The sequence below is a fragment of the Microbacterium sp. 4NA327F11 genome, from assembly GCF_005503465.1.
GTDB lineage: Bacteria > Actinomycetota > Actinomycetes > Actinomycetales > Microbacteriaceae > Microbacterium > Microbacterium ginsengisoli.
Window position 1 is genome coordinate 1 of sequence record NZ_SCOB01000015.1, and the last position, 55,969, is coordinate 55,969.

56 protein-coding genes and 1 pseudogene (1 of these 57 cut by a window edge) are annotated in these 55,969 nt (G+C 71.3%); 34 read left to right on the forward strand and 23 right to left on the reverse strand.

Annotated elements, in window-relative coordinates:
* On the forward strand, window positions 1–113 hold a 113-nt coding region (locus FFS51_RS10410; RefSeq protein ID WP_137878297.1), incomplete at its 5' end, for an integrase core domain-containing protein.
* 34 nt (window positions 114–147) lie between these two features.
* Window positions 148–1,054: pseudogene (locus FFS51_RS10415) on the forward strand (IS5 family transposase).
* On the opposite strand, the gene FFS51_RS10420 reads toward FFS51_RS10415, so the two are convergent.
* Complete coding sequence (locus FFS51_RS10420) at window positions 1,051–1,416, reverse strand: hypothetical protein (RefSeq protein ID WP_137878298.1); 366 nt, start codon at window positions 1,414–1,416, stop codon at window positions 1,051–1,053. The pseudogene FFS51_RS10415 and the gene FFS51_RS10420 sit on opposite strands and share 4 nt — an antisense overlap.
* A gap of 176 nt (window positions 1,417–1,592) precedes the next feature.
* On the opposite strand from FFS51_RS10420, the gene FFS51_RS10425 reads away from it, so the two are divergent.
* On the forward strand, window positions 1,593–1,910 hold the full coding sequence (locus tag FFS51_RS10425; RefSeq protein WP_137878299.1) for a hypothetical protein: 318 nt from the start codon (window positions 1,593–1,595) through the stop codon (window positions 1,908–1,910).
* Here the strand turns inward: FFS51_RS10425 and FFS51_RS10430 are convergent.
* Window positions 1,856–2,083 (reverse strand): transposase, encoded by a 228-nt coding sequence (locus FFS51_RS10430; protein ID WP_048809100.1) that lies wholly within the window; start codon window positions 2,081–2,083, stop codon window positions 1,856–1,858. The genes FFS51_RS10425 and FFS51_RS10430 overlap by 55 nt on opposite strands.
* 105 nt (window positions 2,084–2,188) lie before the next feature.
* Complete coding sequence (locus tag FFS51_RS10435; protein WP_137878300.1) at window positions 2,189–2,812, reverse strand: TetR/AcrR family transcriptional regulator; 624 nt, start codon at window positions 2,810–2,812, stop codon at window positions 2,189–2,191.
* A gap of 97 nt (window positions 2,813–2,909) precedes the next feature.
* On the opposite strand from FFS51_RS10435, the gene FFS51_RS10440 reads away from it, so the two are divergent.
* Both FFS51_RS10440 and FFS51_RS10445 read left to right on the forward strand, forming a co-directional pair.
* The gene (locus FFS51_RS10440; protein WP_045247380.1) at window positions 2,910–3,659 is read left to right on the forward strand and encodes an SDR family oxidoreductase; all 750 of its coding nucleotides are present in this window, start codon (window positions 2,910–2,912) and stop codon (window positions 3,657–3,659) included.
* Window positions 3,660–3,683: 24 nt separating this feature from the next.
* The gene (locus tag FFS51_RS10445) at window positions 3,684–4,586 is read left to right on the forward strand and encodes an NADP-dependent oxidoreductase (protein WP_212742810.1); all 903 of its coding nucleotides are present in this window, start codon (window positions 3,684–3,686) and stop codon (window positions 4,584–4,586) included.
* A gap of 19 nt (window positions 4,587–4,605) precedes the next feature.
* On the opposite strand, the gene FFS51_RS10450 is transcribed toward FFS51_RS10445, so the two are convergent.
* Window positions 4,606–4,893: a hypothetical protein gene (locus tag FFS51_RS10450; RefSeq protein ID WP_137878301.1), complete on the reverse strand. Its 288-nt coding sequence runs from the start codon at window positions 4,891–4,893 to the stop codon at window positions 4,606–4,608.
* 213 nt (window positions 4,894–5,106) lie between these two features.
* Between FFS51_RS10450 and FFS51_RS10455 the strand changes: the two genes are divergently transcribed.
* Complete coding sequence (locus FFS51_RS10455; RefSeq protein ID WP_137878302.1) at window positions 5,107–5,328, forward strand: hypothetical protein; 222 nt, start codon at window positions 5,107–5,109, stop codon at window positions 5,326–5,328.
* On the opposite strand, the gene FFS51_RS10460 is transcribed toward FFS51_RS10455, so the two are convergent.
* Window positions 5,294–5,659 carry a DoxX family protein gene (locus FFS51_RS10460; RefSeq protein ID WP_056208195.1) on the reverse strand — a complete coding sequence of 122 codons (366 nt, stop codon included), beginning with the start codon at window positions 5,657–5,659 and terminating at the stop codon, window positions 5,294–5,296. The genes FFS51_RS10455 and FFS51_RS10460 overlap by 35 nt on opposite strands.
* 103 nt (window positions 5,660–5,762) lie before the next feature.
* Window positions 5,763–6,416, reverse strand: coding sequence for a hypothetical protein (locus FFS51_RS10465; RefSeq protein ID WP_137878303.1), 654 nt, complete (start codon window positions 6,414–6,416; stop codon window positions 5,763–5,765).
* A 163-nt stretch (window positions 6,417–6,579) separates the two neighbouring features.
* On the opposite strand from FFS51_RS10465, the gene FFS51_RS10470 reads away from it, so the two are divergent.
* Window positions 6,580–7,521 (forward strand): DUF4190 domain-containing protein, encoded by a 942-nt coding sequence (locus tag FFS51_RS10470; protein ID WP_137878304.1) that lies wholly within the window; start codon window positions 6,580–6,582, stop codon window positions 7,519–7,521.
* 30 nt (window positions 7,522–7,551) lie between these two features.
* On the opposite strand, the gene FFS51_RS10475 is transcribed toward FFS51_RS10470, so the two are convergent.
* Entirely contained in the window at window positions 7,552–8,034 is a 483-nt protein-coding gene (locus FFS51_RS10475; RefSeq protein ID WP_048809104.1) for a PaaI family thioesterase, read from the reverse strand.
* Between the two features lie 73 nt (window positions 8,035–8,107).
* Between FFS51_RS10475 and FFS51_RS10480 the strand changes: the two genes are divergently transcribed.
* Entirely contained in the window at window positions 8,108–9,889 is a 1,782-nt protein-coding gene (locus tag FFS51_RS10480) for an acyl-CoA dehydrogenase family protein (RefSeq protein WP_249352709.1), read from the forward strand.
* A gap of 21 nt (window positions 9,890–9,910) precedes the next feature.
* Here the strand turns inward: FFS51_RS10480 and coaBC are convergent, their stop codons facing one another.
* A complete protein-coding gene (coaBC, locus tag FFS51_RS10485) occupies window positions 9,911–11,119 on the reverse strand; it encodes a bifunctional phosphopantothenoylcysteine decarboxylase/phosphopantothenate--cysteine ligase CoaBC (protein WP_137878306.1) in 1,209 nt (402 codons plus the stop codon).
* Window positions 11,120–11,172: 53 nt separating this feature from the next.
* On the opposite strand from coaBC, the gene FFS51_RS10490 reads away from it, so the two are divergent.
* Entirely contained in the window at window positions 11,173–11,895 is a 723-nt protein-coding gene (locus tag FFS51_RS10490; protein ID WP_137878307.1) for an NRDE family protein, read from the forward strand.
* Between the two features lie 12 nt (window positions 11,896–11,907).
* Entirely contained in the window at window positions 11,908–12,294 is a 387-nt protein-coding gene (locus tag FFS51_RS10495) for a DUF1304 domain-containing protein (RefSeq protein ID WP_137878308.1), read from the forward strand.
* A 55-nt stretch (window positions 12,295–12,349) separates the two neighbouring features.
* On the opposite strand, the gene FFS51_RS10500 is transcribed toward FFS51_RS10495, so the two are convergent.
* Window positions 12,350–12,673, reverse strand: coding sequence for a DUF7882 family protein (locus FFS51_RS10500; protein WP_137878309.1), 324 nt, complete (start codon window positions 12,671–12,673; stop codon window positions 12,350–12,352).
* Between the two features lie 170 nt (window positions 12,674–12,843).
* Between FFS51_RS10500 and FFS51_RS10505 the strand changes: the two genes are divergently transcribed.
* The 3 genes from FFS51_RS10505 to FFS51_RS10515 are packed head-to-tail and all read left to right on the forward strand — an operon-like array spanning window position 12,844 to window position 15,685.
* The gene (locus FFS51_RS10505; RefSeq protein WP_045247392.1) at window positions 12,844–14,271 is read left to right on the forward strand and encodes a ferredoxin reductase family protein; all 1,428 of its coding nucleotides are present in this window, start codon (window positions 12,844–12,846) and stop codon (window positions 14,269–14,271) included.
* A gap of 50 nt (window positions 14,272–14,321) precedes the next feature.
* Window positions 14,322–14,870, forward strand: coding sequence for an FMN-binding protein (locus tag FFS51_RS10510; protein ID WP_137878310.1), 549 nt, complete (start codon window positions 14,322–14,324; stop codon window positions 14,868–14,870).
* A complete protein-coding gene (locus FFS51_RS10515) occupies window positions 14,870–15,685 on the forward strand; it encodes an FAD:protein FMN transferase (protein WP_137878311.1) in 816 nt (271 codons plus the stop codon). Before FFS51_RS10510 ends, FFS51_RS10515 begins: the two co-directional genes overlap by 1 nt.
* A 28-nt stretch (window positions 15,686–15,713) precedes the next feature.
* On the opposite strand, the gene FFS51_RS10520 is transcribed toward FFS51_RS10515, so the two are convergent.
* Window positions 15,714–16,724: a sensor histidine kinase gene (locus FFS51_RS10520; protein ID WP_137878312.1), complete on the reverse strand. Its 1,011-nt coding sequence runs from the start codon at window positions 16,722–16,724 to the stop codon at window positions 15,714–15,716.
* A complete protein-coding gene (locus tag FFS51_RS10525; protein WP_137878313.1) occupies window positions 16,721–17,407 on the reverse strand; it encodes a response regulator transcription factor in 687 nt (228 codons plus the stop codon). Before FFS51_RS10525 ends, FFS51_RS10520 begins: the two co-directional genes overlap by 4 nt.
* Window positions 17,408–17,535: 128 nt before the next feature.
* On the opposite strand from FFS51_RS10525, the gene FFS51_RS10530 reads away from it, so the two are divergent.
* The 8 genes from FFS51_RS10530 (at window position 17,536) to FFS51_RS10560 (ending at window position 27,128) form a co-directional block, all read left to right on the forward strand.
* Window positions 17,536–17,859, forward strand: a complete 324-nt coding sequence (locus FFS51_RS10530) for a DUF7882 family protein (protein WP_137878314.1) — start codon at window positions 17,536–17,538, stop codon at window positions 17,857–17,859.
* Window positions 17,860–17,954: 95 nt separating this feature from the next.
* Window positions 17,955–18,104: a hypothetical protein gene (locus FFS51_RS14710; protein ID WP_171006162.1), complete on the forward strand. Its 150-nt coding sequence runs from the start codon at window positions 17,955–17,957 to the stop codon at window positions 18,102–18,104.
* Window positions 18,105–18,167: 63 nt separating this feature from the next.
* Entirely contained in the window at window positions 18,168–18,839 is a 672-nt protein-coding gene (locus FFS51_RS10535; protein ID WP_045247398.1) for a GTP pyrophosphokinase, read from the forward strand.
* Between the two features lie 18 nt (window positions 18,840–18,857).
* A complete protein-coding gene (locus FFS51_RS10540; RefSeq protein ID WP_137878315.1) occupies window positions 18,858–19,352 on the forward strand; it encodes a glutaminase in 495 nt (164 codons plus the stop codon).
* A 152-nt stretch (window positions 19,353–19,504) separates the two neighbouring features.
* The gene (gene glgX / locus FFS51_RS10545; protein ID WP_056208351.1) at window positions 19,505–21,718 is read left to right on the forward strand and encodes a glycogen debranching protein GlgX; all 2,214 of its coding nucleotides are present in this window, start codon (window positions 19,505–19,507) and stop codon (window positions 21,716–21,718) included.
* A gap of 4 nt (window positions 21,719–21,722) precedes the next feature.
* The gene (gene treY / locus FFS51_RS10550) at window positions 21,723–24,158 is read left to right on the forward strand and encodes a malto-oligosyltrehalose synthase (protein WP_137878316.1); all 2,436 of its coding nucleotides are present in this window, start codon (window positions 21,723–21,725) and stop codon (window positions 24,156–24,158) included.
* Between the two features lie 22 nt (window positions 24,159–24,180).
* Entirely contained in the window at window positions 24,181–25,926 is a 1,746-nt protein-coding gene (gene treZ, locus FFS51_RS10555; protein WP_137878317.1) for a malto-oligosyltrehalose trehalohydrolase, read from the forward strand.
* 155 nt (window positions 25,927–26,081) lie between these two features.
* The gene (locus FFS51_RS10560) at window positions 26,082–27,128 is read left to right on the forward strand and encodes an isopenicillin N synthase family dioxygenase (RefSeq protein ID WP_137878318.1); all 1,047 of its coding nucleotides are present in this window, start codon (window positions 26,082–26,084) and stop codon (window positions 27,126–27,128) included.
* 370 nt (window positions 27,129–27,498) lie between these two features.
* Here the strand turns inward: FFS51_RS10560 and FFS51_RS10565 are convergent, their stop codons facing one another.
* The 3 genes from FFS51_RS10565 to FFS51_RS10575 form a co-directional block, all read right to left on the reverse strand.
* A complete protein-coding gene (locus tag FFS51_RS10565; protein ID WP_137878319.1) occupies window positions 27,499–28,215 on the reverse strand; it encodes a glutamine amidotransferase-related protein in 717 nt (238 codons plus the stop codon).
* A 44-nt stretch (window positions 28,216–28,259) separates the two neighbouring features.
* On the reverse strand, window positions 28,260–29,024 hold the full coding sequence (locus FFS51_RS10570) for a LysR family substrate-binding domain-containing protein (RefSeq protein ID WP_137878320.1): 765 nt from the start codon (window positions 29,022–29,024) through the stop codon (window positions 28,260–28,262).
* Between the two features lie 114 nt (window positions 29,025–29,138).
* On the reverse strand, window positions 29,139–29,546 hold the full coding sequence (locus FFS51_RS10575; protein ID WP_045247405.1) for a transferase: 408 nt from the start codon (window positions 29,544–29,546) through the stop codon (window positions 29,139–29,141).
* Between the two features lie 275 nt (window positions 29,547–29,821).
* Between FFS51_RS10575 and gnd the strand changes: the two genes are divergently transcribed.
* Together gnd and FFS51_RS10585 are read left to right on the forward strand one after the other, a co-directional pair.
* Complete coding sequence (gnd, locus tag FFS51_RS10580) at window positions 29,822–30,892, forward strand: phosphogluconate dehydrogenase (NAD(+)-dependent, decarboxylating) (RefSeq protein WP_245610966.1); 1,071 nt, start codon at window positions 29,822–29,824, stop codon at window positions 30,890–30,892.
* Window positions 30,889–31,578, forward strand: coding sequence for a YitT family protein (locus tag FFS51_RS10585; protein WP_045247406.1), 690 nt, complete (start codon window positions 30,889–30,891; stop codon window positions 31,576–31,578). The genes gnd and FFS51_RS10585 overlap by 4 nt, the downstream gene beginning before the upstream one ends.
* Here the strand turns inward: FFS51_RS10585 and FFS51_RS10590 are convergent, their stop codons facing one another.
* A complete protein-coding gene (locus FFS51_RS10590) occupies window positions 31,579–32,547 on the reverse strand; it encodes a ketose-bisphosphate aldolase (RefSeq protein ID WP_045247407.1) in 969 nt (322 codons plus the stop codon).
* A gap of 132 nt (window positions 32,548–32,679) precedes the next feature.
* On the opposite strand from FFS51_RS10590, the gene FFS51_RS10595 reads away from it, so the two are divergent.
* From FFS51_RS10595 to FFS51_RS10615, 5 genes are all read left to right on the forward strand, one after another.
* A complete protein-coding gene (locus FFS51_RS10595; protein ID WP_137878321.1) occupies window positions 32,680–34,065 on the forward strand; it encodes an FGGY family carbohydrate kinase in 1,386 nt (461 codons plus the stop codon).
* A 53-nt stretch (window positions 34,066–34,118) separates the two neighbouring features.
* Window positions 34,119–35,186, forward strand: coding sequence for a LacI family DNA-binding transcriptional regulator (locus tag FFS51_RS10600; protein WP_056518760.1), 1,068 nt, complete (start codon window positions 34,119–34,121; stop codon window positions 35,184–35,186).
* Between the two features lie 133 nt (window positions 35,187–35,319).
* Window positions 35,320–36,354, forward strand: coding sequence for a substrate-binding domain-containing protein (locus FFS51_RS10605; protein ID WP_048809108.1), 1,035 nt, complete (start codon window positions 35,320–35,322; stop codon window positions 36,352–36,354).
* 26 nt (window positions 36,355–36,380) lie between these two features.
* Window positions 36,381–37,376: an ABC transporter permease gene (locus tag FFS51_RS10610; protein ID WP_045247410.1), complete on the forward strand. Its 996-nt coding sequence runs from the start codon at window positions 36,381–36,383 to the stop codon at window positions 37,374–37,376.
* Entirely contained in the window at window positions 37,373–38,122 is a 750-nt protein-coding gene (locus FFS51_RS10615) for an ATP-binding cassette domain-containing protein (protein ID WP_056208265.1), read from the forward strand. The genes FFS51_RS10610 and FFS51_RS10615 overlap by 4 nt, the downstream gene beginning before the upstream one ends.
* Window positions 38,123–38,130: 8 nt before the next feature.
* Here the strand turns inward: FFS51_RS10615 and FFS51_RS10620 are convergent, their stop codons facing one another.
* From FFS51_RS10620 to FFS51_RS10630, 3 genes are all read right to left on the reverse strand, one after another.
* Complete coding sequence (locus FFS51_RS10620; protein ID WP_045247412.1) at window positions 38,131–38,775, reverse strand: GntR family transcriptional regulator; 645 nt, start codon at window positions 38,773–38,775, stop codon at window positions 38,131–38,133.
* 133 nt (window positions 38,776–38,908) lie between these two features.
* The gene (locus FFS51_RS10625; protein ID WP_137878323.1) at window positions 38,909–39,688 is read right to left on the reverse strand and encodes a DNA-formamidopyrimidine glycosylase family protein; all 780 of its coding nucleotides are present in this window, start codon (window positions 39,686–39,688) and stop codon (window positions 38,909–38,911) included.
* Window positions 39,681–44,315, reverse strand: coding sequence for an ATP-dependent helicase (locus FFS51_RS10630; protein WP_137878324.1), 4,635 nt, complete (start codon window positions 44,313–44,315; stop codon window positions 39,681–39,683). Before FFS51_RS10630 ends, FFS51_RS10625 begins: the two co-directional genes overlap by 8 nt.
* A 70-nt stretch (window positions 44,316–44,385) precedes the next feature.
* Between FFS51_RS10630 and FFS51_RS10635 the strand changes: the two genes are divergently transcribed.
* A complete protein-coding gene (locus FFS51_RS10635) occupies window positions 44,386–44,901 on the forward strand; it encodes a hypothetical protein (protein ID WP_137878325.1) in 516 nt (171 codons plus the stop codon).
* 86 nt (window positions 44,902–44,987) lie between these two features.
* On the forward strand, window positions 44,988–46,082 hold the full coding sequence (locus tag FFS51_RS10640; protein WP_137878326.1) for a heparan-alpha-glucosaminide N-acetyltransferase domain-containing protein: 1,095 nt from the start codon (window positions 44,988–44,990) through the stop codon (window positions 46,080–46,082).
* 11 nt (window positions 46,083–46,093) lie between these two features.
* Here the strand turns inward: FFS51_RS10640 and FFS51_RS10645 are convergent, their stop codons facing one another.
* The gene (locus FFS51_RS10645) at window positions 46,094–47,707 is read right to left on the reverse strand and encodes an ATP-binding cassette domain-containing protein (protein ID WP_137878327.1); all 1,614 of its coding nucleotides are present in this window, start codon (window positions 47,705–47,707) and stop codon (window positions 46,094–46,096) included.
* 188 nt (window positions 47,708–47,895) lie between these two features.
* Entirely contained in the window at window positions 47,896–48,576 is a 681-nt protein-coding gene (locus FFS51_RS10650) for an alpha/beta hydrolase (RefSeq protein ID WP_137878328.1), read from the reverse strand.
* A 101-nt stretch (window positions 48,577–48,677) separates the two neighbouring features.
* Between FFS51_RS10650 and FFS51_RS10655 the strand changes: the two genes are divergently transcribed.
* From FFS51_RS10655 to FFS51_RS10665, 3 genes are read left to right on the forward strand one after another with little or no spacing between them, the layout of a single operon-like run.
* Window positions 48,678–49,313: an NUDIX hydrolase family protein gene (locus FFS51_RS10655; RefSeq protein WP_056518746.1), complete on the forward strand. Its 636-nt coding sequence runs from the start codon at window positions 48,678–48,680 to the stop codon at window positions 49,311–49,313.
* 21 nt (window positions 49,314–49,334) lie between these two features.
* On the forward strand, window positions 49,335–51,245 hold the full coding sequence (locus tag FFS51_RS10660) for a M3 family metallopeptidase (protein WP_137878329.1): 1,911 nt from the start codon (window positions 49,335–49,337) through the stop codon (window positions 51,243–51,245).
* Window positions 51,242–52,291 carry an FUSC family protein gene (locus tag FFS51_RS10665; RefSeq protein ID WP_249352710.1) on the forward strand — a complete coding sequence of 350 codons (1,050 nt, stop codon included), beginning with the start codon at window positions 51,242–51,244 and terminating at the stop codon, window positions 52,289–52,291. Before FFS51_RS10660 ends, FFS51_RS10665 begins: the two co-directional genes overlap by 4 nt.
* An 84-nt stretch (window positions 52,292–52,375) precedes the next feature.
* Here FFS51_RS10665 and FFS51_RS10670 read toward each other — a convergent pair whose 3' ends face one another.
* Both FFS51_RS10670 and FFS51_RS10675 read right to left on the reverse strand, forming a co-directional pair.
* Window positions 52,376–53,446 carry a threonine aldolase family protein gene (locus tag FFS51_RS10670; protein WP_137878330.1) on the reverse strand — a complete coding sequence of 357 codons (1,071 nt, stop codon included), beginning with the start codon at window positions 53,444–53,446 and terminating at the stop codon, window positions 52,376–52,378.
* A 30-nt stretch (window positions 53,447–53,476) separates the two neighbouring features.
* On the reverse strand, window positions 53,477–54,889 hold the full coding sequence (locus FFS51_RS10675; protein ID WP_212742811.1) for a DUF6421 family protein: 1,413 nt from the start codon (window positions 54,887–54,889) through the stop codon (window positions 53,477–53,479).
* A 128-nt stretch (window positions 54,890–55,017) separates the two neighbouring features.
* Here FFS51_RS10675 and FFS51_RS10680 point away from each other — a divergent pair, with 128 nt between their 5' ends.
* Window positions 55,018–55,506, forward strand: coding sequence for an Lrp/AsnC family transcriptional regulator (locus tag FFS51_RS10680; protein ID WP_045247422.1), 489 nt, complete (start codon window positions 55,018–55,020; stop codon window positions 55,504–55,506).
* A gap of 182 nt (window positions 55,507–55,688) precedes the next feature.
* On the opposite strand, the gene FFS51_RS10685 is transcribed toward FFS51_RS10680, so the two are convergent.
* Window positions 55,689–55,969: the end of an aspartate aminotransferase family protein gene (locus FFS51_RS10685; RefSeq protein ID WP_137878331.1), read on the reverse strand. Its footprint extends 1,030 nt past the window's final position; 281 of the gene's 1,311 nt are visible here — the last part of the coding sequence; its start codon lies beyond the right edge, outside the window; it ends in the stop codon at window positions 55,689–55,691.

Below are 55,969 nucleotides of genomic sequence, written 5' to 3' on the forward strand. Positions count from 1 at the left end.
CCGCGGCATACGAGACCTGGCTGCATCACTACAATCACCACAGACCCCACACCGGGATCGGCGGCCAGACCCCCTCAGCCCGCGTTCACAACGTCACGGGGAAGTACACCTAGGCCGTGTTGCTAAACGTGGTCGGGCGCTTCGGGGGTGAGTCTTGGATGCGTGTCGCGTGATGTGATCTCGGATGAAGCATGGGCTGTGATCGGCCCGTTGTTCCCGAATGTGAAGTCGACGGGGCGGCCGCCGGTGGATCGGCGCACGGTCGTCGAGGCGACAGCGCGGCGGTTCCGGACCGGGGCACCGTGGCGGGATGTGCCGGAGCGGTTCGGGAACTGGAACACGATCTACAAGAACTTCAACCGGTGGTCCGAGCAGGGGGTGTGGGCGCGGGTGCTGGAGAGGACGCAGTCGCTCGCGCAGCAGTCCGGGGATCTGGACTGGGTCGCGTCGATCGACTCCACGATCGTGCGCGTGCACCAGCACGGCGCGACACTTCCCCGGACTACAGGGGGCGACATCGAACTACAAGAAGTTCGGCGACGAGCCACCTGATCATGCGATCGGCCGCTCTCGCGGCGGGCTGACGACGAAGAATCACCTGGTTTGCGACGGGAAGGGACGCGCCCTCGCGTTCATTCTCACCCTGGGGCAGGCGGCAGATACCAGCATGCTCGCCGCGACGCTGAGCGAGATTCGCGTCCCGGGCGCGAGAGGCAGGCCGAGATCGAGGCCGAACCGGGTGCTCGCTGACAAGGGCTACCCGTCGAGGGCGAATCGGGCGTGGCTGCGCGAGCGCGGGATCGCCTCGACGATTCCCGAACGCGACGATCAGATCGCTCACCGACGCAAGCGCCGCGGCCGACCGATCGACTTCGGCGATCAGCAACGGACCCGCTACCGCGGCCGTAACGTCGTCGAGAGGTGCTTCAACAAGCTCAAACGGTGGCGCGGGATCGCGATGCGCTCAGACAAGACCGCCCGCAACTACCACGCCGGCCTCTGCCTCGCCGCAACCCTCCACTGGCTCACCAGTAGCGCCAGCAATACGGGCTAATCGTCGAACACTTCGGCTTTCGTGGTTTCAGGATCCGCGAGGCCGATCACTACGCGGCTGTATGGCTCGCCGGACAACTCAATCCGCAGCCCGCGTGGCGTGTCTGAGTGCACGAGAGCGAGCGTGATTCCGCGCTCTTCGCCGTTGCGGAAGGTTCCCACTGCGGTCGTGTCGGGAACATATCGGCCCGCGAGCTTGAAGTCTCTTCCCCACCCTTTGATCTGCTCATGTGCGTCGTCCAGAATCTCCACGGAGGTGACGTTGCTCAACGAGAAGCGAGTCGGCGCGAGCAATCCTTCAACCTTCTCGAACACCGACAGAGTGACCACGGCATCGGAGCCATCACGAGTTATCTGAGCCATGCGCCCAGAGTAACTCGCGCGCTGAACACCAATGCCGAACGCCCTGATCCATCAGCATCGACGCATCGGTAGGCACAACGTCCGGTAAGTGAACCGCGTTTAGCAACACGGCCTAGCCCTCGTCGCCGCCGCAGCGCGTGCATCTTGCGGACCACGTAGACGCCGTAGTTCTCCGCATGCAGCCGCACGATCTCCGGGATCAACAGCTCGTCCCGAAGCTGCCGGGCGGACGCGGGCCGCGCTTTCGCAGCCCGGTATCCGCGGGCGGTGAGGAACCCCACCTCGGCGTGCCGCATCACGCGGCAGACGAGCTCGACCCGGAAACGACTACGCATCCTGTCAACGAACGCGATCATCTCGACGAGCGGCGGCCGAGCTCGGTCGCGAAGAACACGCTCGCTGACCGGAGGATCTCGTTCGCCCTCTCCAACTCGGCGATCTACTTCTTCAACCGTTTGATCTCCGCTTGGGCCTCGCTCGAGGTCCCCGGCTGACGGCCCTCGTCGACGTCGAGGCGCTTCTTCCACAATCGCAGCGTCTCGGGATTGACCCGGAGGTTGGCGGCGAGGTGCGTGATCGCGGCGTGATCGGTCTTGTGATCGGGGCGAGCCTCGCTCAGCATCCGCAGCGCACGCTGACGGAACTCGTCCGGATACGGTCCTGGCATAACTCCATCCTCCAAAAGGAAAGGACGGAACGAAACGCAGGGAGAATCATTCACCAGATCAGCCCCAGTTTTGGCCGGGGCCGATCTGCGTTGTGGGGTGCGGCCTCACACTGTGCTCGCGGGCGCCGCGAGTGCGTCGACCGCGAGCAGTGCCAGGTCGGCCGACGCGCGCAGCTGCCGTCTCGAGACGCCCGCGGTGGCGTGCACGGCATGCCCCTCGGTGACGACCATGAGGTAGCGGGCGAGAGCCGCGGCATCCGTCCCTGCGACGAAGTCGCCTTCAGCGACCGCGCGAGCGAGGCGCTCGGCCAGTCGTCGTTCGCCCGCCAGGCGGCTCTGCCCGAGCAAGGCGGGCACGGTCTCGTTGCCGTCGGCGCTGGCGAGTCCGCCCTGGATGGTGAGGCATCCCGCGGGCCGATCGGAGCGCGTCACGGCATCGATGTTGTCGAGAAGTAGGGCACGCGCGACGGCGGGGCCGGTCGGCTGGTCGAGCGCACGCTCGGCGTAGGTCATGTCGGTCTGCGCGTAGCGGGCGATGACCCGTTGGAAGAGCTCTTCCTTGCTGCCGAACGCCCCGTACAGGCTCGGCCGGTTGATGCCCATGGCGGCGGTGAGATCGGTCAGGGATGCCCCGTCGTACCCGTGCACCCAGAACACCCGTGCGGCGGCGTCGAGTGCAGCATCGGGGTCGAAGGCGCGCGGTCGTCCGCGTTCTCTCGTCTCAGCCATGCCTGAATCATACCGTGCGGTACAAAAATTTGACATGCGATCCCCGCGCGCCTATCTTGCCTTTACTACCGATCAGTACATAAAGAAGGAGAGGGACATGGAAGAGCTCGCGGGAAAGACCGCACTGGTCACCGGAGGGACGGCGGGCATCGGTCTCGCGGCCGTGCGTGCGTTCGCGGCGGAGGGAGCGCACGTGGTCGTGACCGGCCGTCGGGAGGCTGGCCTTGCCGCCGTGGCCGCGGAGTTCGGAGATGCGGTGACGACGGTCGCGGCCGACGTCGCCTCGCTCGATGACCTCGACCGCGTCGCCGAGGCGATCGCCGCGCGGGGCGCCGGCCTCGACGTGGTGTTCGCCAACGCGGGCGGCGGCGAGTTCGCGGCCCTCGAGGACATCACGTGGGAGCACGTCACCCAGACGTTCGGGGCGAACGTCGGCGGCGTCGTCTTCACCGTGCAGAAGGTGCTGCCGCTGCTGAACGCGGGCGCGTCGATCGTGCTGACCGGATCGAACATCGATGTGAAGGGCAGCCCGTCGTTCAGCATCTACGCCGCCTCCAAGGCGGCCGTGCGCTCGCTCGCACGCAGCTGGGCCGCAGAGCTCGTCGGCCGCGGCATCCGGGTCAACAGCGTCGCTCCGGGCCCGATCGAGACCCCCGGACTCGCCGGACTCGCGACCGATCCGGCGCAGTCCGACGCCCTGCTCTCTGGACTCGCCGCCGGGGTGCCGATGCAGCGCCTCGGCCGCCCGGAGGAGATCGCGCAGGCCGTACTGTTCTTGGCGAGTGCACGCAGCGCCTACATGACCGGCGCGGAACTGTACGTCGACGGCGGCGCGAGCCAGATCTGAGAGGGGCGAGCAATGTCGCATGCGATGGTGGTGACCGCTTTCGGGGAGCCGGAGGTGCTGCAGTGGCGCGAGATGGCGGCGCCCGTGCCCGCGCCCGGCGAGGTGCTGCTGCGCGTGAGGGCGGCAGGCATCGGCCCGACCGACCTGCAGATCCGTCGCGGTCGTCTCGCTGCCGTCTTCCCGCAGGGCCCTGGGTCGGTGCTCGGATTCGAAGCGGCAGGAGTCGTCGAGTCGGTCGGAGCGGGCGTCGCCGATGTTGCCGTCGGCGATGAGGTGGTCGCGCACCTGCCGCAGCAGGGCGGGTATGGCGAGCTCGTTGCCGCGCCGGTGTGGTTCCCGAAGCCCGCTTCGCTGTCGTGGGCGGATGCCGCGGCCCTGCCCGCTTCCGCGGAGGCGGCCGTCGGCACACTGCGCGAGGTCAGGGCTGAGGCGGGGGAGACTCTCGTGGTGCTCGGTGCGGCCGGATCGGTCGGGGCGCTCATCGTGCAGCTCGCGAGCGCGCGCGGAGTGCGCGTGATCGGTGCGGCGTCGGAGAGGGACGCCGACACCGTCGCCGCCTACGGCGGGGAGCCGGTCGTCTACGGCGATGGGGTCTTCGAGCGGATCGCCGCCACGGGTGTCCGCCGCATCGACGCGGTCATCGACGCGGCCGGCCGCGGCGGACTGGTCGAGGCCGTCGCCGCCACGGGCGACCCCTCGCGCGTGGTCACCCTCGTCGGGTCGGCGGAGGTCGCCCGCAGCGGCGCACGCCTGTCGCACCCGTCGCCCGATCGGGCACCCGATGCGCTCGCGATCACGGTTCCGCTGCTCGCCGCTGGAACGCTTCGCCTGAAGCCGCACCGCGAGTTCGCGCTCACCGACGCGGCCCGCGCGCACGCGCTGCTCGAGTCGGGAGACGTGCGGGAGAAGGTCGTGCTGCGGGCCTGATCGTTGCGGATGCGGCGGATCAGACCGAGGCGCCGACCTGACCGTCAGTCGGCCCGGCCGGGGCGGTGCGATAGGCCTCACGCCAGCGCTGCGCGCGCCGTTGGGGGCGGCGCGCATACGTCGCTATTGCGATGCGGACGGTAGGAGCTCCGATCAGCACCGGCTCTTGCCAGACGGCGGAGGGGGCGATGCTCAGGCCGATCGCGAGCATGAGCAACGCAACGAGCATGCCGTCACCCGCAGCCGCCCACAGATCCTGCTCCTGCAGTGTCCACATCGCCCACCATTCGCGCGCAGCTCTGGCCACGTCGACCCCCGTCCCCGTGCGCTCACGGTAGCGGGAGGATGCGGCATCCGTCTGTCGCCCGTGCGGGGGACGCGGTGGCGCGGGGAGCCCGCCGTGCCGGCCGGGCATCCCGCGAGACGCGGGTCAGTGCGAGGAACGGCGGCACGCTGATCTCGGACTGAGCGCGCCGCTCGCGCTCTCGCTATGCTCACGGCAACGTCGTGAGGGGGAACGATGATGACGGATGACTCGTCCGCCCGTCGCCGGATCCGCATCGGCTGGATCGGATCTCTCGTCTTCGCGCTCATGTGCGTGGCGCTCGGAACCTGGAGCCTCGCGACCGGCGGTGGGCTGATCGGAGGTGCGCAGCTGGCGCTCGGGGCGATCTGGCTGGTGCTGGCGGTGATCCGCGGGGGCGCGCTCAGCCGAGGGCGAGCACCCCAAGCGCCGCACTGACCAGCGACAGAACCAGCGCCACGGCGGCGGGCGCCGGATTCTCGCCCCGGCGCACATGCACGACGGTCGCGCCGACCATGAGCACAGCGAGCGCTGCGGCGGCGACGGCCGCGATGAAGGGCAGGATGCCGGTGGCCAGCGGTGCGATCAATCCGACCGCGCCGACCACTTCGGCGACGCCGATGAGCACCACCTGGCCACGGGTGAACGACTCGACCCATGCGAGTCCGACCGTTCTCAGCTGATCCGGCGTGCGGATGATCTTCAGGCCGCCGGTCGCGAGGAAGGCGAGTGCGAGCACCACGTTGACGATCCAGAGGGCGATGAGCACGCGGCATCCTTTCGTCGAGCGGGTGCGACGCCGCGTTCGGTGTCGTCACGCGGGTTTCGTCGCTGTCGCGAGAGTATCGCGCCGCGGATCGCCGCGTGCGGGATTACGAGCAGGTCTGCTTCGGCATGACGGATCCGGGGCACAGGCGCAGGGTCACGGTCGAGTTCGTCTTGGTGCCGTCGGTGTGCAACAGCGTGAACGTGAACGGCTCGGAGGACCGTGAGCAGTCGTAGACGAAGCCCGTCGCGGTGCCCTGCGTCTGCGTCGCCAGCGACCACTCCTGGAAGGGTGCGGCGCTCGCATCGGTGGTGTTCACGCCGAACCAGAGCGTCGTGCCGGTCGCTTTCCACGCTGCCGTGAGCGGGAGGTTGGGCGTGCTCGAGCAGTCTCCGCCGCCGCTCTCGACGCCTACGGCCGCGTGACTGATCGACCCCGTCGACGGCGCGGTCGTCGTGGTGCCCGTTCCGCCTCCTCCGGACGATCCTGAAGTGCTCGATGTGTGCGCCGGTGTCGGGGTGGCCGAGGCGGGCGGCGACGACGGCGCCGATGGTGTCGGAGTCGGCGTCGACACGGATGTCGCGGCGGCGCCCGCGACCTGCGCACCGCCCATGAGTAGCACGGTGACGAGCACCGATGCGGTGGCGATGAGCAGCGCGGCCAGCACGGCGATGATCGCGATCAGTCCTCGGCGCGATCGTTGTGGCGGCGCAGGCGGAGTCGGCGGGAGCGGTGCGGTGGGGCCTGCGGGATCCGACATGTGCGGAACGCCCTTCGACGCGAGGCGGGAGTTGTGGCCGCCAGTCTAGGGATCGGTCGAGGCGCGCGACAGGGGGATTCGAGCATTGCGCCGGAAGGTTCGAGCATCCAGCCGACGCAGAGGTACGGCATAGTGAGCTCTCAGGTTCTGTCATACTCGCGGCATGACGTCCGTGCCGCCGCCCGAGAGCCCCACTCCTCCGAACGACGGCGAGGCGGCGCCTCCGACGGGAGCACCGGCTGCGGACCCGCCCGCTCCGGTCACCTCGCCCGCGTCCGACGCCGGTGAGAGCGGCGTCGCTCCTTCCATCGAAGCGCCGGAGGCGACGTCCCCGGTAGGACCCGCGCTGCCGCCTCCGCCGGCCTATCCCGCGCCGCCCCGGCCGTCGTCCGGCCCCCGCGCCGGCGGCCTCGCGATCGCGGCGCTCGTGGTCGGCATCGCGGCGTTCGTCGTCGGGCTGGCTCCCGGGCTCGGCATCCTGATCGGCGGGACTGCGGTCGTGCTGGGTATCGTGGCGCTCGTGAAGGGCGCCCGGAAGGGCTTCCCGGTCACGGGCATCATCCTCGGCGCTCTCGGCGTGCTGGCCTCGATCGCAACGACGATCGCCCTGATCGTCGGGCTGTCCCTGCTGCCGACGATCGTCGAGAGGTCGGCCTCGGCGAGCCCGCAGACTCTCCCCTCCGCCACCCCGCGGGACGAGGCATCCGTCGCACCCGGCGCGGGCGCGGTGCCGACCGGATTCGACGACGTCGACGCGGCCGTCCTCGCCGACATCGTCGCAGACCCCGACGGTCACGTCGGCGAGAAGGTCGTGGTCTACGGGTTCGTCAGCCAGTTCGACGAGGCGACCGGGCCGTGCCTCGCGCTTCTCGGCGTCGGCGCAGCGCAGTCGACGTCGAGCTGGGACTACCCGCACGACGTCATCGGCGGCGGCGGTGACGGCATCACGTGCCCGACGCTCGAGGGTGTCCTCGAAGGCGACCATCTGAAGCTGTGGGTGACGGTCGCCGGCAGCTACACCTATGGTGCGGTCTCGGGTGAGGACGTCAGCGCCCCCGCGTTCGACATCGCGCACGTCGAGCTGCTCGAGCCGCTCACGTCCTGAACGAGCGGATGCCGCGGCATCCGCTCTGCCTCACAGCACCAGCAGCGAGCTGGTGGCGGTGGCGAGCACGGTGCCGGCGGCGTCGGTGATCGCGCCCTCGGTGAAGATGACGCGTCGGCCGGGCTTCACGACCCGTCCCGTCGCGAGCAGTGGACCTGTCGCCAAGGTGATCGGGCGCAGGTACGACACGGTGATGTCGATCGACGTGTAGCCCTGGCCGGCGTCGAGGGTGGTGTGGCCGGCGCAGCCGCACACGGTGTCGAGCAGCGTGCACGCGAGCCCGCCGTGCACGGTGCCGATCGGGTTGTAGTGCTCGCCGCCCGGCTCGCACACGAACACCACGCGCCCGGGCTCGACCTCGGTCAGGCGGAAGTTCATCGTCTGCGCGATCGGGGGCGGGGGCAGGTGTCCGTCACGCAGGGCCAGCATCGCGTCGAGTCCGCTCATCGCGGCGACGCCGTCGCGCACGGCGATCGGGTCCGTCCACGTGAGGGTGCGGGTGTGCTCGGTCATGCTGCTCCTCTGCATCGAGGTGGTCGGGTCACACCCTACTCGTGAAACTCAGTCTCACGTACTATGGTTCTCGATGTCACCCGCGACCCCGCGTCGCGCGCGCCGCCCGCCCAACGAGGGGAACCCCATGGCCGCCCAGTCCTCGCCGTACACCCCGCCCGTCGCCGAGTACGGATTCCTCTATCGCGAGGTGTTCGGCGGCGACGTCGTCGCCCGCGCGACCAGTGGCGCCCTCAGCGCCGACGACGCCGTCGACGTGCTCGAGGCCGCCGGCGACTTCGCCGCCGAGGTCATCGCCCCCCTCAACGCCATCGGCGACGCCGAAGGCACCGTCGTCGTCGACGGCGACGCCCGCACCGCCCCCGGTTTCAAGGAGGCCTACGCCGCGCTGGTGGAGGCCGGGTGGGTGGCCGCCGAGGCGCCCGAGTCGGCCGGCGGCGAGGGGCTCCCCGCCGTCGTGCAGGCCGGGCTCGGGGAGATCTGGAACGCCGCCAACCCGGCGCTCGCGCTGTGCTGGATGCTCACCCACGGTCAGATCCACGCGCTCGACGCCTATGCGGGCGACGAGGTGCGCGAGACCTACCTGGCACGACTCGTCGAGGGGAGCTGGACCGGCACCATGAACCTCACCGAACCGCAGGCCGGCACCGACCTCGGCGCGATCCGCACGACCGCCACCCCGAACGGCGACGGCAGCTGGTCGATCACCGGCCAGAAGATCTTCATCACCTGGGGAGACCACGACGTCGCCGAGAACATCGTGCACCTCGTGCTCGCCCGCACCCCTGACGCTCCCGCGGGCGCCAAGGGCCTCTCCCTGTTCGTCGCCCCGAAGTTCCTCGTCGAGCCCGACGGTTCACTCGGCGCACGCAACGCCGTGACGACCGTGTCGGTCGAGCACAAGCTCGGCATCCACGGCAGCCCGACCTGCGTGCTCGCCTACGACGGTGCGACCGGCTACCTGGTCGGCGAGGTCGGCGGCGGACTCGCCGGCATGTTCGTCATGATGAACTCCGCCCGCCTCGGCATGGGACACCAGGGCATCGGCCTTGCAGAGCGCGCCTACCAGCAGGCCTCCGCCTACGCCACAGCCCGTCTGCAGGGGCCCGTGCCCGGTCGCCCCGACGGCACCGCCATCGCCGAGCACCCAGACGTGCGTCGACTGCTGCTGTCGATGTCGAGCAGCATCAGCGCGATGCGAGCGCTCGCCGTCTACGTCGGCGACCTGTTCGACCGCGCGGACGACGCCGACAACCGTCAGCTCGCCGAGTTCTTCGTGCCCATCCTCAAGGGGTGGGCGAGCGAGGAGGCCGTGCGCATCGCCTCCGACGGCATCCAGGTGCATGGCGGCATGGGCTTCATCGAGGAGACCGGCGCGGCCCAGCACTACCGCGACGCCCGCATCATCCCGATCTACGAGGGCACCACCGCGATCCAGTCCAACGACCTCGTCGGGCGCAAGACGGTGCGCAACCAGGGCGAGACCGCGCGCCGCATGTTCGACCTCGCGCGCGCCGCGGTCGCGACGCTGGCGGGCTCCGACGAGCCGGTCGCGCGCCGCACGGCCGAGCGCCTCGAGCGCGCCGTCGCCGCCGCCGACCGTGCGACCGCTGCCGTGGTCGGCTTCGGCGCCAGCCCCCGCGACGCCCACGCCGTGAGCGTCGACTACCTGTGGCTGCTCGCGCTCGTCGCCGGCGGGTGGATGCACGCGCTGATCGTCGCCGCGACCCTCGCACACGACGGACGCGACGCCGACGACGAACGCCGGCTCACCGAGGCCGACTTCTTCGGGGCGCACCAGCTCGCGCACGCGCACGCGCTCGCCGAGTCGGTGGCCGCCGGCGAGATCGGGTGAGGCGCGGCATCCGCCCCTGACTCAGTGCGCGGCGCGCACCGCGACGATCGCGTCCCACAGGGCGTCGGCCGTCTCGCGCTTCGAGCCGCTCGTGCGTCCGACGATGTCGCCCGCGGCGTCGACGAAGAAGAGACAGTTCTCGGATGCCTCGAACCCGGCCTCCCAGCCGACCTCGTTGACGGCGAGCAGGTCGACGCCCTTGCGCTCGCGCTTGCGGCGCGCGCGCTCGACGAGCGCGTCGCCGGTGGCGGTCTCGGCGGCGAATCCGACGACGGTCTGCCCGGCCCGCCGGTCACGGGCCAGTCCCGCCAGGATGTCGGGGTTCTGCACCAGCTCGAGCGTCAGCGTCTCGCCGGCGGCCTCCTTCGTGACCTTGCCGTCCGCGATCTGCGGCACCCGGTAGTCGGCGACGGCCGCCGCCATGACGACGACGTCGGCTGTCGCCGCGGCATCCGTCGTCGCGGTCAGCAGCTCTGCCGCGGTGCCGGCGTGCGACACGGCGATGCCGGGCACGGATGCCGCGGCCCCCACGCCCTCGTCGACGTGCGCGAGGATCAGGTCGACCTGCGCGCCGCGCGCCGCCGCCGCGAGCGCGACGGCGACACCCTGCTTCCCGCTGGAACGGTTGCCGATGAAGCGCACCGGGTCGATCGGCTCGCGGGTTCCGCCCGCGGTCACGGTGACCCGCAGACCCTCGAGGTCACGGGGGCGCACGGCGGCGAGCGCGATCCGAAGGATCTCATCGGGCTCGAGCATGCGTCCGGGTCCGGAGTCGCCCCCGGTCAGCTCGCCCTCGGCCGGACCGGCGATCACGACACCGCGGGAGCGCAGCGTCGCGACGTTCGCGACGGTCGACGGATGCCGCCACATCTCGGTGTGCATCGCGGGGGCGACCACCACGGGCGCCGTGGTGGCGAGCAGCGTCGTGCCGAGCAGATCGTCGGCGATACCCGCCGCCATGCGGGCCAGGGTGTTGGCGGTGGCCGGAGCGATCACGACCAGGTCGGCGGACTGCCCGAGCGCCACATGGCGCACCGTCGCGACGTCGTCGTGCACCGACGTCGTCACGGGGTGACGGCTGAGCGCCTCCCAGGTCGGAGCGCCGACGAAGCGCAGCGCATCCGCGGTAGGAATGACGTGCACCTCGTGGCCGTTCTTCACCAGCGTGCGCACCAGCGTCGCCGACTTGTACGCGGCGATCCCGCCGGTGACCCCTACGACGACGAACACGCCCCGATTCTCGCACGACCCGCGGGCACGGCAGCCCGCTGCAGGAGGACCCCATGTGCACCGTGATCGTTCGAGTGCCCGACGACCCGCGGCATCCGACCCGCGTGCTCGCCGTGCGCGACGAGGATCCCGAGCGCGAGTGGAACCCGCTCGGCGACTGGTGGCCCGAGGCGCATCCGGGGGTGATCGGCGTGCGCGACGTCCGCGCGGGGGGCGCGTGGCTCGCTGCCGCGCCCGACCGCGGACTCCTGGCCGTGCTGCTCAACCGGGCGGAGGGGCACGATCTTCCCGAGAGCGCCGTGGTCTCCCGCGGAGCCCTGCCGCTCGCCGCCGTCGAGGGCGAGGCCGTGCCCGCCGCCCCCCGGACGCGCGGGTTCAACCTGCTCACCGTGGGGGCCGCGGCATCCGTCGTCACCCGGTGGGACGGCACCGTTGTGCACGAGACCGTGCTCGGGCCGGGCACCCACATGGTCGCCCACGACGACGTCGACGACCCCGCCACCGGACGCATCGCCGCCTGGCTTCCCGCGTTCGCTGCCGCACCCCTCTCGGCGACCGGCGACCGCGCCTGGTGGGAGGACTGGTTCGACGTGCTCGCGGCGTCGACGGGCGACGGGGCTTCGAGCGACGCGGCGATCGTGCGGGACAACCGCTACCTGGGCATCCCGACCCAGTCGCTGCTCGTGTGCGTCGCCGAGGTGACCCTCGACGCCGTCGACGTGCGCTACGCCGAACTTCCCGCGCCCGGCGTGTGGGCGCATGTGCACCCGGCCTGAGAGGATGCGCTCATGATCATCGCCGCCCTCGTGTTCGCCGCGCTCGCCGCGCTCGTGCACGTCTACATCTTCGTGCTCGAGTCGCTGCGGTGGACCGAGCCGGCCACGCGCCGCATCTTCGGCCTGCGCAGCGCCGAGGAGGCCGAGCTCACCAGGTCGCTCGCGTTCAACCAGGGCTTCTACAACCTGTTCCTCGCACTCGCGACCGCGATCGGCATCGTGCTCGTCGCGGCCGGGTCGCTCACGATCGGCGCGACCCTCGTGCTCGTGGGCACCGGGTCGATGCTCGCCGCGGCCCTCGTGCTCGTGCTCTCGAGCCCGAAGCTCGCCCGCTCTGCCGCGATCCAGGGCACGTTCCCGCTCATCGCCGTCGTGCTGACGGCGCTCGCGCTGATCTGAGCGCGCCGCCGCCGGCTACTTCCGACGCCGGCCGGTCGTCAGCCGTTCAGCGTGATCAGCGCGACGCCACGTCGCCGGCGTGCAGGTGCTCGTCGACGAGCATGAGGCCGCCCGAGGAGTTCGCCGAACTCGCCAGCTCCTCGATCCACTCCCGGCTCAGGAGAGCGGGCTCGGGGTCGAGGAACGTGAACCGCAGCGGGATCGACGGGTGCAGCCAGATGGTGCTGCGACCGACCGGCTCGCCCTCGGGGTGCCGCCACGACAGCGTGAAGCTCTCGCCGCGACGCAGCTTCGTCGCGATGACCACCTTGAGGTGTGCGAGGGCGCGGTCCTCGATGTGGATCGGCGTCTCAGAACCGCCGTAGTAGATCGTGCCCATGCGCCCACCATAATCCCCGCGCGCCGATCCCGCGCCTCTCGGATGCCCCGCGCGGTCTCGGTCGCCTCAGACGGCGTCGTCGATCTGCTCTGGCTCTGCGCTTCCTATGCGTTGCCCGAGGAACCCGCATTCTTGGCGAAATCTTGCGCCCGCGCGGTCACCATCGAGCCATGACCACCTACGCCACCGAACGGTCCGTCCGCAGGCAGGACGCCGCCACCGACGCGCTGCTCGGCTCGCGACGGTCGCCGCGACTCCTCTGGAACCTCGCCGCCACCGCAATCGTGTGGGGGACGAGCCTCGTTATCCTCGCGCTGTGGATCCACGGCGGGGGCATTCAAGCGGTCATCGGCCTCAACGCGGAGACCTACTCCACGCTCGGTCGACTCACCGGACTCATCTCGGCCAACCTGCTCCTCTACCAGGTGCTCCTGATGGCGCGCGTGCCGATCTTCGAGCGCGGATGGGGCCGCGACGGCCTCGTGCGGGCGCACCGCCTGACCGGCTTCTGGTCGTTCTGGCTGATGCTCGCCCACATCGCGCTGCTCAGCATCGGCTACGCCGTCAACGCGCACGTGAATCCCCTCCTGCAGCTGTGGGACTTCGTGTGGAACTACCCCGGAATGATGCTCGCGACAGCGGGCACGGGGCTGCTCATCCTCGTCGTGGTCACCTCGATCCGGAAGGCGCGCAAGAAGCTGCGCTACGAGTCCTGGCACCTCATCCACCTCTACGCCTACCTCGGCGTGGGGCTGGCCATCCCGCACATGCTGTGGACCGGCTCGGACTTCATCGGGCAGCCGCTGGTCAGTGCCTACTGGTGGACGCTCTGGGCGATCGCCGCCGCCGCGGTGCTGGTCTTCCGCCTCCTCGTGCCGTTGAGCCGCTCGATGCGGCATGACCTACGGGTCGTCGCCGTGGAGGCAGACGGCTCCAACGGCGTCACCGTGCGCATGCGCGGACGTGACATCCACAAGCTCGGCGCGCAGGCGGGCCAGTTCTTCAACTGGCGCTTCCTGGACGGCCCCGGCTGGACCCGCTCCCACCCCTTCTCGCTCTCGACCGCACCGCGCGGCGACGAGCTCACCGTGACCGCGCGCATCGTCGGCGACGGCACCTCCCGCATGACGCGGATGCGCAAGGGAACGAAGGTCATGTTCGAGGGCCCCTACGGCGCGATGACCGGCGACGCACGACGCCGTTCGAAGATGCTCATGCTCGGAGCGGGAGCCGGTGTCGCGCCGCTTGTGGCGATCCTCGAAGCCGAACGATTCGTGCCCGGCGAGGCGATCCTCGTCACCCGCGACCACGATCCCGCTCATGCCCTCCGCCGACCGCAGATCGCCCGGATGGTCGCCAAGCGCGGTCTGCGACACTACACGCTCGACGGGCACCGCTCGCACGGCGACTCGACGTGGATCCCCGCGACTCACGCGTCGTGGGCGGGGGAGGATCTTCTCCGCTACATCGCTCCCGACATCGAGGACTACGACATCTTCCTGTGCGGACCGGGCCACTGGATGGACAGCATCCGCGATGACCTGCTCGAGACCGGAATCCTCCCCTCGCAGATCCATAGCGAGAACTTCTCGATCTGAGCGGATGCCGCGGCATCCTCTCGTCTCTCACCACCTACGGAGCGCACACCATGAAGAAGATCGTCTGGACGATCCTCGTGACCATCAGCGGCGTCGTGCTGCTGTTCAGTTACCGCACCTCCCTCGGGGCGGGAACGACCGTCGCCTCCTCGACGACCGGCTTCTCGGGGAGCATCGGCGGCTCGACAGGAAGCGGCACGAGCTCGAGCACCACCAGCGGATCGGCCGCGGCTGCGACGCCGTCGGCGAGTGCGAAGGCGTCCGCGTCGACCGGCAGCAGCTCGTCTTCGTCCTCGAGCGGGACGTCGACCTCGACCGGCCTCAAGAACGGCACCTTCACCGGATCGGCCGCCTCGACGCGCTTCGGGAATGTGCAGGTCGCCATCACGGTGGCGGGCGGCAAGATCACGAATGTCGACGTGCCGCAGTATCCGAATGGGAGCGGGCGCGACGTGGAGATCGCGAACTACTCTCTTCCCCAGCTGATCTCCGAGACACTGTCGGCGCAGAACGCGAACATCGACATGGTCTCGGGCGCGACCTACACCAGCGAGGGCTACCTGCAGTCGTTGCAGAGCGCGATCGACCAGGCGAAGTGATGACTGCCGAGCTGCACCGTACCGTGCGCGTGGCCGATGTCATGGGCATGGTGATCAGCGTGCACGTGCTCACGCACGCCCCCACGGTCACGGGCGTCGACGATGCGATCGCCGTCGCGTTCGCCGAGCTGCGCGACATCGACCGCGTGTTCTCGACCTATCGGTCCGACTCGGATGTCTCCCGCCTCCGCCGCGGCGAGCTGACCCTCGCGGCGGCCGACCCACGGGTGGCGGAGGTCGCCCGCGCGTGCGAGGAGGCGGAGGCAGTCACCCGCGGACTGTTCAGCGCTCGCTTCGACGGAGCGTTCGACCCGACGGGGTATGTGAAGGGCTGGGCGGTGGAGAGCGTCGCCCGGGGGCACCTGGCGCCCCTGTTGGAGAACGCCGATGTCGCCGCCTGGGCCATCAATGCCGGCGGTGATATGCAGGTCGCGACGGCCGCGGGTCTCGACCGTGACTGGCGGGTCGGCATCGCCGACCCGGCGCGGCCCGGACAGCTGGCCGCCGTCGTCGAACTGCGCGACGGTGCCGTCGCGACGTCGGGCACGGCCGAGCGGGGGGCGCACATCCTCGATCCGCGTACGGGCGCCCCGGCGCTGGGGGCGACCAGCTCGACGGTGGTCGCCGACAGCCTCGCCGTCGCCGACGTCTGGGCGACGGTCGGTGTGGTCGCCGGCATCGACGACCTCGGTTGGATCCGCGAATGCCCGGGACGCAGCGGCATGGTGATCGGCGCCGGAGGGCGCACCCGGCGCTGGGTGTCGGGGGTGGAGGTCGCCGCTGCGGCAGGCGATCCGTTTCGCGTGAGCGCGTAAGCGCACGCCCGGCGGGTCGCCGGACGCGTCAGCGCGCGAGCGGCAGGTCGATGAGGAACGTGGTGCCGGCGGCATCCGTCTGCTCGACGACCACAGACCCGCCGTGGCGCACGGCGACGTCGCGCACGAGGGAGAGCCCAAGGCCGAAGCCACGCCGACGACCGGTCTCGCCCAATCGCGCGAAGCGCTCGAAGATGCGCTCGCGGTCTTCGGGCCGGATGCCTGACCCCTCGTCGGTCACCCGGATGTGCACCCGATCCCGCACGATGCGCGACGACACCGTGACGGTCGATCGTCCCGGAGTGTGCTGGATGGCGTTGTCGACGAGGGCGACGCACATGCGCGTGAGGCTGGTCGCCGGGAGGGCGACGGATGCCGCCTCGGCCACGTCGATCGCGAGCGTGACCTCGCGATCGTCGGCGAGCGGGCGCAGCGAGTCGAGTGTCGCGGCGATGACCTCGCCCACCTCCGCCCGCGCCGACGGATCGCGGGCGTCGGCCTCCGCGGCGACGAGCAGGTCGGTGAGCACATCGTCCATCGCGGCGGCATTGCGCCGCAGGTCCGAGAGGGTGGAGTCGATCTCCTCCCCCCGGCGGTGACGTCGCTCGACCAGCTGGATGCGGCTCGTGAGCGCGGTGAGGGGGGTGCGCAGCTCGTGGCTCGCATCCGAGACGAAGTGGCGTTGTAGGCGCATCGCCTCGGCGAGCGGACGGGTGGCGCGCCGCGCCGCGTACCAGGCGATGAGCCCGAGCACGGCGACGCCCACGAGCGAGAGCGCGATGACGATCGGCACAGTGCGGTCGACGTCGACCACGATGTGGTCGTACGCGCGGATTCCGTCGGGCACCGACGGCGAGCCGGTCACGCCGGGGTCGGGGCTGACCACGTCGCCGCGCGTTTCGGGACGGCCGGTCGCCAGAAGGAGCCACACGAGGATGCCGGCACCGCCGAGCAGCACGAGGGCGGAGGCGATGCCGACGGTCAGCCCGATGCGCCGGGCCGCACGCCGCAGGCGCTCGGAGTCCGTGCGGGGACTCACGACGGATCCCCGATCCGGTAGCCTCGCGCCCGTACGGTCTCGATGATCTCGGGCGTGGCCTTGCGGCGGATGTAGTGCACGTAGGTGTCGACCGAGCTCTCCGAATCGCCCGAGGCGAAGACGGCGTCCACGATCTCGGCGCGCGAGAACACGTGGTCGGGGCTCTCGGCGAGCAGGCGCAGCAGGGCAGTCTCGGTCGCGGTGAGCGCGACGCGGCGTCCTTCGGGCGAGAAGAGGGCGAGCGCTGCCGGCGCGAATTGCCACTCGCCGACCTCACGGCGCACGCCGTCGGTGCGGAAGCCGCGCCGAAGCGCCCGCAGTCGGGCGAGCAGCTCGTCGTAGTCGAACGGCTTCACGAGGTAGTCGTTGGCGCCGACGTCGAGTCCCTCGACGCGGTCGTGCACCGACCCGAGCGCCGTCAGCAGCAGGATGGGCGTCGCGATGTGGGCCGTGCGCACCGCCTGCACGAGGGCGATGCCGTCCATCCCCGGCAGGCGGCGGTCGACGACCATCGCCTCGTACCGCCGCGACAGCGCACGCTGCAGGGCGCTCTCACCGTCGGCGACGTGGTCGACCCGGTAGACCTCCGAGAGCACCTCGACCGTGATCTCCGCGATCTCGGGGTCGTCCTCGACGTAGAGCAGCGCGGGTCGCTCGGCGCCGTCGGCCTGGGGGGTGCTCACGCACCCAGCACACCATGCGGGCGCTGAGATGTCACCAAGACGAGCGGATGCCGCCTCTCGCCGCCCCGCGACGGCGTGGCGTGAACACGGTGACGGCGCGGAGGATCACCCGCGTTTAGGCTCCTCACATGGGGAGATTCATCTACGACACGATCGGCAACTCGGTGGAGATCGAGGACCGCACGCTCGCGCATCTGCGCATCGTCGTGATGAACAAGCTGCGTCGTGCCGAGCCGTTCATGTTCGACGTCGAGATGGGCGACGGCAGCGGTCGCCGCAGCTTCTGGGTGCACCCCTCCGTGCCGCTGCAGTTCCACTTCTTCGGCAGCCGCCAGCCGCGCATCAACCGCGCCTGGGTCGAGGATCTGATGGCCGCGGCATCCGGCCCGAACGGCCTGACGATCACGCCGGAGCCGGCGGACGAGCCTCCCGCCGGGCCCCCGTCGGACTGAGTCGTTCGGATCCGTCGCCGCCTTGTCAAGACCTGGGCGGATCCTCGCTCGCGCGGGACAGTGGAACCTGCTGTCCTCAGGAGGTGATGCGTGCGATGACACGAGGTGAACCCGAGCCGAGGGACGAGGGGATCGATGCGGCATCCGAGGTGCCCATCGACGCCCACCCGGCGTTCGATCAGGTGCCGGCGATCGATGTGATCGACGGCGAGCTGGTGCCGCGCGGTCCCCGGGCGCGCCCCTGACGGTCATGCTTTTCCGCGGGCGCTCACAGCGTCCCCCGATGAGACGGTCGTAGCGTCGGCCGGGTGAGTGTGCCGCTCGACGACCAGTCCATCACCGTCTCCCCGTCGCAGTTGCGCGATGCGCGCGACGAGCTGCAGCGTTTCCTGCTGGAGTACCGCTTCGGCATGCAGGAGATCGAGACCAAGATCCAGATCCTGCGGGACGAGTTCCTGCACATGCACGACTACAACCCGATCGAGCACGTCTCGAGTCGCGTCAAGAGCCCCGACAGTCTGGTCGAGAAGGTGCTGCGCAAGGGCATCGCCCCCGACTTCGACTCGATCCGGGCGAACATCACGGATGTCGCGGGCGTGCGCGTGACCTGCAGCTTCACCGCCGACGCCTATCGCCTCTTCGATCTGCTCACCTCGCAGCCCGACATCACGGTGCGCACCGTGAAGGACTACATCGCCGAGCCCAAGCCGAACGGCTACAAGTCGCTGCACGCGATCGTCGAGGTACCGGTGTTCCTCTCGACAGGGCCGATGCCGATCCCCGTCGAGGTGCAGTTCCGCACGATCGCGATGGACTTCTGGGCGAGCCTCGAGCACAAGATCTACTACAAGTACGCGCGCCAGGTGCCGGCGGGGCTCGTGGAGAGTCTGAAGGATGCCGCAGATACCGCGTCCGAGCTCGACGGGCGCATGGAGCGGCTGCACCGCGAACTCCACGGGCCCCACGCGGTCGACGTCTGACCCGACGAGAATGAGCGGGTGGACGACGTCGAAGCGCTGATCGCGGGTGCCCGCGCGCGTCTGACCGCCGCGGGAGCGCCGCGCGAGCCGCTGGGCCGCTGGCGCGGCCGTCGGTTCGTCGGCATCCCGCTGGCGCCGAACGTGGTTCCGGCCGGGTCCGCCTGGCACCTCGGGGTGCTGCTCATCGGCCCGGACGACGTCTTCGCGACCGGAGAGATCGTGCGCGCCCGTCCCGAGGTGCGCCGCGGGTTCGCCGCCGAGTCGCAGCGCCGACGGGCGGATGTCGCGGCCGCCGCCTCCCGCGGAGGCTTCGCCGACGGGCAGGTCGTGCACCTCGGCTGGGAGAGGCTCGACCTCGCCGCGGTCGGGCGGGGCGAGGCATCCGGCCCGCTGCGGCAGGGGACGGACGGACCCGAGGTGCGCTGGAGCGCCCGCGGTGGGTGGCGACCGCTCGCCGCCTACCTCGACGAGCGCATCGCGCTGCTGCTCGACCCGCCGTCCGGCGCGACCTGAGCCCGCAAGACGTGCCCGTCAAGCCCCGGTGCGGCGACGCGCGGATGGCCGATGCTCGGAAGGTGAGTGACCCGAACGCCGAGCCGACCGCCGACACGTCTGCGACATCCGCACCCGCTAATGTGGGGGCTCCCGAGCAGGGAGGGGCGCACGTGCAGGCTTGGCCGGGATCCGCGTACCCCCTGGGCGCGACCTTCGACGGCAACGGCACCAACTTCGCCCTGTTCAGCGAGGGCGCCGAAAGTGTCGAGCTGTGTCTGTTCGACGACGCCGGCACCGAGACCCGCGTCGAGCTCGTCGACGTCGACGCGTTCGTGTGGCACGCCTACCTGCCGAACATCGAGCCGGGTCAGCGCTACGGCTACCGCGTGCACGGCGAATACGATCCGGCCGCGGGGGCGCGCTACAACCCGAACAAGCTGCTCCTCGACCCCTACGCGAAGGCCGTCGACGGCCAGATCGACTGGGACCAGGCGCTGTTCGCCTACACGTTCGGCGACCCCGACTCCCGCAACGACGACGACTCCGCCGCGCACATGATGAAGGGCGTCGTCATCAACCCCTTCTTCGACTGGGGCGGCGATCGGCAGCCGAAGACGCCGTACTCCGAGACCTTCATCTACGAGGCCCACGTGAAGGGCCTCACGAAGCTGCATCCGCTCGTGCCGGAGGAGATCCGCGGCACGTACAGCGCGATCGCCCACCCCGCGGTCATCGAGCACCTGAAGAAGATCGGCGTCACCGCGATCGAGCTCATGCCCGTGCACCAGTTCGTCAACGACGACACCCTGCAGCAGAAGGGCCTGTCGAACTACTGGGGCTACAACACCATCGCCTTCCTCGCCCCGCAAAACACCTACGCCTCGACCGGCCAGCGCGGCCAGCAGGTGCAGGAGTTCAAGGGGATGGTGCGGGCGCTGCACGCCGCCGGCATCGAGGTGATCCTCGACGTGGTCTACAACCACACGGCCGAGGGCAACCACCTCGGTCCGACCCTGTCGATGCGGGGCATCGACAACGAGGCGTACTACCGGCTCGAGCAGGACGACAAGCGCTACTACACCGACTACACCGGCACGGGCAACAGTCTCAACGTCGGCAACCCCCACGCGCTGCAGCTCATCATGGACTCGCTGCGCTACTGGGTGCTCGAGATGCACGTCGACGGGTTCCGGTTCGATCTGGCGGCGACCCTCGCCCGCGAGTTCTACGACGTCGACCGCCTGGCCGCCTTCTTCGAGCTCGTGCAGCAGGACCCGGTGGTCTCGCAGGTCAAGCTCATCGCCGAACCGTGGGACGTCGGCCCCGGCGGCTACCAGGTCGGCAACTTCCCCCCGCAGTGGACCGAGTGGAACGGCAAGTACCGCGACACCGTGCGCGACTTCTGGCGGGGCGAGGCGGCGACCCTCGGCGAGTTCGCCTCGCGGCTCACCGGGTCGGCCGACCTGTACGAGCACAGCGGGCGGCGGCCCGTGGCATCCATCAACTTCGTGACCGCCCACGACGGGTTCACCCTGCGCGACCTGGTGTCGTACAACGAGAAGCACAACGACGCGAACGGCGAGGACGGCAACGACGGGGAGTCGTTCAACCGGTCGAGCAACTGCGGCGTCGAGGGGCCGACCGACGACCCGGTGGTGCTCGCCCGGCGCGCGCAGCAGCAGCGCAACTTCATCGCCACCCTGCTGCTCAGCCAGGGCGTGCCGATGCTGCTGCACGGCGACGAGCTCGGCCGCACCCAGCAGGGCAACAACAACACGTACGCGCAGGACAACGAGCTCAGCTGGATCGACTGGGAGCACGTCGATCAGCCCCTCGTCGAGTTCACCGCGGCCCTCGCGCGCCTGCGACACGACCACCCGACCTTCCGTCGCAGCCGCTTCTTCGACGGCCGCCCGGTGCGCCGCGAGGAGGGGAGCCCGGTGCCCGACATCGTGTGGCTGCGCCCCGACGGCACCCCGATGCAGCCCGAGGACTGGGACGCCGGCTTCGGCCGCGCGGTCGGGGTGTTCCTCAACGGCGGCGGCATCCGCGAGCGCGATCGGCGCGGGAGCGAGATCGTCGACGCGCACTTCCTCGTCTACTTCAACGCGGGCGACGAGGCGGTCGACTTCACCGTTCCCGAGGTGGAGTATTCGCCGAGCTGGGACGTGCTGGTCGACACCGCCGGCCATCTCGCGAACACCGGCGTCGTCGATCCTGGCGACGTGGTCGGCGTCGGCGCGGCGTCGCTGCTGGTGCTGATCGAGCACCGTGCCGCCCCGCCCGAGGTCGACCACTCGGTGGCCGCGTCGCTCGCGCAGGCGGTCACTGCGGCGATCGACGAGGTGCCGGGCGCCGCCCCCAAGAGCGAACTGCCGAGGTGAGCGCATGAACCCGTCGTCGACCTATCGTCTGCAGATCCGACCCGGGTTCGACCTCGACGCCGCCGCCGCGATCGTGCCGTACCTGCGCGATCTCGGCGTCGGCTGGGTCTACCTGTCGCCGCTGTTGACGGCGACGACCGGTTCCGACCACGGCTACGACGTCGTCGACCCGGCGCGCATCGACCCGGCGCGCGGCGGCGCGGAGGGGTTCGCGCGCTTCGTCGCGGCGGCACGGGAGGCGGGCCTCGGCGTGCTCGTCGACATCGTGCCCAACCACATGGGCGTCGCGGTGCCGCGCGAGAACCCGTGGTGGTGGGACGTGCTGCGGCTCGGCGAGGCGTCCGCCCACGCCCGCGCGTTCGACATCGACTGGGCGTTCGGCGGCGGCCGCGTGCGCCTCCCCGTGCTCGGCGGCGAGCTCGACGACGTCATCGGCGATCTCGTGATCGACCGGGATCCCGCGGCATCCGCACCCGACGGAGTCTTGCGGTACGTCGACCACGTCTTCCCTCTCGCGCCCGGCTCGCTCGACGGCATCGGGAGCGCGCCCACGACCGTCGACGTGCGCACCGTGCTCGGCCGGCAGCACTATGAGCTGCGGTTCTGGCGCGACGAGGCGACCGACCTCAACTACCGACGCTTCTTCGCCGTCACCTCCCTCGCGGGGGTGCGCGTCGAGGATCCCGCGGTGTTCGCTGCCGCCCACGTCGAGATCGTGCGGTGGGCGACGGAGGGGCTCGTCGACGGCCTGCGCGTCGACCATCCCGACGGCCTCGTCGACCCGGCCGGCTACCTCGAGCGGCTGCGGTCCGCCGTCGGCGGGCTGCCGGTGTGGGTCGAGAAGATCCTCGAGCACGCCGCGACCGACCACCCCGAGCGCCTCGCACCGTGGTGGGCGAGCGCGGGCACGACGGGCTACGACGCGATGGCCGAGCTCGACCGGCTCTTCATCGACCCGCGCGGCGTCGCGGCGCTCGACGGGCTCGACGCGGCCCTGCGCGCGGAGACCGGCCTGCCGCCCGCGCCCGCCTGGGACGACCTGATCGTCGAGACGAAGCGCACGATGGCCACGACGATCCTGCAGTCCGAGGTGCGGCGGCTCGTGCGCACGCTCCCGGCCGAGGTGCGCGAGGCGGTGGGGGCGGATGCCGCGGCCCCCGCGCTCGCCGAGATCCTGGCCGCCTTCCCGGTGTACCGCTCCTACCTGCCCGCGGGTGCCGCCGACCTGGTGCGGGCGGGGGAGGAGGCATCCGCCCGCCGGCCTGACCTCGCGGACGCGATCGACGCCCTGCTGCCGGTGCTCGGAGATGCGACGCTCGAGGTCGCACGCCGGTTCGAGCAGACCACGGGGCCCGTCATGGCGAAGGGTGTCGAGGACACGGCGTTCTACCGGTTCACCCGGCTCGGCACGCTCACCGAGGTCGGCGGCGACCCGTCGGTCGCCTCGCTCGACGTCGAGGGGTTCCACGCGGCGTTCGCCGAGCGTCACGCGCGCTGGCCTCACGCGCTGACGGCCCTGTCGACCCACGACACCAAGCGCAGCGAAGACGTGCGCGCCCGCCTCAGCGTGCTGAGCGAGCAGCCCGAGCGTTGGGCGACCGCGCTGGGCGCGCTGCGCGCGGCCGGGACGACCGGGCACGGTCCCACCGACGAGCTGCTGTGGCAGGCGATCGTCGGCAGCTGGCCCGCGTCGGCCGAGCGCCTGCACGCCTACGCCGAGAAGGCCGTGCGCGAAGCGGGGGAGCGAACGACCTGGCTCGCCCCCGACGCCGCGTTCGAGGCCGCGGTGCACGCGCTCGTCGACGCCGCGTTCGGCGCGGCGCGGCCCCTCGTCGAGGACCTCGTGGGCCACATCGCCCCGGCCGGCTGGTCGAACGCGCTGGGCCAGAAACTGCTGCAGCTGGCCGGCCCCGGCGTGCCCGATGTCTACCAGGGGTCCGAGGTGCAGGAGCTCTCGCTCGTCGATCCCGACAACCGGCGACCCGTGGACTTCGCGGCCCACGCGGCACTGCTGCACGACATCGACGCGGCAGTCGCGGCCACTGAGCTCGATGCACGCCTGGGTGCAGAGGGTGGACCGGGGATGGGGGAGCCGCTGCTGCCGCCGGTCGACGCGAGCGGGCGGGCGAAGCTCCTCGTGACGTCGCGGGCGCTGCGGCTGCGCCGCGACCGCCCGGAGCTGTTCACCCGCTATCTGCCGCTCGAGGTCGTCGGCGAGGCCGCCGTGCACCTCGTCGCGTTCGACCGGGGCGGCGTCATCGCCGCCGCGACCCGACTGCCCGTGGGGCTCGGACGCCGCGGCGGGTGGGGCGACACCGCCCTGCTGCTGCCGCCCGGAGACTGGGTCGACACCCTCACGGGGCGCGTCGAGTCCGGCGCCGTCCCGGTCGCCCAGCTCTGCGCGACCTACCCCGTCGCACTGCTCGTGAGGGCCGGCTGAGCCGGCGGATGCGGAGGACGACGTGATCGAGGTGTGGGCGCCGAACGCCGCGCGCGTGCGGCTGCGGCGGGTGGCGGCATCCGTCGACATCGACCTGACCCCCGCCGACGACGGCTGGTGGCGCGCCGACGTCGACCTCGCCGACGGCGAGCGGTACGGGTTCGTGCTCGACGACGGCGAGATGCGTCCCGACCCGCGCTCGCGCCGGCAGCCCGACGGGGTGCACGGCGCCTCGGCCGTCGACGATCCGGGCTCCTTCGCGTGGACGGATGCCGCGTGGACCGGGCGTCCGCTCGCGGGCGGCCTCGTCTACGAGCTGCACATCGGCACATTCACCCCCGACGGGACGCTCGACGCCGCAGCCGCGCGACTCGACCACCTCGCCTCGATCGGCGTCACCCACGTCGAGCTGCTGCCCGTGAACGGCTTCAACGGCCAGTGGAACTGGGGCTACGACGGCGTGCTCTGGTACACCGTGCACGAGGCGTACGGCGGACCCGCCGCCTACCGTCGCTTCGTCGACGCCGCCCACGCGCACGGCATCGCCGTCATCCAGGACGTCGTCTACAACCACCTCGGACCGAGCGGCAACTACCTGCCCGAGTTCGGTCCCTACCTGCGCACCGGCAGCCGCAACACCTGGGGCGACTCCGTGAACCTCGACGAGCCCGCGGTGCGGTCGTACATCGTCGAGAACGCGCTCATGTGGCTGCGCGACCAGCATGTCGACGGACTCCGGCTCGACGCGGTGCACGCCCTGCACGACGAGCAGCCGGTGCACATCCTGCAGGAGCTGGCCGCGGCATCCGATGCCCTCTCCGCGCACCTGGGACGCCCGCTCACCCTCATCGCCGAGAGCGACCTCAACGACCCGCGGCTGATCCTGCCGCGCGAGGCCGGCGGCTACGGTCTGCACGCGCAGTGGAGCGACGACTGGCATCACGCCGTCCACGTCGCCCTGACCGGTGAGACGAGCGGCTACTACGAGGACTTCGCGGCAGCCGACGCCCTGCCGAAGGTGTGGACCGCCGGGTTCTTCCACAACGGCACCTACTCGTCGTTCCGGGGGCGTGACCACGGTTCCCCCATCCCGTCCGAGGTGCCCACCTCCCGCCTCGTGACCTTCTCGCAGGACCACGACCAGATCGGCAACCGCGCCGTCGGCGATCGTCTCACCGCGACCCTCTCGACCGACCGGCTCGCGGTCGCCGCCGTGCTGACCCTCACCACCCCCGGCACCCCGATGCTGTTCATGGGCGAGGAGTGGGGTGCGTCGACGCCGTGGCCGTTCTTCACGTCCCACCCCGAGGAGTGGCTGGGGGAGGCCGTGCGCAAGGGGCGCACCGAGGAGTTCGCGCGCATGGGCTGGGCCGAGTCGGTCGTGCCCGACCCGCAGAGCCCCGCGACGTTCGCGAGCGCCAAGCTCGACTGGACCGAGCAGACGCACGGCGCCCATGCCCGCCTGCTCGCGCTCTACCGCGCCCTCGCCGACCTGCGGCGCGCGCGTGCCGAGCTCACCGACCCGGCGTTCGCCGACCTGACGGCGGAGGACCTCGACCCCGACGCTCCCCCCGCCGCGCGGCGGTTCCTGCTCGGACGCGGCGCCCTGCGCATCGCCGTCAATCTGAGCTCCGACCCGTGGCCGCTCGCGCTCGAGCCCGGCGAGACGGTGCTGCTCACCAGCGGGGCGGATGCCGCGGCATCCGCCGACGGCACCGTCACCGTGCCGCCCGACACGGCCGTGATCGTCGGGCCGCCGCTCGGCTGAGCCCGGCGCGAGGACATCCGGATGCGCCGTCACGCGCAGGAAACGTGCGCTCGGTAGCCTGGCCGCGCTCATGAAAGCGAGCCGCCCACCGGCGGCGGGAAAGCGTGAAGCGACTGCCTGACACCGGCCCGCGGCCACGACCTCACGGAGTTGCCATGACGTTCCATGTCCCCCTCGTCGACATCACGCCCTACGTGACCGGCGGCACCGGCGCCGAGCGCGCCGCGGTCGCCCGCGCGATCGACGACGCCTGCCGCACGGTCGGCTTCATCCAGATCACCGGGCACGGGGTGCCGGCCGCGGTCATCGCGGGGCTCGAGGCATCCATCGACGGATTCTTCGGGCTCGACCTCGATGTGAAGAACACGTACCGCACGCCGCCCGAGATCAACCGCGGCTACAGCCCGCCGAAGTCGGAGTCGTTGAGCCTGTCGCTCGGCGTCGAGCAGGCCAGTCGCATGAACGACTTCTTCGAGGCGTTCAATGTGGGCGCGACCGCGGCGCACTACCCGCACGTCGCGCACCTCGACCCGATCGACTACGCCGACAACGTGTGGCCCGACGTCGCCGGGTTCGAGCCGGCCGTCAGCGCCTACTTCGGCGAGGCGGCGCGCGTCGCCCGCACGCTCACCGACATCTTCGCCGACGCCCTCGGCATCGATCGCGCCTTCTTCGACGCCCGCACCGACCACTCCCTCGACGTGCTGCGGATGAACAACTACGCCCTCCCGCCGGGCACCGACGTCACCCTCGACGGCGACCTCATCGGCATGGGCGAGCACACCGACTACGGCATCGTGACCGTGCTGTGGGCCGACCGGGTGGCGGGCCTGCAGGTGCTCGGATCCGACGGCTCGTGGAACGACGTGCAGCCCGCCGAGGGCGCGCTGCTCGTCAACCTCGGCGACGTGACCGCACGGCTCACCAACGAGCAGTGGATGTCGACGCTGCACCGCGTGAAGCCGCCCGTCATCGACGGCACGATCAGCCTGCGCCGCTCCGCGGCGTTCTTCCACGACGGCAACGTCGACGCGCTCATCGAGACTCTGCCGCAGTGCGTCGACGCGCAGCATCCGGCGATCTACGAACCCGTCACCGTGCAGGAGCACATCCGGGCGAAGCTCGCCGGATCGCGCGCGGGCGTGCGCAACGAGACCGCCGACCGCGAGTCCGCGCGGGTGCTCTCCAGCGACCGGTACTGAGGGGCGGGGTGCGGGCGTCGGTGCGGGGTGCCGTGCCGTAACTCCGGAGATCTGCGGTGTCGGGCGGGTTCGCGGGGCGGCAGCGTGCGGAACTCCGGAGTTGGAGTACGCGCAACGGGGTGCGGCGCCGAGCAGACCGGGCGCGCGGTGCCGGTCGGGGCGGACCGTGCTGTTCGAGCGGGTCGACGCGGGCGGGGCCGGGCGTCGGTGCGGGGCGCCGCGCCGTGCCGGGTCGTGCCGTGCCGTAACTCCGGAAATTCGCATGGTCGGGCGGGTTCGCCGGGTGGCAGTGTGCGGAACTCCGGAGTTGACGCACGGCACGCGAGCGGAATCGCGCGTCCGAGCGCGGGACGCGGCGGTGCGGCGCGGCTCAGAGCGCCGCGAAGGCCTGAACGATCGCCGTCGGCGCCGTGACGGTCGCGGCGCGCACGCCCGCGACCACGGCGGCGTAGTCGTCGGGGTCGAAGTAGCCGAAGTCCCGGTAGACGGCGATGCGCGCGGCGAACGAGTCGGCGGTCAGCTCCGGGTGGAACTGCGTCGTCCACAGCGACCCGACCCGGTAGGCCTGCACGGGGCATCCGTCGCTCGTCGCCAGCGCGACCGCCCCCGTCGGCGTCGTCCCCGACCCCTCCTTGTGCGCGGTGAAGGCGGTGAACGTCGCAGGCAGAGCACCGAAGACCGTGTCGGCGGCGGCATCCGCGCCGACGGTCACCTCGGTCGTGCCGGTGTCCTCGCCGAACGCCCGGTCGATCGTGCCGCCGAGCAGCCGCGTCGCGATGCCGATGCCGTAACAGGTGAGCAGCGCTCGGGTGGCGCCGGATGCCGCGGCCTCCGCGACCGTGGCGAGGTCGGCCTCGACACGGCGCTGGGTGTCGGACTTGCCGGCCTCGGGGTCGCCGACATTGAACGGGCTGCCGCCGCCGATGAACCCGGCGTAACGGTCGAGGGCGCCCTCGGGGAGAGGGGAGCGGGTGAGGTCGTGGCGGGCCAGCGACACGCCGGCGGCGGCGGCGAACGCGGCGAACTCGCCGTCGGCCGCGTTCTGCTCCGGGCGCGCGCCGAGGAAGAGCAGCGGCCGGGAGTCCATCCCGCGAGTCTAGGGCGAGGGACGGGCCGGCCGTCCGGCGGGTCTCAGCGTGACGAGCGCGCGGTGCGCCCGCGCACGATGCCGACGAACGCGTCGATCAGCGGGTGGGCGTCCTCCCGCGGCCAGACGAGGCCGACCGGGGCGAGCGGGCCCCCGTCGAGCTCGCGGAAGGTGATGTCCTTGCGGTGGTGGAGTCGGGCGAGCGACATGGGCACGACGGAGATGCCGACGCCCGCGGCGACCGTCGCGATGGCCTCCTCGGTGCTGGCGGGGGGAGCGAACCGGGGCCGCTCGACGGGCCAGGCCGCGGCGGTCGCGGCGAGGTCGAGCACGTCGTCGGCGGGCACGATCAGCACCTCGCCGGCCAGATCGGATGCCGCCAGCCGCTCGGCGACCGATAGTGAGGCGTCGGCCGTCATCACCACGACCGGCACCTCGTCGTAGACGGCGATCGCGTGCCACCGCTCCCGGTCGACGGGGAGGCGGGCGATCACGGCGTCGACGTCGCCGGCCGCGAGAGCGGTCTGCTGCCGGGCGACGTCGAGCTGCACGAGCTCGAGCGGGGTGTCGGGGTGGCGGTCGCGCCAGCGTTCGATCCAGATGCCGGGCGTCGCACCGGGCACCGCACCGAGGCGGAACGGCGGCGCGGGAGCGGCCGGGGGCTCTGCGGTCGGCGCGGGCCGTCGTGCGGCCGTCTGTCGCGGCGCCTTCTGGGTGGAGCGGCCGCCCTTCGCGCCGGACTTCTTGCCCGCGCCGCGCCCACCGGCGCCCGCGCCCGACGGGCGGCGGTCAGGCGTGCGCGGACTCATCCGTCCAGCATGCCCGATCTCCCGCGCCGAGCGCGCGCCACGGCGGCCGGGTGGGCGAGCGGCGGCCGGTCAGAGAGCGGATACCGCGGCATCCGCCCACGCGTGAATGGCCGGTCAGGCCGCGAGACGCAGCCCGCGACGGTCGGTCGCGACGCGCTCGCCCGCGGCGATGGTCTGGTCGTCGCCGATGAGGGAGCCGCCGGCGACCAGCGCGTTCTCACCGACGTACGTGCGGATGCCGATCTTCGCGCCCGCGCCCACCCGGGCGCCCGCGCCGATGTGCGCGTGAGGGGCGATCTCGGCCTTCGGCCCGATGACGACGTCGTTCTCGATCCACACCCCGCGGCCGACGTGCGCGCCCGCGGCGATCTGCACACCCGGTTCGATGTAGGCGCCCGCCTCGACGACGGCGCTCGCGTGCACCTTGGCGCCGTTCGCGATCAGGCCGCGACCGTTGACGTGCTTGCGATAGCGCAGCGTCTCGCCCCGGTCGTCTTCGATATCGACGTAGTTCTTGCCCACGTTCCCCTCCTGCGGCGGCTCTCCCGCCGAACACTCGGTATCAACCCCGATGCACCCGCATGCATTCCCGTGCACTCCATTCGGAGCGGACGACGCAACGGATGCCTCGTAGGCCGGCTCCGTCGCCGTGTTCCCTCCGATCGTGCCACCGCCCGAACACACCGTCCCGGGGCTTGACAGAACGCGGAGAACCGGGGCTGCCGGGGCCCCCGTCGCGGGGCGGGAATAGACTTCCCGCGGGTCTCGAGCGACGGCGCCCGAGCGCCGCACATCGGATGAGCGCGAAGGGAACGACGATGCAGATCGCCATGGTGGGACTCGGACGGATGGGGGCGAACATCGTTCGTCGCCTGATGCGGGACGGACACGACTGCGTCGTCTACGACGTCAACCCAGACTCCGTCGCCGCCCTCGTCGCCGAAGGCGCGGTCGGGGCATCCGATCTCGCCGACCTGGTCTCGAAGCTCGAGGTGCCGCGCACGGTCTGGTTGATGATCCCGGCGGGTCTCACCGGCTCCCTCGTCGATCAGATCTCCCCCCACCTCGAGGCGGGGGACATCATCATCGACGGCGGCAACTCGAACTACCACGACGACGTCCGGCGGGCCGCAGCGCTCAAGGACAGCGGCATCCACTTCGTCGACATCGGCACGAGTGGCGGCGTCTTCGGGCTCGAACGCGGCTACTGCCTCATGGTCGGCGGACCCGACGAGGCGTTCGCGCACATCGAGCCGGTGCTGCGCACGATCGCGCCCGGCTCGGGCGACGTGGAGCGCACCCCTGGCCGCACCGGGGAGCTCGCCCCCGAGGAGCTCGGCTACCTGCACACCGGCCCCAGTGGCTCGGGACACTTCGTGAAGATGGTGCACAACGGCATCGAATACGGCATCATGGCCGCGCTCGCCGAGGGACTGAACATCCTCAAGAACGCCGACGCGGGAGTGCGCGAGGCCGAGCACTCCGCTGAGGTGGCGCCGCTCGAGGAGCCCGAGTTCTACCAGTTCACCATCGACACCCCGAAGGTCGCGGAGCTCTGGCGCCGCGGCTCGGTGATCTCGTCGTGGCTGCTCGATCTCACCGCCGCCGCCCTCGCCGAGAACCCCACCCTCGACGGGCTCGCCGGCCGTGTCTCCGACTCGGGTGAGGGCCGGTGGACCGTGAAGGCCGCGGTCGATGTGGGTGTGCCCGCGCCGGTGCTCGCCGCATCGCTGTTCGAGCGGTTCGCATCCCGCGGGGAGGACCACTACGCCAACCAGGTGCTCTCTGCGATGCGCCTGCAGTTCGGCGGACACCACGAGCTTCCCGCCGGCGACGTGCTGGAGGCCGGAGGGCGAAAGGCCGAGTGAGCGCGGGGGACGCGGCATCCGCCCCGGACGGCGCATCGACGGGCGTCGAACCGGATCCGACTACGGCGCCCACGCTCGTCTTCGAGAAGAGCGCCACGAGGCATTCACTGCTCGAAGACGTGCTCGGTCTCGTGACGGGCACGTTCCTGGTGTCGTTCGGCCTCTACCTGCTGCAGACGGCCGGCGCAGTGACGGGCGGCACTGCCGGTCTCGCCCTGCTTCTCGGCTACGCGACGTCGTGGCCGTTCCCGCTGCTCTTCGCGGTCGTGAACCTGCCGTTCGCGGTGCTCGCGATCTGGAAGAAGGGCTGGGACTTCACGGTGCGCACGGCCGTCGCGATCGGTCTCGTCTCGGGGTTCGCCCTCGTGCACCATGCGTTCCTGCAGCTCGGCCACATCGATGCCGTCTACGGCACCCTCGGCGGCAACCTCATGGTCGGCGTCGGGGTGCTCATCATCTTCCGCCACCGCGCCAGCCTCGGCGGGATCAACATCATCGCGATCGTGCTGCAGGAGCGCACGGGCTTCCGTGCGGGTTGGACGCAGATGGTCTTCGACGTGCTCATCATCGCCGCCGGACTGCTTGTCGTGTCGTGGGACAAGGTGCTGCTGAGCGCCGCCGGCGCGGTGGTGCTGAACCTGGTGCTGGCCATGAACCACCGGCCGGGGCGCTACATCGGGCGCTGATCAGCGGTGGCGGTATGCCTGTCCGGCCTGCCCGAAGACGTGCATGCGCTCAGCGACGATCTTCTCCATCGCCTGCCGTGCGGCCCGCTGGAACGGGGCCGGGTCGACGGTCAGGCCGTCCTCGGCGAGGGAGCGTCGCGCCGCCGCGGCATAGGCCATGTGCGAGTCCATGCCCTGGTTGATCTTGCGAACCCCGAGCTTCGTCGATCGCGCCTTCTCGTCCTCGGGCACCCCCCACGACTCGGGCAGGCTCCCGCCGTACCGATTGATCTCGTCACGCAGGTCCGCCGGCAGCGACGACGATCCGTGCATCACCAACGCGGTCTCGGGGATGCGCGCCGCAATCGCCGAGATGAGGTCCATGTGCAGTACCGACCCGTCGGGCGGGCTGGTGAACTTGTACGCGCCGTGGGACGTGCCGATCGCGACGGCGAGTGCATCGACGTCGGTCAAGGCGACGAAGCGTTCCGCCTCGTCGGGGTCGGCGAGCACGATCTCCTTGACGGTCGCGCCGCCGTCCTCCGAGCCGCCGATCGTGCCGAGCTCACCCTCCACCGAGACTCCGCGGGCGTGCGCGTACTCGACGACCTTTCGGGTCAGTGCGGCGTTCTCCTCGAAGCTGGCGTGCGTGACGCGGTCGGGAAGAAGGCTGCCGTCGATCATGACGCTCGTGAAGCCGGCTTCGATCGCTCGCGCGCAGTCCTCGAAGGATGCCCCGTGGTCGAGGTGGAGAACGACCGGCACCTCGTCGTAGCGGTGGATGAGTGCGACCAGCGCCTCCCAGAACGCCCCCTCGTCACCGTGGGCGGAGGAACCCGCGATCGTCTGCAGGATCACGGGTGAATCGGTCTCCCGTGCGGCATCCAGCACGGCTTCCGCCTGGACGAGGTCGGTGACGTTGAAGGCGCCGACCCCATACGCGCCGGCTTTGGCGGCATCGAGGGCTTGACGCAGGGTGATGAGTGGCACGAGTGCTCCTTCGCTGAACGACGTTGTTCGCAGCCGGGGGTTGCGATTTTCTGACAACGGTAGACAGAGTAGGGGACCTCTGTTAGCTTGTCCATCGTTAGACAGAACCGGCGTCGAAGGAGACCTGGAATCATGCGCGACGAGTTGCTCCTGGGCATCGACCTGGGTACGTCCTCGATCAAGGCGAATGCCGTCGATCGACACGGACGCTCGCTCGGCATCGGTACCGCTCCGACGCCGTTCGTCGCGAACCGCAGCGGCGTGGAGATGACTCCGACTGCTCTGCTCGACGCCGTTCACGACGCCGTTGCCCACCTCGGTGAGCTGCGACACCGGGTCGCGGGAGTCGGAATCGCCAGCATGGGTGAGACGGGAACCACCATTCGCGCCGACGGCCCGACCGATCTTCCTCTCGTCGCTTGGCACGACCGGCGCGGGGCGTCGGTCGTGAAAACCCTGCTCTCCCGTTTCGGTGCGTCGGAGATCCTGCGGCGAACCGGACGAGAGGCGCGAGACGTCACGAGCATCGCGAAGCTCGGGTGGCTCCAGCAGGCAGGAGCCGTCGTCGAGGGCACGTGGACGGGCGTCGCCGGGGTCGTGCTCTGGCGACTCACGGGCGCCCTCGGGCAGGAGCAGTCGCTCGCTGCGACGAGCGGCGCATACGATCCGATATCCCATCGATACGATCGCGAGATCCTCGCCGCCGTCGGACTCGACCACATCGCGTGGGCGCCGGCACGCCAAGCGGGCACTCTGCTCGGGCGCATCGGCGGGCCCGGGGCGGAGTGGAGTGGGTTGCCCGCGGGTATCCCGGTCACGATCGCCGGACACGACCACCCCGTCGGAGTGGTCGGCGCAGGCGGCGAGAAGAACGAGGTGATCGACTCGCTCGGAACCGGGGAGCCCCTGGTCGTGAGCTGGCAGGCAGTGAAGGATGCACCGCATCCCGTGGCGCCCGCCCTTCCGGGCGATCTCACGCTCACGGCGTGGCCCGGCACATCGCGGCACATGCTGCTGTGGGAGACGCTGCGGCCGGGACTTGCGATGTCGTCCCTCCTCGAGCATGTCGGCGGCACGCGCAACGACATCGAGTTCGCGGCCATCCGCGTGCAGGCTGAGCCGCTCGCCGTCGAGGACCTGCTCTCGATGCAGGCGGGCGACGTGCCCGAGCACGTCCGGCAGGTCGCGCCGGAGGTCGCATGGGCGGCCACCCTCGAGGGGTACGCCGCCGCCGCCGCGCAGGCGGAGGTCGAGATGCGACGCATGGCCGGCGTCACGGGACGCACCCTACTCATCGGCGGGGGACTGCGTTCGCGGCGCTGGGTGGAGGCGAAGATGCACCGGGCGACGGGCAACCTCGCGATGGCATCCGAGCGTGAAGCAGTCTCACGCGGTGCAGCGCTCATCGCCGGCGTCGCCGCAGGCTGGTGGGATGCGGAAGAGTATCCGCCGGCGGATGTCGTCGACATGACCGGGACGACCTTCGTGCCGGGCGCCACAAGCGCCGCACGATCGTGAGAGGCGAGAGGACGAGCTATGACCCGTGGATCATCGCCTTCGTGGTGGCGCGAATGAGTTCCGAACGAGGAGCCTCCGGGCTCCGACCGCCGGCACGGCTCGTCGACATCGCCGAGCATGCGGGGGTCTCCGTCAAGACGGTCTCCCGCGTACTCAACGGCGAGCAGTACGTCACCGAGGCGACGCGTCGCCGGGTCATGGACTCGGTGGCTGCGCTCAGCTACGTGGGCGACGCAGCCGCTGCCGGACTGCGCACCCGCCGCTCGGGCACGGTGGGCCTGATCATCCCCGACGTGCGCAACGGCTATTTCAGTCTGCTGACGCGCGCGATCGAGGAGAGATTGACATCGGCGAGTCCGACCCTGCTCCTCGGCGACTCCGACGAGGAGCAGGCGCAGGAGGAGCGATACCTGCGCACATTCCGCCAACAGCGAGTCGACAGCCTGATCGTCCTTCCGGCCGGAGCGCCCAGCCTCCCCGATGCCGTGCACGAGATTCCGACGGTGATCGTCGATCGTACGGTGCCCGCCGTCGAGGGTCTCGCCGATCATGTGCTCGCGGACGACCACCGCGCCGCCGACCGGTTGGTCGAGCACCTCGTCCGGCATCACGGGATGCGCGATGTCGTGCTCGTCGCCGGGCGTCGATCCGTCTCGTCCGTCGCCGAACGCGAGCGCGGATACCAGTCGGCGATGCGACGTGCCGGCCTTGTCGAACGGGTGTCCGGTGAGCACGTGACCCCCGACGACGCCGCCGCGGGAGCGATCCGCATCTTCCGCGATCTCACGCCTCCGTTCGGGGTGTTCACGACCAACAACCGCATGTTCTGGGGCGTCATCGCCGCGATCTCTCGGCTGGGTCTCCAGATCCCTCGCGATGTGCTGGTCACCACGATCGATTCGATCGGCGAGGCGACCTACACCGGCCTCAAGCCCACGCAAGGGGTCGTCCCCGCTCATGAAGTGGCCGCGCGCACGATGGAGTTGCTCGCTGACCGCTCGGCAGATCCGGCGCGTGCCCCCCGCACGCTCACGGTCGACATTGACATCGAGTTCGGAACGACCTGCGGCTGCGTGCCGCTCACGGCTTCGCCGCTCCTCGCCGGTTCCTCGCCGGGATGAGCCCACGGCCCTGACGCGGGGCCAGGCAGAAGAACGGCTGGCTGCAGCGGTGTATGGGAACCCCAGCTGCAACCAGCCATCGCGTCACCGCGTGACAGGCGGACCAATCCCCACCCTCAAAGGAGAGAAAGAGATGTCCCTTTTCGTACGCAAGCGCAGCGCCGGCCTCGTCGTTGTCGCGACGGCTTCGATTCTAGTGACGGCCCTCGCGGGCTGTTCGTCGTCATCGACTCCGTCATCGACCGGTTCTTCCGGATCCATCAAGATCGCTCTCGTGCTGAAGCCGCTCGACAACACCTACTTCGGTGCGATGGCGCAGGGAGCCCAGGCTGAGGCGACCAAGGACGGCGTCTCGCTGACGGTCGTCGCCGCCGACAACGTCACCGACGACTCGGGTCAGGCGGCGAAGCTGAACGCCCTCGCCACCGAAGGCTACGACTGCTACATCGTCAACCCCACAAGCCAGACCAACCTGCTGACCGGACTCGCTCCGATCTCGGCTGCCGGCACGCCGATCGTCAACCTGGACCTGCCGATCGACACGAGCGCCGCGAAGTCCGCAGGCGTGAACATCACGACCTACGTCGGCACCAACAACGAGACTGCCGGTCAGGCCGGAGGAAAGGCGATGATGAACCTCCTCTCGAAGGGTGACGGCGTCGCGCTCATCGGCGGGCTCGTCGGCGATCCCGGCAGCAACGCCCGCCTCAAGGGGTTCACCGACGCGGTCAACGGCACTCTGACGATCACGCAGACCGTCGCCGCCGATTTCGACAAGGCGAAGGCGAAGAGCGCGGCCGCCACGATCCTGCTCGCCAACCCGAACATCAAGGGCTTCTTCACACCCTCGGGCGACATGGCCCTCGGCATCCAGCAAGCCGTCGAAGAAGCGGGCAAGAAGGGCCAGGTCGCGGTGATCGGAATCGACGGCACCCAAGACCAGCTCAAGGACATCGTGGCCGGCGGTGAGCCGGCGGCGATCGAGCAGTTCCCGTACCTGATGGGCGCCCAGTCCGTGCAGGCCTGCATCGCGGCTCACAGCGGCAAGACCATCCCGACCAGCGTCGAGACGCCCGTGCTCACCGTGACGAAGGACAACGCCCAGGCCGCACTCGACGCCTTCCCGGCGCCGCCGTCGGACTTCGTGGTCCCGAACCCCTTCCAGTAATCCGCAACGATCGGGGATCTTCACCCATGTCCACCCAGACCAGTCCCGTCGACACGACGAATCCGATCACAGCCAGCACGCGCACCCTTCGTCGTCGCCTCGCGAACGAGGATCTGTGGACCCGCGCGACCGCTCCTGTGGCACTCGTCGTGCTCACGGTCACGTTCACCATCGTCAACCCGAAGTTCCTCACCTGGCCGAGCCTGACGAGCATGCTCGCCGACTCCACGATCCCGATCGTGCTGGCTCTGGGAGCGACGTTCGCGGTGACGCTCGCCGGTATCGATCTGTCGCTCGCGTCGACGGTCGCGCTGGGCAGCGTCACGATGGGGCTCGCCTATCAGGCCGGACTGCCGCTATGGCTGTGCTGCCTGGTCGCGATGGCAACGGGACTGTCGGTTGGCGCGCTCAACGGCGTCATCATCGGCTGGGTGAGGATCCCCGACTTCATCGTCACCCTGGGGAGTATGAGCCTCGTGATGGGGCTCAGCCTGATCTTCTCGCAGGGCAAGCCCGTGCAGATCCCCGAACGCGCTCTTACCTTCGTCAGCATCACGTCGGTGGGTGGCATCCGGTTCAATTTCCTCATCGCGCTCGCGATCGGTGTCCTCCTGCACATCGTGCTGTTCCACACTCGGTTCGGCACTCACCTCCTCGCAGTCGGCGACAACCCCGACGCCGCCCGCGCCATGGGACTCAAGGTCGCCCGCGTCAAGCTCGCCGGGTATGTCATCTGCGGTCTGATGGGCGGGGTGGGGGCCGTGCTCCTGACCTCGTACATCGGGTCGAGCCAGCCGGCGACCAATACCGATTACCTGCTCAAGGCGATCGCGGCCGTCGTGCTCGGCGGGGTGAGCCTCTTCGGAGGTCGAGCCACGATCATCGGGCCCATCCTGGGCGCCATCCTCCTGACATTCCTGCAGTCCGGCCTCACGCTCGTCGGCGTGAGCGCCTTCTACTCGCCCCTGGTCATCGGCATCGTCGTGATCGCCGCCGCCATGCTCATGAGAGGTCGAAAGTGAACGACATCAAGGTCGAACTCCGCGACATCCGCAAGACGTTCGGCAGCGTCGAGGCGCTGAAGGGCGCCTCCCTCACAGCTCGTCGCGGCGAGGTCACGGCCATCGTCGGTGACAACGGTGCCGGCAAGTCGACGCTGGTCAAATGCCTGACGGGGCTCATCACGCCCGACAGCGGAACGATCACCATCGATGGGAAGGACGTGCGCTTCTCCTCGCCCAAGCATGCGCGGGCGGCGGGCATCGAGACGGTGTACCAGGATCTCGCGCTGAGCGATCAGCTCAGCATCTGGCAGAACCTCTACATGGACCGCGAGCTCACCGCCGGCATCGGTCCGCTGCGTTTCCTCCGCCGCGGCGAGATGAAGCGCGAGGCGCATCGTCTCGTCGCCGACCTCGCCGTCAACGTGCCGTCGGTGACGAGGCCGGTCAAACGCCTCTCCGGTGGGCAGCGGCAGGCGGTCGCGATCGCACGGGGTGTGATGTGGGCCCGCGGCCTCATCATCCTCGACGAGCCCACGGCGGCGCTCGGGCTGCGGGAGACCGCTCAAGTCGAGGGGCTGATCCGCCGCGTCGTCGATGCCGGTGAGACGGTGCTCGTGGTCTCGCACAACTTCGAGCAGGTGAAGCGCCTCTCGTCCCAGGTGTGGGTAATGCGAGCGGGCAACGTCGTGCAGGGGGTGCGTACCGAGGACGTCTCCGGTGAGGAGCTCGTCGGCCTCGTGACCGGCGCGATCACCGCCGTCTGACGTGTCGGCTACGACGTCGCGAGGATGTGGAGCACGTCGCCGCGGATTCGGCTGAGGTGCTCCTGCATCGCGGCCTCGGCCAGAGCCGAGTCGCCCGTCATGATGCCGCGCAGGATCTCGTCGTGATCGTGGGCGATGTCGATCGGGCTGTGCAGACGGTCGGTGGTGGTGTGGCGACGGTTGATCAGCAGGTCGCGCAGGTCGTCGACGATGCTCGCGAGTCGCGCATTGCCGGTGGCGCTGAGGATCGCGGAGTGGAACTGGGCGTCGTAGCGCTCGAGGTCGGCGGAGCGGCCGGCGGCGGCGACCTCGAGCATGCGGTCGTAGGCGTGCTGGATGCGCTGCTTGGCCTTCGCGTCGGCCTGGGCGGCGAGGCCCGCGGCCGGCACCTCGAGCCACGAGCGGATCTGGAAGATGCGCTCGAGATCGGCCGGGTCGTGCTCGATGACGATGAAGCCGCGGTTCTTCTGGATCTCCACGAGCCCGAGGTTCGCGAGCTGCAGCACTGCCTCGCGCACGGGCGTACGGGAGACGCCGAGCTGGTCGGCGATCGAGCCGACCGAGTGCAGCACGCCGCCCGGCATCGTGCCGTCCTTGATGGCGGCGCGGATCGAGGTGACGACCTGCGATGTGAGTGTTTCCTGTGTGCGCACCTTTGCGAGCGACGGAGACCTCTTCTGGTTCTGGGGTGCTGCTCTGGGAAGGGTGGCTGCGTGGGGGTGGATGTGTGGGGATGGCTCTGTGGGGTGCGGCGCGCGGCCGTGCGGGCCGCGGCATCATGCCGCGTCAGAGGGCCGGCTGGCAGCGCGGGCACCAGAAGACGTTGCGCTGCGCGGTGGGGTCGGCGCCGAGCGTGGTCTCGGCGATCGTCGTCCCGCATCGCCGGCAGGGCTGGCGGGCGCGGCGGTAGACCCACGTGCGCTGCCCCGGCTTGTCGATGCCGGTGAACGTGCGACGGGCGCGGTCGCGGTTGCCGCGGATGAGGCGCGCTCCTGCGTGCGCGAGAGCGAGCGTGTCGACCGCGCTCGCCGGGGTGTGCGGGTCGATGCCCCGCAGGAACAGCAGCTCGTTGACGTATTCGTTGCCGAGACCGGCGAGGTTGCGCTGATCGAGCAGGGCGACGTGGGCCGGCCGCTCGTCGGCGCTGAGGCGTCGGGCGGCTTCCACGGCATCCCAGTCGGGTCCGAGCGTGTCGGGACCGAGGTAGCCGACGAGCTCGTCCTCGTGGTCCGTGGGCACGACGTCGATCATGGCGAGGTCGAACCCGACCGAGAGGGCACGGGTGGTGCCGACGATCGCCCGGGCCTTGAAGGCCGGTGCGCGCCACGCCTCACCGGGACGGTAGACGTGCCACTGGCCCTCCATCTTGAGGTGCGAGTGCACCGACATGTCGCCGATGCGCTGCAGCAGGTGCTTTCCGCGGGGGATCACGCCGTGCACGGTCTCGCCGGTGAGATCGGCGGTCGCGACCTGCGGCACGCGTAGCTCGAACCGGGTGACGACGTCGCCCGCGAGCGCCTCGTGCAGCCGGCGCGCAGTCTGGAAGACGGTGTCGCCCTCAGGCACGTGCGCCCTCGAGCTGGCGCCGCAGCGTGAGCCCGCGCGTCGCCTCGACGAATCCCGCCTCCCGCAGCGCGCGACCGGCGGGCGTGCCGAACACGAACACGCCGTTGACCTGTTCGACGGTCAGAGTGTCGAGGCGCCCGCCGCGCGCCGTCGCGACGAGGGCACGGGATGCCGCGGCGAGCACAGCCTCGTCGTCGGTGAACGCGAGCGCGGTCTTGCCGCCGCGCTCGAGGTAGAGCGCCAGTGCACCGTCGACGAGCACGACGACCGCGCCCGCCTTGCGGCCGGGGCGGTGCGTGATGCCGTCGAGCCCGGGCCAGGCGAGGGCGGCGCCGTAGGGGTTGGCGGGGTCGGTGGCCGCGAGAGCGACCGCCTCGAGCGGCGGCGGATCGGCGAGCGCGGCGTGCTCGCGCAGCCGGTCGATCGTCGACGAGGCGGCGAACTGCGCCGCGCCGAGCTTCTCGATCACGTAGCCGCGGCGGCAGTGCCCCGCCTCCTCGAACCCGGCGAGCACGCGGTAGGCCTGCGCGAAGCCACCGGGAAGTCCCTCGTTCTGCACCGAGCCTCGGGTGACGACGCCGTACCTGTCGAGCAGCAGCGAGGCGGCCGCGGTGGCGCGAACGGTCGGGTCGGTCTCGGGCTCCGGCAGCAGCGACCAGCGTCCGCCGATCGCCGCGGGGCGCGGCGGCGCCGCCGGCCGGGCGATCGGCGTGCCGCGGTACATCCGTGCCCGCGGGGCGCGCCGCGCGACGCGGTGGGCCTGCGAGCCGCCGGCGAGCAGCGCCCGCACCGGCGCGAACGTGTCGTTCGTGATGCGCCCGGCCCAGGCGAGCGCCCACAGCGCCTCGATGACCGATTGCTCGTTCTCGGCGCCCGTCGCCTGCCGCAGCTGTGCCGCGAAGTACGCTCCGCCGTTCGCGAGCGCCTCGAGCACAGCCCGCTCGAGCTCTCCGGGTGTCGCGTCGTCGTCGGGTGCGGCGAGGGTGACGGATGCCGCATCCGCCGGATGCAGCGCGATCCAGCCGTCTCTGCCGGGCAGGGTGCCGTGCCCGGACCACAGCACCTCTCCCGACGCGGTGAGCTCGTCGAGAAGCGCCGGTGTGTAGTCGCGCACGCGCGACGGGAGGATGAGCGACTCCCAGGCGCTCGCCGGGATCGGCACCCCCGCGAGCTGCTCGACGACCTGCAGCACGCCGTCGACGCCCTCGAGGGGACGTGTGACGTGCTGCCAGACCGGCAGGAAGCGTGCGAACGCCTCGGGCGGCACCGGTTCGACGCTGCCCCGGATCGCGGCGAGCGAGCGCATCCGTAGTCGACGCAGCACCTCGCTGTCGCACCACTCCAGGTCGTCGGTCGACCCGGATGCCTCGGGCAGGAAGTATCCGCTCGTGACCCGTCCGACGGCGTCGAGGCGCTGCAGGGCGTGGCGGGCGACGGCGGCGCCGAGGCCCAGCCGCTCGGCGACCGCGGCGACGGTGAACGGACCGTGCGTGCGTGCGTGGCGGGCGACGAGGTCGGCGAGCGGGTCGGTGACCGGTTCGAGGAACGCCGTCGGGATGCCCACCGGCAGCGCCGCGCCGAGCGCGTCGCGCAGGCGCCCGGCGTCTTCGATCGCGGCGAAGCGGGGGTGTCCGGCGATGGTCACCGCGATCGCGCGGCGCGCGTCGACGAGGTCGTGCGCGAGCGCGCTGGCGCGGGCCGGGGTGGCCGCGGCATCCTCGTCGTCATCGGCCTGCAGACGCAGGGCGATCTCGTCGGCGTCGAGAGGGCCGAGCAGGCGCAGCAGGTCGGCGACCCCCTCGAGCCCGCGCACCCGCCGCCCGGGGTCGAGGCGCTGGGCCTCCCGCTCGAACTGCGCGATCACCGCGGGGTCGAGCAGCTCCCGCAGCTCGACCTTGCCGAGCAGTTCGCTCAGCAGCGCCGGGTCGACCGAGAGCGCGGCGGCGCGGCGCTCGGCCAGCGGCGAGTCGCCCTCATACATGAACGCGCCGACGTAGCCGAAGAGCAGGTCGCGGGCGAAGGGCGACGGCTGCGTCGTGGTGGTCTCGACGAGTCGGATGCGCCGGTCGGCGATGCTGCGGGCGATGCGGGTGAGGGCGGGCAGGTCGTAGACGTCCTGCAGCACCTCGCGGAGGGTCTCGAGGATGATCGGGAACGTCGGATGCCGGCGGGCCACCTCGAGCAGCTGCGCCGAGCGCTGCCGCTGCTGCCACAGCGGGCTGCGCCGGTTCGGGTTGGTACGCGGCATCAGCAGGGCGCGCGCGGCGCATTCGCGGAAGCGAGAGGCGAAGAGAGCCGACCCGCCGACCTCGTCGGTGACGATCTGCTCCAGCTCGTCGGCGTCGAAGACGAACAGCTCGGCGCCGGGTGGCTCGCTCGTCGCGTCCGGGATGCGCGCGATGATGCCGTCGTCGCTCGCGACCGCCGAGCCCTCGACGCCGAGGCGCTCCCGGATGCGCGCGTTGACCGCGAGCGCCCACGGCGCGTGCACCTGCATGCCGTAGGGGGAGTGCAGGATGATGCGCCAGTCGCCGACCTCGTCGTGACCGCGCTCGACGGTGAGCTGCCGGTCGGTGGGCACCGAGCCGGTAGCCTCCTTCTGCTCGTCGAGGTAGGCCAGCAGGTTGTCGATCGCGTTCTCGTCGAGCCCCGCCTCGACGAGGCGGGGCACGGCCTTCTCGCGACCCGCGGCCGACACCTCGCGCGAGAAGCGGCCGAGGGCCTCGCCGAGCTCGGCGGGGCGCCCGATGCCGTCGCCGTGCCAGAACGGCACCTTGCCGGGCTGCCCGAACGCGGGCACGACGTTCACGCGGTCATGGGTGATCTCGACGATGCGCCAGCTGGTGGTGCCGAGGGTGAAGACGTCGTTCACCCTCGACTCGTAGACCATCTCCTCGTCGAGCTCGCCCACTCGCGCGTTCTGCGTCTCGCCGGCGACGAACACGCCGAACAGGCCGCGGTCGGGGATCGTGCCGCCGCTCGTCACGGCGATGCGCTGCGCGCCGGGTCGCCCCGTGAGGGTGCCGGCGTCGCGGTCCCACACGACGCGGGGTCGCAGCTCCGCGAACTCGTCTGACGGATAGCGCCCGGCGAGCAGGTCGAGGGTGGCCTCGTAGGCCGAGCGTGGGAGCGACCGGAACGGGGCGCTGCGCCGCACGGTCTCGAACCAGGCCTCGACGTCGATCGCCCCGCGGGCGGCGGCGGCCACCGTCTGCTGGGCGAGGATGTCGAGCGGGTTCTGCGGGATGCGCACCTCTTCGATCTGTCCGTGCAGCATGCGCTCGGTGACGACCGCCGTGTGCAGCACGTCGCCGCGGTGCTTCGGGAAGAGGGCGGCCGTCGACACCTCGCCGACCTGGTGGCCGGCGCGGCCCACGCGCTGCAGACCCGACGCCGCCGACGGCGGCGCCTCGACCTGGATCACGAGGTCGACCGCGCCCATGTCGATGCCGAGCTCGAGGCTCGAGGTCGCGACCACGCATCGCAGCGCGCCCGACTTCAGCTCGTCTTCGACCTGCGCGCGCTGCTCCTTCGAGACCGAGCCGTGGTGCGCTTTCGCGAGCACGGGGTCGGCCCCGGCGGTCGCGCCGGCCTGCGCCATCACGGCGGCCGGCGGCGCCGAGGCGGTCGGCAGGTCGAGCCCCAGGCGCTCCGCGTAGATCTCGTTCAGCCGCCCGGTGAGTCGTTCGGCGAGGCGTCGCGAGTTGGCGAAGACGATCGTCGACCGGCGCTCGAGCACCCGGTCGACGATCGCCTCCTCGACGTGCGGCCACACCGATCCGGTGATCTCGGTGTTCGACGTGCCCTCGGCGAACCAGTCGTCGGATGCCGCCTCCTCACGCCCGCCCGCAGCGGGCGGTTCACCCGGGGGCGGTGGGGGATGCAGCATGTCGTCGACGGGCACGACGACGGACAGGTCGAAGGTCTTCGAGGCGCGGGGCGCGACGATGTCGACCGGTGCGGCACCGCCGAGGAAGCCGGCGACCGCGTCGATCGGGCGCACCGTGGCCGACAGGCCGATGCGCTGGGCGGGACGGTCGAGCAGGTCGTCGAGCCGTTCCAGGCTCACGGCCAGGTGCGCCCCGCGCTTCGTGGCCGCGACCGCGTGCACCTCGTCGACGATGACCGTGTGCACCCCTCGCAGGGTGTCGCCCGCCTGCGACGTGAGCATCAGGTAGAGCGACTCGGGGGTCGTGATGAGGATGTCGGGCGGCGTCTGCACGAGTCTGCGCCGGTCGCCCGAGGTCGTGTCGCCCGACCGCACGCCCACGGTCACCGCGGGCACATCGAGCCCGAGGCGTCGTGCCGACTGGCCGATGCCGACGAGCGGTGAGCGCAGGTTCCGTTCGACGTCGACGCCGAGTGCCTTCAGGGGTGAGATGTAGAGGATGCGGGTGGAGGGGGCATCCGTCGCCGGAGCAGTCGCCGACTTCTCGCGGAAGACCCGATCGATCGCCCAGAGGAACGCCGACAGCGTCTTGCCCGAGCCGGTCGGCGCGACCACCAGTGCGTTCCGGCCTCCCGAGATCGCCTCCCACGCGCCCACCTGGGCGGTGGTGGGGGCCGCGAAGGCGCCACGGAACCAGTCCTGCGTGGCAGGCGAGAACCGATCGAGCACCTCGCTCATCCCTCTATCTTCCCGCCGGGCGCCGACATCGACGCCCGGTTGCGCTGCGGCCCGTTGCTATGGTGTGGCTATGACGGCGGCGCGCGGGCGGAGTGCGGCGATCACCGTCGCCGTGGTCGGCACCGTGCTCGTCATCGCCTATGCGGCGCTCGCCGCGGTTCAGGTACTCGTGCTCAATCCGCTCGCCGCCTGGCCTGGCTCCGATCTGGCCGCGATCCGCGCCGACGTCGAGGCCGCCGGCGAGTCGCTCGACGAACTCACGGTCGGCATCGTGCTCGGGATCGGCGTGGCACTCGCGGTCGTGATGCTGGTCGTCGTGATCGTCGAGCGGTCCGCGGGGGTGCTGGCCGCCACGGCGATCTACCTCGCGCTGCTCGTGCTCGGGGAGCCGGCGTACATCTTCGCGTCGTTCGGCGCCGGCATGGCGCTGGCCGACACCTATGGCATCGCCGGTGCCGACGCGTCGCCGTGGGCCATGCCCCTGCACGTGACGAGCCTGCTCGCGCTCCTCGGTCTCGTGGTCGTCGGGGTGGTCGCAGTGCGTCGACGACTGCGTCGCACGCCCGCGGCTCCCACCCCGGCCTGATCCGTCGTCGCGCGGCCCGCAACACCCTCGACATGCGGCCTCGCTAGCATGGCCGCACGCTCCACCCCCCCGGAGAAGAAGAGCGGATGTCGCACCCCCTCCAGACCGCATCCCATGCCCCGGTCGCGCCCCGGCGTCAGATCGGTCGCCTCGTTGTGCCCGACGTGCTCCGCGGCATCGCGATCGTCGCGATGCTCATCGCCCACGCCGACGGAGCCCTGCTGCGCGGGATGCCGGCGCCCATCGACCTCGCGATGGACGAACTGAACGACCTGGCGTCCCCGCTGTTCGCGTTCGTCATGGGGATCTCCGCACAGCTGGTGTGGGATCGCACCGTTCCCGGTCGGCGGGGCGTCGTCGTGGTGCAGCAGATGGCGCGCGGGGTCATCCTCATCGTGCTCGGTGTCTGGCTCGCCGCGTGGGGCGGATGGGTCGACGTCGTGCTCGCCTACCTCGGCGTGCTGCTCATCGTCGCGGCGCCGCTGCTCGTGCTCTCGTCGGTGTGGATCGTCGGCATCGCGGCGGCGCTCGTTCTGCTCGCCGAGCCGCTCGTGCAGACCGCCCAGCTCCTGCTCGCGCCTGCGGTCGCCGACCTCTCGGTGCCGATCGCGGCGGATGCCGCGCGGTGGGTCGCCCTCGGCGCCAACTACCGCCTGCTGAGCCTTCTGCCGATGTTCCTGCTCGGTGTGCTCGCCGCACGTCGTGGAATGCCCGCGGGTGCCGCGCTCGGCCCGATCGCCGGCGTCGGGCTGATGCTCGCCGCGGTGGAGCCGATCGCGAGCGCGACGCTTCCCGGCGGATGGTCGTCGGGCGGGTGGATCGACACAGCCCACGACCTCGCGCTCGTGCTGCTCGTCTACGCGGGGGTGGCCGGCCTCGCGGGCGTGCGCTCACCCGCCCTGCGGCGGGTGCTGCGGGTGCTGGCGGTGCCCCTGCGGGCGTGCGGTTCGGTCGCGCTGAGCCTGTATGTGCTGCAGATCGCGCTCATCGCGTGGTGGTGGTCGATGGGCATCGGATACCAGCGCACCGAATGGGGACTGTGGCTGGTGCTCGTGCCGGGGCTCGTGCTGATCGGGCTCGGGTGGTGGCGCGTCGTCGGCCTCGGCCCGATCGAATGGCTGCTCGGCGCCGTCACCGGGCGTTATCGCCTCATCGGTCGGCCGCAGTCCGGCGAACGCTGAGCCGCCCCACCCTAACGGGGCGCCTCGACCTCGCGCAGCACCCCGTCCCGCAGCTCGAGAACGAGGTCGAGGCCGAGTCGCGCGAGGAAGCCATCGTCGTGGCTGACCACCACCACGGCGCCGCGGTAGCCGCGCAGCACGTCGACGACCTGATCGACGGTGTCGAGGTCGAGGTTGTTGGTGGGCTCATCGAGCACCAGCAGCTCGGGGGGTGGCGAGGCCAGCAGCAGCCGGGCGAGCGCGGCGCGGAACCGTTCGCCGCCGGACAGGCTCGACACAGGCCGGTCGACAACGGCTCCGCGCAGCAGGAACCGGGCGAGGTCGTTGCGCAACCTCACGACGTCGACGGATGCCGCCTCCCCGGCGACGTTCTCGAGCACCGATCGATCGTCGCAAGGTCCGTCGACCCGTTGGGGCAGGTAGCCGACATGCGGCACCGTCACGGCGACCCGCACCTCGCCGGCCGGCACGGCGACGACCCCGGCTTCGGCGACCAGAGCGCCGAGGACCGTCGACTTGCCGGCGCCGTTCGGACCGATGATCGCGATGCGCTCCGGCCCGCGCACCACCCATTCGCGCGCGCCCGAGGAAACGGTCAGCACCCGCCGGCTCGGCGAGAGGTCAGGCGCCGGCAGCACGATGCGCATCGATGGGTCATCGCGCACGAGTCGCCCGGCCGCGTCGAGTGCGGCACGCGCGGCATCCTCCTTCCGGCCGGCCTCGCTGCGCAGGCGTCCGGCCGAGACCTGTGCGGCACCGCGTCGGCCGTGGGCGACGATCTTCGGCACCCGCTTCTCCCGTTCGGCCTTCGCGGCCTGCTGCCCGCGGGTCGCGAGCGTCGACTGCACAGCGATGCGCTGACGCTTCTCCCGCCGCAGGTCGCCGGCAGCTGCGGACTCGGTGCGTCGCGCGGCATCCTGCGCGGTCTCGAGCGCGGCGCGCCACGCGGCGTAGCCGCCGCCGGTCGTCGTGAGCCGCCCGGCGTAGAGTTCGGCGGTCTCGTCCATCAGGTCGAGCAGTGTCGTGTCGTGACTGACGACGATGAGCGCGCCCGGCCAGGCCGTGACGAGCGCGCCGAGACGGTCGCGGTGATCGCGGTCGAGGTTGTTGGTCGGCTCGTCGAGCAGGGTGATCGGCGCGCGTCGCAGGCGGATGCCGCACACCGCCGCGAGCACGGCCTCCCCTCCTGAGAGCGCGCCGACGGGTCGATCGAGCATCCCCGGGTCGAGGCCTGCGTCGGCCAGGGCTGCGCCCGCGCGGGCCTCGACGTCCCAGTCGTCGCCGACCTCCTCGAACCGGGCCGGGTCGACATCGCCGTCGGCGATCGCGCGCATGGCGCGCAGTGACCGGCCCACTCCGAGGAGGTCCGCGACCGGACGATGGACGTCGAGCGTCAGGGTCTGGGCGAGATGGTCGACGGTGCCCGTCGTGCTGATCGCGCCGGCCGCGGGCGTGAGATGCCCGGCGATGAGTTGCAGCAGGGTGGACTTGCCGGCGCCGTTGCGCCCGATGAGTCCGGTGCGCCCGGCGCCGAATGCGCCCGACACGGATTCGAGCGCCGTGGTGCCGTCGGGCCAGGTGAACGTGACGCGGTCGAGCACGACCGCGGGTGCGGTGGATGACATGGGGTCTCCCGGGTGTGGTGGGTGCACCGACACCGGGGCTCACGCTCGAAGCGCGCCCGCACCGCGAAACGGTGACTCGACGGTGTCAGCGCCAGATGGCGGACAGGGAACCGTCGATCAATGTCACCGGAAGATCCTCACACTCGGAACAGGACGCGGGCAGTCTATCCGCGACCCGCGCGCGGCGGCTAGCCCCGCGGATCCGCCGACGCCTCGCGGATGTCGCCGAGTCGTGCCACGAGGAACGCGTGCACGTCGGCCAGCTCCGCCTCCGAGACGCTGTGGGTGAGGCCGGGATACACACGGCCGCTCAGCGCGACGACGTCGGGGAGCCACCGCACGGTGTGCTCGACGAGCGCCGCCGGAATGACCTCGTCGCGCGCGCCGCGGCCCCAGAACACCGGCGGGCGCAGCCGGGCGAGCTCGGTGTCGGTCGGCAGCCCGCCGGGTGCGACGTAGCCCGACAGGTTCACCGCGAACGCGAAGCGCTCGGGGCGCAGTCGCAGCGCCTGTAGCGACACCGCCGCGCCCTGCGAGAACCCGAGGAGACCGACGGATGCCGCGGCATCCACGTTCTCGTCGACCCAGTCGAGCACGCGCTCGGCGGCCGCGGTGATCGCCGCCGGGTCGCGGCCGTCGAGGTCGTCGATGGGATACCAGCGGTGCCCCGACATCGGCCACGGTGCGGGCATCGGCGCGCGCAGCGAGACGCCCAGGTACTCGGACGGGAGGGAGGGGAGCAGGCCCACCAGGTCGTTCTCATCCGAGCCGTAGCCGTGAAGAAGCAACAGCACAGGCCGGTCGCCGCGGTCGGACAGCGGGGCGGCGTAGCGCACGGCGCTGCCGTCGAGGGACGGGATCTCGCTCACGGGCCCATCCTGCCGCACTGCCCCGACACGGCGGCATCCGTTCTGCGCCGCCGGCCCCGGTCGACATCTGTGCGTCACACGCGGTGGGGTATACAGGAGGCATGGCGGTGCGCACTCCCGATCCCGACCCCTCGGAGGGGAACGACGACGCGCGCGGCGAGGTGCCGCGCGACCCGTTCCGATCGTTCGCAGGCGGTTTCGCCGAGTCGGGCGGCGGCCCGAACCCGGCATGGCTCACCGACGTCGAGCTCACCGAGGCGCGACGTCGACTGCCGATGCTCTACGTCGAGGCGCTGCCCGTGCGCACCGACGGCGTCGGCACCGTGACGCAGGTGGGCATCCTGCTGCGTGCGACGCCGCTGGGTGAGATCACCCGCACGTTGGTGTCGGGGCGGGTGCGCTACGGCGAGACCGTGCGCGACGCTCTGTTCCGTCACCTCGAGAACGACCTCGGGCCGATGGCCTTCCCGCTGCTTCCGCCCCAGCCGAACCCGTTCACGGTGGCCGAGTACTTCCCGATCCCCGGTGTCAGCCCCTTCTACGACGAGCGTCAGCACGCCGTGTCGCTCGCGTTCGTCGTGCCGGTCACGGGCACGTGCGAGCCGCGCCAGGATGCTCTCGAGGTCACCTGGATGACGCCGGAGGAGGCGGCATCCGACACGCTCTCGGCCGAGATGGAGGGCGGCCGCGGCACGCTCATCCGTCTGGCGCTCGCGAGCGTCGGCGCACTGCGCTGAGGCGCCCCCTAGTCTCGAAGGGTGAGAGAGCCGCTGCAGTTCCCTGAGGCCGCCGACGCGTGGCTCCCGTTCGTGACCGCCTTCGCCGCCGACCGCACCGCGGTCGTCTCCGACGTCGACTGGCGCCTCGTGCAGGATGCCTCGCTCGCACCGATCGAGCGGCTGGAGCTGTGGAATGAGGCGGACATCGCGCTCGGCGAGCTGCTCGGCGCCGCCTACCTGATCAGCGAGTCGCACCCGGACGCGGCCGTGCGCGAGGCCGCCGAGTCGGCCGCGCAGGAGGCCGAGGCGCTCGCCGCCGCCCGCCTGCTGAACCCCGACCTGTGGGCGGTGTTCGCCGCCGCGGATGCCGCGGCCCTCGACCCGCTCGAGCAGCGCCTGCTGTCCCACATCCGCCGCGACTTCCGCCGCGGCGGCGTCGACCTCGACGCCGAGACCCGCGAGCGGGTGCGCTCCCTCGTCGAACGTGACACCGCGCTGAGCCTGGCGTTCTCCCGCAACATCCGTGACGGCCGTCGTGAGATCCGCGTGCCCGCCGAGGGGCTCGCAGGTCTCCCGCAGGACTTCATCGACGCGCATCCGGTCGACGAGGACGGCCTCGTGACCCTCACGACCGAGTACACCGACCTCATGCCGGTGCGCGAGTACGCGCGGGTGCGCGAGACCCGCCTCGCCCTCGTCGCCGCCTACAACGACCTCGCCTGGCCCGACAACGAGTCGGTGCTCGCCGAGCTGCTCGAGGTGCGCGCCGAGCGCGCCCGCCTGCTCGGCTACGCCGACTGGGCCGAGTACGAGACCGAGACCCGCATGATCGGCTCGGGCGCCGCGATCCCGGCGTTCCTCGAGCGCCTCGACATCGCGAGCGACCTCGCTTCGTCCGCCGAGTACGCCCGCGTGCTCGCGCGCCTGCGGCAGGACGCCCCCGACGTAGACGAGGTCACGATCGCCGACTTCTGGTACGTGCTGGGCGCGATCAAGCGCGAGGAGTACGACGTCGACGCACAGCTGGTGCGCTCCTACTTCCCGTTCGAGCGGGTGCGCGACGGCATCCTCGACGTCACCGGGCGCCTGCTCGACATCGAGTACGTGCAGGTCGCGGCGCCCACGTGGCATCCGGATGTCGCGTCCTACGACGTCGTGCGCGGCGGCACGGCGCTCGGACGCATCCATCTCGACCTGCACCCGCGCCCCGGCAAGTACAGCCACGCCGCCTGTTTCCCGCTCGTCCCGGGAATCGAGGGGCGGCAGCTGCCCGAGGCGGTGCTGCTGTGCAACTTCTCGCGCGGGCTGCTCGAACACGACGAGGTCGTCACGTTCTTCCACGAGTTCGGGCACCTGGTGCACGACATCCTCGCGGGCGGGCAGCGCTGGGCGCGGTTCACGGGCATCCAGACCGAGTGGGACTTCGTCGAGGCGCCGAGCCAGCTGCTCGAGGAGTGGGCCTGGGACGCGGGCGTGCTCGGGTCGTTCGCGGCGAACGCCGCAGGCGAGCCGATCCCCGCCGACCTCGTCGCCCGCATGCGCACCGCCGACGCCTTCGGCCGCGCGCTCGAGGTGCGCCGCCAGCTCGGTCACGCGACGGTCTCGTACCGACTGCACGTCGACCGGCCGGGCGACCTGCAGGGCGCGACCGAGCGGTTCTACGCCTCGACGAGCCCGGTGCAGCCGCTGCGCGGTGTGCATCCCTATGCCGGGTTCGGCCACCTCACGGGGTACGGCGCCTGCTACTACACGTATCAGTGGAGCCTCGTCATCGCCCGCGATCTGCTGTCGGCGTTCGACGGCGATCTGATGAACCCGGATGCCGCGGCCCGCTACCGCACCGAGGTGCTCGAGCGCGGCGGCACCCGCGACGCGCGCGAGCTCGTCGAAGAGTTCCTCGGCCGGCCGTTCGCGTTCGACGCCTATCGGGCGTGGCTCGCGGGCGAATGACCGGCACACCGCGCCCCGACGCCCCGACCGGGGTCATGCGCGCTGTGCTGCGCGTCGGGCCGAGCGGTGGCGCACACCGCGTGGCGCTCCGGGTGGCGGTCAGCCTCGCCGTCCCGCTCGTCGTGCTGTGGGCGCTCGGACGCCTCGACCTCAGCATCTACGCCACCTTCGGCACGTTCGCCTCGCTCTACGGCCGCTTCGACCGCTACGGCGACCGGCTGCGCATGCAGCTGGCGGCGGGCATCCAGATCATCGTGACGATGACGATCGGCACCGCACTGTCGGCCGCGGGCGTCGACGACGTCGTGCGCGTGATCGTGGTCGCGGTCATGGCCGCGCTCGTGACGGTGCTGGCCCACCGTGCGCGCTGGCATCCGCCGGGCGCCCTGTTCACGGTGTTCGCGGGCGGCGCGGCGGCCAGCATCCCCGCGACGTTCGCCACCCTGCCCGAGCCTGCGATCATCGGTGGCGCGGCCGTCGCCTGGACGCTGCTCGTGACCGGTGCCCTCGCGGCGTGGGGCACGCTGCGGCGCGGCGCCGCCCCGCGCTCCGCACGGCCCGCGCCACCGTCCTACCGGTCCGCCTGGGAGCTCGGCGCCACGGCCGGCATCGGCACCCTGCTCGCCGGCCTCACGGGTCTCGCCCTCCTCGGCACCCACTGGTACTGGGCGATGGTCGCGGCGGTGGCCGCCCTCGGTGGCGCGCACCTGAACGCGCGGGTCGCCCGCGGCATCCAGCGACTCGTCGGCACCCTCATCGGCGTCGTGCTCGCCGCAGGACTGCTCGCATTGCACCTGCCACCGCTCGCCACGATCGCCGTCGCCGTCGTCTGCCAGGTCGGGGCCGAGCTGTTCGTCGGCCGCAACTACGGCATCACGATGGTGTTCGTCACCCCGCTCGCGCTGTCGATGGTCGAGCTGGCCGCCCCGACCTCGCCGCAGGAGCTGCTCGTCGACCGGGTGCTCGACACGCTCATCGGCGTGGTGATCGGCACGATCGTGGCCGTCGTGTGGGCGCAGCTGCGCTCTCGCCGGCCGGCGGGCTGAGGGCCTGTCCGCCCCGTGCGCTGACTGCGCCTGCGCAGGCGCGCGCTCACCGTGACCCCGCGGATGGCGCCCAGGCCCTGGGGTCTAGGCCGCCGACGTCTCCCGCGCGATCGCCGCGACGAACGCGTCGATGTCGTGCTCGCTGGTGTCGAACGAGCACATCCAACGCACCTCGCGGCGCGACGCATCCCAGTCGTAGAAACGGAACGACCCGCGCAGCCGGTCGGCGACGCCCTCGGGAAGCACCGCGAACAGGCCGTTGGCCTGCGTCGGCTGCGTGAACGAGACGCCCGAGATCGACCCGTCGGCAAGCCCCGCCTCGACCCCGGCGCGCAGGCGCTCGGCCATCGCGTTCGCGTGGCGGGCGTTGCGCTGCCACAGGTCGCCGTCGTAGAGGGCCAGCAGCTGCGCCGAGACGAAGCGCATCTTCGAGGCGAGCTGCATGTTGAGCTTGCGGAGGTACGGCAGACCCTCGGATGCCGCGGCATCCAGCACCACCACGGCCTCCGCCGCGAGCGCCCCGTTCTTGGTGCCGCCGAGGCTCAGCACGTCGACGCCGACGTCGCGGGTGAACGCGGCGAGCGGCAGGTCGAGGGCGGCGGCCGCGTTGGAGATGCGTGCGCCGTCGAGGTGCAGGCGCATGCCGTGGCCGTGCGCGTGGTCGGCGAGCGCCCGGATCTCGTCGGGCGTGTAGAGCGTGCCGAGTTCGGTCGACTGGGTGATCGAGACGACGAGCGGCTGCGCGCGGTGCTCGTCGCCCCAGCCCCAGGCCTCGCGGTCCACGAGCTCGGGGGTGAGCTTGCCGTCGTCGGTGGGCACGGAGAGGATCTTGATGCCGGCGACCTTCTCGGGCGCCCCGCCCTCGTCGACGTTGATGTGCGCTGTCGACGCCGCGATCACCGCGCCCCACCGCGGCAGCATCGACTGCAGGCCGGTCACGTTCGCGCCGGTGCCGTTGAACACCGGGAACGCCGCGGCATCCGCCCCGAAGTGCCCCCGCACGACGTGCTGGAGGCGCTCGGTGTAGGCGTCCTCGCCGTAGGAGATCTGATGCCCGCCGTTCGCCGCGGCGAGGGCGGCGAGCACCTCGGGGTGCACACCGGAGTAGTTGTCGGAGGCGAATCCGCGCACGGCGGTGTCATGCAGGGTGTCCATGGTCACTCCAGCCTAGAAGCGCGGGCGTGCTCAGTCGGTGCCGCGGATGCCGCGGGTCGACGCGATCACGGTGCGCATCTTCTTCTCGAGCGCCTCGTAGAACATCGACAACGGGAACTCGTCGTCGAGCACCGCGTCGGTGTAGCCCGAGGGCGCCCCGGCGAGCACATCGCGATTGAGGCCTGCGGCCCAGTGCGATGCGGGGTGAGGGGTGACGACCGACGCGACGAGGTCGTAGGCGGCGAGCCAGTGCGCGACCTTCGGGCGGTCGATCGAGCGCCAGTAGAGCTCGTCGATCGCCTCGCCGAGGGCGACGACCGCGTCGGGCACGCCGTCCCAGTCGAAGGTCAGCGCGGTGTCGGTCCAGTGCAGCACGCCGCGCTGGTGCAGCCAGGCGAACAGCAGCTGGCCGCCGAGCCCGTCGTAGTTGCGTACGCGGGTGCCGGTGATCGCGAAGCGGAAGATGCGGTCGAAGATCACCGCGTACTGCACGAGCGGCGCGTGCTCGAGGATGGCGCGGGCCGCGGCATCCAGCTCGTCTCCGTCGTCGATGCGGGCCGACAGTGCGCGCTCGAGGGCGACCGCCTCACGGAAGGCGGTGAGGTCGCAGCGCAGCTCCTCGAGCGAGTAAAGGAAGTAGGGCATGCGCTGCTTGATCATGAACGGGTCGAACGGCAGGTCGCCGCGCATGTGGGTGCGGTCGTGGATGAGATCCCACATCACGAACGTCTGCTCGGCGAGGGCCTGGTCGGCGAGCAGGGCGGCGGCGCCCGCGGGGAGGTCGAGCTTGGTGATCTCGGATGCCGCGGCCACCACCCGCCGGAACCGGGCCGCCTCACGGTCCTGGAAGATCGCGCCCCACGTGAACGTCGGGATCTCCCGCATCGCGACCGTCTCGGGGAAGAGCACGGCCGAGTCGGTGTCGTAGCCGGGCGTGAAGTCGAGCAGCCGCAGCGACAGGAACAGTCGGTTCGTGTAGGTCTGCTCGAGGCGGTCGACGAACTCGGGCCAGATGACCTCGCACACGAGCGCCTCGAGGTGGCGGGCACGGGAGCCGTTCTGGGTGTACATCGGGAAGACGACGAGGTGACGCAGGCCATCGACCCGGTGCCGCTGCGGCTGGAACGCGACGAGCGCGTCGAGGAAGTCGGGCACGCCCAGGCCGTCGTCGCTCCAGCGGGCGAGGTCGACGACGAGCGCGTCGAGATAGGCGGCGTCGTGGGGGAAGCGCGGCGCGAGCGCGTGCACGGCGGCGATGACCTCGCGCACGTGCGCACGGGCCGTCTCGAGATCGGATGCCGCGGCCACCGCGCCGTCGGCGCCCTGCAGCTGCTGCAGCGCGGTCGCCGCGTCCTTCAGGGCGAGCCACGCCGGGTCGCGCTCGACGCCGTGGGCGAGAGCGGGATCGATCGCGATGTCGGGGGTGATCGCGGTGACGGACATGAGGCCTCCGATCGGCGCACGGGGGAGAAACCGGGTTCTGATTCCATGCTAACGGAATACTTACGGCAATTCGCTCTTCATGCCGGAAATCCTCCGATGGACCGACATTCCGCTGGTAGTCTCGCGACATGGCCGACGCCGCGACATCCGCCCCCGACGACTCGCCCGTTCCCGTCGAGGACGCGACCGACCTCGAGATCGTGCGCGCCGTGCTCGCCGACGGACGCGTCACCCTCGCACAGCTCGGCGAGCGGGTGGGGCTGTCGGTCTCCGCCGTGCAGTCGCGGCTGCGCAAGCTCGAGACCCGCGGGGTCATCACCGGCTACCGCGCCGTCGTCGACCCCGAGGCCGTCGGCAAGCCGCTCGCCGCCCTCGTCGAGATCACCCCGCTCGACCCCGGACAGCCCGACGACGCCCCTGAGAGGCTCGCGCACATCGCCGAGATCGAGGCCTGCCACTCGATCGCCGGCGACGCGAGCTACATCCTCTTCGTGCGCGTCGCGACGCCCCGCGACCTCGAGACGCTGATCCGCGACATCCGTCAGACGGCCGGCGTCTCGACCCGCACGACCGTCGTGCTGCAGACGTTCTTCGAGAACCGCCCGCTCGCCGTCTGACGGCGGCGGGCTCTGCCGCGCCGCCGTGCGGGCTCGGCCCGCCGCCGCACAAGGTCGGAACCTTCTGCGGACGCGCCGCGCCGCGGCATCCACTCACGGTGTGTCGGTGAAACGTTCCGACATCGTGCGGGTGCGAGGGCGACCGGGGGTGCGTCGCGGATGCCGCGGCCCCCGGGCACCTGTCACGACACCAGCGTCAGCACCTCGTCGTAGGCGGCGAAGGCCTCGGCCACCTCGTCGTCGGTGACGATGCAGGGCGGCACCACGTGGATGCGGTTGTCCTGCACGAACGGCAGCAGCCCGCGGGCGAGCAGCTCCTTCTTGATCGCGCCCATCGTGGCCGCCGGCAGCGGCTCCCGGGTTGCGCGGTCGGCGACGAGCTCCATCGCCCAGAAGACGCCGGTGCCGCGCACCTCGCCGATCGCGGCGTGCTTCTCCGCCAGTTCCGCCAGGCGGGGTGCGA

Bases quoted from the DNA above. Each gene is read 5' to 3' on its own strand.
- FFS51_RS10420 (WP_137878298.1), bottom strand. From the start codon at position 1,416: ATGGCTCAGATAACTCGTGATGGCTCCGATGCCGTGGTCACTCTGTCG.
- FFS51_RS10425 (WP_137878299.1), top strand. From the start codon at position 1,593: ATGCAGCCGCACGATCTCCGGGATCAACAGCTCGTCCCGAAGCTGCCG.
- FFS51_RS10430 (WP_048809100.1), bottom strand. From the start codon at position 2,083: ATGCCAGGACCGTATCCGGACGAGTTCCGTCAGCGTGCGCTGCGGATG.
- FFS51_RS10435 (WP_137878300.1), bottom strand. From the start codon at position 2,812: ATGGCTGAGACGAGAGAACGCGGACGACCGCGCGCCTTCGACCCCGAT.
- FFS51_RS10440 (WP_045247380.1), top strand. From the start codon at position 2,910: ATGGAAGAGCTCGCGGGAAAGACCGCACTGGTCACCGGAGGGACGGCG.
- FFS51_RS10445 (WP_212742810.1), top strand. From the start codon at position 3,684: ATGGTGGTGACCGCTTTCGGGGAGCCGGAGGTGCTGCAGTGGCGCGAG.
- FFS51_RS10455 (WP_137878302.1), top strand. From the start codon at position 5,107: ATGATGACGGATGACTCGTCCGCCCGTCGCCGGATCCGCATCGGCTGG.
- FFS51_RS10465 (WP_137878303.1), bottom strand. From the start codon at position 6,416: ATGTCGGATCCCGCAGGCCCCACCGCACCGCTCCCGCCGACTCCGCCT.
- FFS51_RS10470 (WP_137878304.1), top strand. From the start codon at position 6,580: ATGACGTCCGTGCCGCCGCCCGAGAGCCCCACTCCTCCGAACGACGGC.
- FFS51_RS10475 (WP_048809104.1), bottom strand. From the start codon at position 8,034: ATGACCGAGCACACCCGCACCCTCACGTGGACGGACCCGATCGCCGTG.
- FFS51_RS10480 (WP_249352709.1), top strand. From the start codon at position 8,108: ATGTCACCCGCGACCCCGCGTCGCGCGCGCCGCCCGCCCAACGAGGGG.
- FFS51_RS10490 (WP_137878307.1), top strand. From the start codon at position 11,173: ATGTGCACCGTGATCGTTCGAGTGCCCGACGACCCGCGGCATCCGACC.
- FFS51_RS10495 (WP_137878308.1), top strand. From the start codon at position 11,908: ATGATCATCGCCGCCCTCGTGTTCGCCGCGCTCGCCGCGCTCGTGCAC.
- FFS51_RS10500 (WP_137878309.1), bottom strand. From the start codon at position 12,673: ATGGGCACGATCTACTACGGCGGTTCTGAGACGCCGATCCACATCGAG.
- FFS51_RS10505 (WP_045247392.1), top strand. From the start codon at position 12,844: ATGACCACCTACGCCACCGAACGGTCCGTCCGCAGGCAGGACGCCGCC.
- FFS51_RS10510 (WP_137878310.1), top strand. From the start codon at position 14,322: ATGAAGAAGATCGTCTGGACGATCCTCGTGACCATCAGCGGCGTCGTG.
- FFS51_RS10515 (WP_137878311.1), top strand. From the start codon at position 14,870: ATGACTGCCGAGCTGCACCGTACCGTGCGCGTGGCCGATGTCATGGGC.
- FFS51_RS10530 (WP_137878314.1), top strand. From the start codon at position 17,536: ATGGGGAGATTCATCTACGACACGATCGGCAACTCGGTGGAGATCGAG.
- FFS51_RS14710 (WP_171006162.1), top strand. From the start codon at position 17,955: ATGACACGAGGTGAACCCGAGCCGAGGGACGAGGGGATCGATGCGGCA.
- treY (WP_137878316.1), top strand. From the start codon at position 21,723: ATGAACCCGTCGTCGACCTATCGTCTGCAGATCCGACCCGGGTTCGAC.
- FFS51_RS10560 (WP_137878318.1), top strand. From the start codon at position 26,082: ATGACGTTCCATGTCCCCCTCGTCGACATCACGCCCTACGTGACCGGC.
- FFS51_RS10565 (WP_137878319.1), bottom strand. From the start codon at position 28,215: ATGGACTCCCGGCCGCTGCTCTTCCTCGGCGCGCGCCCGGAGCAGAAC.
- FFS51_RS10570 (WP_137878320.1), bottom strand. From the start codon at position 29,024: ATGAGTCCGCGCACGCCTGACCGCCGCCCGTCGGGCGCGGGCGCCGGT.
- gnd (WP_245610966.1), top strand. From the start codon at position 29,822: ATGAGCGCGAAGGGAACGACGATGCAGATCGCCATGGTGGGACTCGGA.
- FFS51_RS10595 (WP_137878321.1), top strand. From the start codon at position 32,680: ATGCGCGACGAGTTGCTCCTGGGCATCGACCTGGGTACGTCCTCGATC.
- FFS51_RS10600 (WP_056518760.1), top strand. From the start codon at position 34,119: ATGAGTTCCGAACGAGGAGCCTCCGGGCTCCGACCGCCGGCACGGCTC.
- FFS51_RS10605 (WP_048809108.1), top strand. From the start codon at position 35,320: ATGTCCCTTTTCGTACGCAAGCGCAGCGCCGGCCTCGTCGTTGTCGCG.
- FFS51_RS10610 (WP_045247410.1), top strand. From the start codon at position 36,381: ATGTCCACCCAGACCAGTCCCGTCGACACGACGAATCCGATCACAGCC.
- FFS51_RS10630 (WP_137878324.1), bottom strand. From the start codon at position 44,315: ATGAGCGAGGTGCTCGATCGGTTCTCGCCTGCCACGCAGGACTGGTTC.
- FFS51_RS10635 (WP_137878325.1), top strand. From the start codon at position 44,386: ATGACGGCGGCGCGCGGGCGGAGTGCGGCGATCACCGTCGCCGTGGTC.
- FFS51_RS10640 (WP_137878326.1), top strand. From the start codon at position 44,988: ATGTCGCACCCCCTCCAGACCGCATCCCATGCCCCGGTCGCGCCCCGG.
- FFS51_RS10645 (WP_137878327.1), bottom strand. From the start codon at position 47,707: ATGTCATCCACCGCACCCGCGGTCGTGCTCGACCGCGTCACGTTCACC.
- FFS51_RS10655 (WP_056518746.1), top strand. From the start codon at position 48,678: ATGGCGGTGCGCACTCCCGATCCCGACCCCTCGGAGGGGAACGACGAC.
- FFS51_RS10665 (WP_249352710.1), top strand. From the start codon at position 51,242: ATGACCGGCACACCGCGCCCCGACGCCCCGACCGGGGTCATGCGCGCT.
- FFS51_RS10670 (WP_137878330.1), bottom strand. From the start codon at position 53,446: ATGGACACCCTGCATGACACCGCCGTGCGCGGATTCGCCTCCGACAAC.
- FFS51_RS10675 (WP_212742811.1), bottom strand. From the start codon at position 54,889: ATGTCCGTCACCGCGATCACCCCCGACATCGCGATCGATCCCGCTCTC.
- FFS51_RS10680 (WP_045247422.1), top strand. From the start codon at position 55,018: ATGGCCGACGCCGCGACATCCGCCCCCGACGACTCGCCCGTTCCCGTC.